Annotated in this window: 59 protein-coding genes and 1 pseudogene (2 of these 60 only partly in view); 31 read left to right on the forward strand and 29 right to left on the reverse strand. The window is 58.2% G+C overall.

Annotation, left to right across the window (positions count from 1 at the left end; all coding sequences use genetic code 11):
• Nucleotides 1–235, forward strand: the 3' end of a protein-coding gene (locus ABJO75_RS01770; RefSeq protein WP_348132432.1) for a helix-turn-helix domain-containing protein. It extends 359 nt beyond the left edge of the window; 235 of the gene's 594 nt are visible here — the last part of the coding sequence; the start codon falls outside the window, past its left edge; its stop codon occupies nt 233–235.
• A 245-nt stretch (nt 236–480) separates the two neighbouring features.
• Here ABJO75_RS01770 and ptsP read toward each other — a convergent pair whose 3' ends face one another.
• The 3 genes from ptsP to ABJO75_RS01785 all read right to left on the reverse strand — a co-directional run bounded on the left by ptsP (nt 481) and on the right by ABJO75_RS01785 (nt 4,540).
• A complete protein-coding gene (gene ptsP, locus ABJO75_RS01775) occupies nt 481–2,724 on the reverse strand; it encodes a phosphoenolpyruvate--protein phosphotransferase (protein ID WP_348132435.1) in 2,244 nt (747 codons plus the stop codon).
• Between the two features lie 47 nt (nt 2,725–2,771).
• Nucleotides 2,772–4,010: an aspartate kinase gene (locus ABJO75_RS01780; protein WP_348132438.1), complete on the reverse strand. Its 1,239-nt coding sequence runs from the start codon at nt 4,008–4,010 to the stop codon at nt 2,772–2,774.
• Between the two features lie 104 nt (nt 4,011–4,114).
• Entirely contained in the window at nt 4,115–4,540 is a 426-nt protein-coding gene (locus tag ABJO75_RS01785; protein WP_348132441.1) for a DUF1178 family protein, read from the reverse strand.
• A 707-nt stretch (nt 4,541–5,247) separates the two neighbouring features.
• Between ABJO75_RS01785 and paaA the strand changes: the two genes are divergently transcribed.
• The 13 genes from paaA (at nt 5,248) to ABJO75_RS01850 (ending at nt 17,055) form a co-directional block, all read left to right on the forward strand.
• Nucleotides 5,248–6,240 (forward strand): 1,2-phenylacetyl-CoA epoxidase subunit PaaA, encoded by a 993-nt coding sequence (paaA, locus tag ABJO75_RS01790; protein WP_348132703.1) that lies wholly within the window; start codon nt 5,248–5,250, stop codon nt 6,238–6,240.
• Nucleotides 6,237–6,575, forward strand: coding sequence for a 1,2-phenylacetyl-CoA epoxidase subunit PaaB (paaB, locus tag ABJO75_RS01795; protein ID WP_348132444.1), 339 nt, complete (start codon nt 6,237–6,239; stop codon nt 6,573–6,575). Before paaA ends, paaB begins: the two co-directional genes overlap by 4 nt.
• Entirely contained in the window at nt 6,575–7,333 is a 759-nt protein-coding gene (gene paaC, locus ABJO75_RS01800) for a 1,2-phenylacetyl-CoA epoxidase subunit PaaC (protein WP_348132447.1), read from the forward strand. The genes paaB and paaC overlap by 1 nt, the downstream gene beginning before the upstream one ends.
• Nucleotide 7,334: 1 nt before the next feature.
• Nucleotides 7,335–7,793, forward strand: a complete 459-nt coding sequence (gene paaD, locus ABJO75_RS01805) for a 1,2-phenylacetyl-CoA epoxidase subunit PaaD (protein ID WP_348132450.1) — start codon at nt 7,335–7,337, stop codon at nt 7,791–7,793.
• Nucleotides 7,794–7,804: 11 nt separating this feature from the next.
• A complete protein-coding gene (gene paaE, locus ABJO75_RS01810; RefSeq protein WP_348132453.1) occupies nt 7,805–8,872 on the forward strand; it encodes a 1,2-phenylacetyl-CoA epoxidase subunit PaaE in 1,068 nt (355 codons plus the stop codon).
• A 10-nt stretch (nt 8,873–8,882) separates the two neighbouring features.
• Nucleotides 8,883–9,638, forward strand: coding sequence for a Phenylacetic acid catabolic protein (locus tag ABJO75_RS01815; protein ID WP_348132456.1), 756 nt, complete (start codon nt 8,883–8,885; stop codon nt 9,636–9,638).
• A 114-nt stretch (nt 9,639–9,752) separates the two neighbouring features.
• Nucleotides 9,753–10,646, forward strand: a complete 894-nt coding sequence (gene ttcA, locus ABJO75_RS01820) for a tRNA 2-thiocytidine(32) synthetase TtcA (RefSeq protein ID WP_348132458.1) — start codon at nt 9,753–9,755, stop codon at nt 10,644–10,646.
• 68 nt (nt 10,647–10,714) lie between these two features.
• The gene (locus ABJO75_RS01825; RefSeq protein ID WP_348132461.1) at nt 10,715–12,262 is read left to right on the forward strand and encodes a bifunctional diguanylate cyclase/phosphodiesterase; all 1,548 of its coding nucleotides are present in this window, start codon (nt 10,715–10,717) and stop codon (nt 12,260–12,262) included.
• A 114-nt stretch (nt 12,263–12,376) separates the two neighbouring features.
• Nucleotides 12,377–14,173, forward strand: a complete 1,797-nt coding sequence (gene yidC, locus ABJO75_RS01830) for a membrane protein insertase YidC (protein ID WP_348132464.1) — start codon at nt 12,377–12,379, stop codon at nt 14,171–14,173.
• Between the two features lie 136 nt (nt 14,174–14,309).
• Nucleotides 14,310–14,960, forward strand: coding sequence for a ribosome biogenesis GTP-binding protein YihA/YsxC (gene yihA / locus ABJO75_RS01835; RefSeq protein ID WP_348132467.1), 651 nt, complete (start codon nt 14,310–14,312; stop codon nt 14,958–14,960).
• Between the two features lie 55 nt (nt 14,961–15,015).
• Nucleotides 15,016–15,879, forward strand: coding sequence for an acetylglutamate kinase (gene argB, locus ABJO75_RS01840; protein ID WP_348132470.1), 864 nt, complete (start codon nt 15,016–15,018; stop codon nt 15,877–15,879).
• A gap of 4 nt (nt 15,880–15,883) precedes the next feature.
• A complete protein-coding gene (locus ABJO75_RS01845) occupies nt 15,884–16,564 on the forward strand; it encodes a ferredoxin (RefSeq protein WP_348132473.1) in 681 nt (226 codons plus the stop codon).
• Nucleotides 16,561–17,055, forward strand: coding sequence for a histidine phosphatase family protein (locus ABJO75_RS01850; RefSeq protein WP_348132476.1), 495 nt, complete (start codon nt 16,561–16,563; stop codon nt 17,053–17,055). The genes ABJO75_RS01845 and ABJO75_RS01850 overlap by 4 nt, the downstream gene beginning before the upstream one ends.
• Nucleotides 17,056–17,153: 98 nt before the next feature.
• On the opposite strand, the gene ABJO75_RS01855 is transcribed toward ABJO75_RS01850, so the two are convergent.
• From ABJO75_RS01855 to crcB, 8 genes are all read right to left on the reverse strand, one after another.
• Nucleotides 17,154–17,921, reverse strand: coding sequence for an amino acid ABC transporter ATP-binding protein (locus ABJO75_RS01855; protein ID WP_348132479.1), 768 nt, complete (start codon nt 17,919–17,921; stop codon nt 17,154–17,156).
• A 14-nt stretch (nt 17,922–17,935) separates the two neighbouring features.
• A complete protein-coding gene (locus tag ABJO75_RS01860) occupies nt 17,936–19,237 on the reverse strand; it encodes an amino acid ABC transporter permease (protein ID WP_348132482.1) in 1,302 nt (433 codons plus the stop codon).
• A gap of 3 nt (nt 19,238–19,240) precedes the next feature.
• Nucleotides 19,241–20,455, reverse strand: a complete 1,215-nt coding sequence (locus tag ABJO75_RS01865; protein ID WP_348132484.1) for an ABC transporter permease subunit — start codon at nt 20,453–20,455, stop codon at nt 19,241–19,243.
• 127 nt (nt 20,456–20,582) lie between these two features.
• Entirely contained in the window at nt 20,583–21,599 is a 1,017-nt protein-coding gene (locus ABJO75_RS01870) for an amino acid ABC transporter substrate-binding protein (RefSeq protein ID WP_348132487.1), read from the reverse strand.
• Between the two features lie 197 nt (nt 21,600–21,796).
• A complete protein-coding gene (locus ABJO75_RS01875; RefSeq protein ID WP_348132490.1) occupies nt 21,797–22,516 on the reverse strand; it encodes an ATP12 family protein in 720 nt (239 codons plus the stop codon).
• The gene (locus tag ABJO75_RS01880; RefSeq protein WP_348132493.1) at nt 22,513–23,196 is read right to left on the reverse strand and encodes an HAD-IA family hydrolase; all 684 of its coding nucleotides are present in this window, start codon (nt 23,194–23,196) and stop codon (nt 22,513–22,515) included. Before ABJO75_RS01880 ends, ABJO75_RS01875 begins: the two co-directional genes overlap by 4 nt.
• Nucleotides 23,193–24,236, reverse strand: a complete 1,044-nt coding sequence (locus ABJO75_RS01885) for an RluA family pseudouridine synthase (RefSeq protein WP_348132496.1) — start codon at nt 24,234–24,236, stop codon at nt 23,193–23,195. The genes ABJO75_RS01880 and ABJO75_RS01885 overlap by 4 nt, the downstream gene beginning before the upstream one ends.
• Nucleotides 24,233–24,613 carry a fluoride efflux transporter CrcB gene (gene crcB, locus ABJO75_RS01890; RefSeq protein ID WP_348132706.1) on the reverse strand — a complete coding sequence of 127 codons (381 nt, stop codon included), beginning with the start codon at nt 24,611–24,613 and terminating at the stop codon, nt 24,233–24,235. The genes ABJO75_RS01885 and crcB overlap by 4 nt, the downstream gene beginning before the upstream one ends.
• Before the next feature lie 137 nt (nt 24,614–24,750).
• Here crcB and ABJO75_RS01895 point away from each other — a divergent pair, with 137 nt between their 5' ends.
• Nucleotides 24,751–25,836, forward strand: coding sequence for a serine hydrolase (locus ABJO75_RS01895; RefSeq protein ID WP_348132499.1), 1,086 nt, complete (start codon nt 24,751–24,753; stop codon nt 25,834–25,836).
• On the opposite strand, the gene ABJO75_RS01900 is transcribed toward ABJO75_RS01895, so the two are convergent.
• Nucleotides 25,833–27,143, reverse strand: a complete 1,311-nt coding sequence (locus ABJO75_RS01900) for a replication-associated recombination protein A (RefSeq protein ID WP_348132502.1) — start codon at nt 27,141–27,143, stop codon at nt 25,833–25,835. The two genes, ABJO75_RS01895 and ABJO75_RS01900, sit on opposite strands and share 4 nt — an antisense overlap.
• A gap of 4 nt (nt 27,144–27,147) precedes the next feature.
• A complete protein-coding gene (locus ABJO75_RS01905) occupies nt 27,148–28,530 on the reverse strand; it encodes a trypsin-like peptidase domain-containing protein (RefSeq protein WP_348132710.1) in 1,383 nt (460 codons plus the stop codon).
• 224 nt (nt 28,531–28,754) lie between these two features.
• Between ABJO75_RS01905 and ABJO75_RS01910 the strand changes: the two genes are divergently transcribed.
• On the forward strand, nt 28,755–29,384 hold the full coding sequence (locus ABJO75_RS01910; RefSeq protein WP_348132504.1) for an MSMEG_1061 family FMN-dependent PPOX-type flavoprotein: 630 nt from the start codon (nt 28,755–28,757) through the stop codon (nt 29,382–29,384).
• Between the two features lie 134 nt (nt 29,385–29,518).
• Here the strand turns inward: ABJO75_RS01910 and rplQ are convergent, their stop codons facing one another.
• The 8 genes from rplQ to ABJO75_RS01950 form a co-directional block, all read right to left on the reverse strand.
• Nucleotides 29,519–29,938 (reverse strand): 50S ribosomal protein L17, encoded by a 420-nt coding sequence (gene rplQ / locus ABJO75_RS01915; protein ID WP_348132506.1) that lies wholly within the window; start codon nt 29,936–29,938, stop codon nt 29,519–29,521.
• Nucleotides 29,939–30,056: 118 nt separating this feature from the next.
• Nucleotides 30,057–31,073, reverse strand: coding sequence for a DNA-directed RNA polymerase subunit alpha (locus ABJO75_RS01920; RefSeq protein WP_348132509.1), 1,017 nt, complete (start codon nt 31,071–31,073; stop codon nt 30,057–30,059).
• Nucleotides 31,074–31,188: 115 nt separating this feature from the next.
• Nucleotides 31,189–31,578 carry a 30S ribosomal protein S11 gene (gene rpsK / locus ABJO75_RS01925; RefSeq protein ID WP_348132511.1) on the reverse strand — a complete coding sequence of 130 codons (390 nt, stop codon included), beginning with the start codon at nt 31,576–31,578 and terminating at the stop codon, nt 31,189–31,191.
• Between the two features lie 12 nt (nt 31,579–31,590).
• On the reverse strand, nt 31,591–31,959 hold the full coding sequence (gene rpsM, locus ABJO75_RS01930; protein ID WP_348132514.1) for a 30S ribosomal protein S13: 369 nt from the start codon (nt 31,957–31,959) through the stop codon (nt 31,591–31,593).
• 304 nt (nt 31,960–32,263) lie between these two features.
• Complete coding sequence (locus ABJO75_RS01935) at nt 32,264–32,905, reverse strand: adenylate kinase (protein ID WP_348132517.1); 642 nt, start codon at nt 32,903–32,905, stop codon at nt 32,264–32,266.
• Nucleotides 32,902–34,272 carry a preprotein translocase subunit SecY gene (gene secY, locus ABJO75_RS01940; protein WP_348132520.1) on the reverse strand — a complete coding sequence of 457 codons (1,371 nt, stop codon included), beginning with the start codon at nt 34,270–34,272 and terminating at the stop codon, nt 32,902–32,904. The genes ABJO75_RS01935 and secY overlap by 4 nt, the downstream gene beginning before the upstream one ends.
• 108 nt (nt 34,273–34,380) lie before the next feature.
• Nucleotides 34,381–34,854 carry a 50S ribosomal protein L15 gene (gene rplO / locus ABJO75_RS01945; RefSeq protein WP_348132523.1) on the reverse strand — a complete coding sequence of 158 codons (474 nt, stop codon included), beginning with the start codon at nt 34,852–34,854 and terminating at the stop codon, nt 34,381–34,383.
• A 238-nt stretch (nt 34,855–35,092) separates the two neighbouring features.
• Nucleotides 35,093–35,317: a DUF1127 domain-containing protein gene (locus tag ABJO75_RS01950; RefSeq protein ID WP_348132526.1), complete on the reverse strand. Its 225-nt coding sequence runs from the start codon at nt 35,315–35,317 to the stop codon at nt 35,093–35,095.
• Nucleotides 35,318–35,541: 224 nt separating this feature from the next.
• On the opposite strand from ABJO75_RS01950, the gene ABJO75_RS01955 reads away from it, so the two are divergent.
• The 11 genes from ABJO75_RS01955 to ABJO75_RS02005 all read left to right on the forward strand — a co-directional run bounded on the left by ABJO75_RS01955 (nt 35,542) and on the right by ABJO75_RS02005 (nt 45,173).
• Complete coding sequence (locus ABJO75_RS01955; protein ID WP_348132527.1) at nt 35,542–36,411, forward strand: branched-chain amino acid aminotransferase; 870 nt, start codon at nt 35,542–35,544, stop codon at nt 36,409–36,411.
• Between the two features lie 56 nt (nt 36,412–36,467).
• The gene (locus tag ABJO75_RS01960; RefSeq protein ID WP_348132530.1) at nt 36,468–36,923 is read left to right on the forward strand and encodes a universal stress protein; all 456 of its coding nucleotides are present in this window, start codon (nt 36,468–36,470) and stop codon (nt 36,921–36,923) included.
• 116 nt (nt 36,924–37,039) lie between these two features.
• Nucleotides 37,040–37,603, forward strand: a complete 564-nt coding sequence (locus tag ABJO75_RS01965; RefSeq protein ID WP_348132533.1) for a NifU family protein — start codon at nt 37,040–37,042, stop codon at nt 37,601–37,603.
• Nucleotides 37,593–38,192, forward strand: coding sequence for a tRNA (adenosine(37)-N6)-threonylcarbamoyltransferase complex dimerization subunit type 1 TsaB (tsaB, locus tag ABJO75_RS01970; protein WP_348132536.1), 600 nt, complete (start codon nt 37,593–37,595; stop codon nt 38,190–38,192). Before ABJO75_RS01965 ends, tsaB begins: the two co-directional genes overlap by 11 nt.
• 14 nt (nt 38,193–38,206) lie before the next feature.
• Nucleotides 38,207–38,611, forward strand: coding sequence for a GNAT family N-acetyltransferase (locus ABJO75_RS01975; RefSeq protein WP_348132539.1), 405 nt, complete (start codon nt 38,207–38,209; stop codon nt 38,609–38,611).
• Between the two features lie 150 nt (nt 38,612–38,761).
• Entirely contained in the window at nt 38,762–39,760 is a 999-nt protein-coding gene (locus tag ABJO75_RS01980) for a BMP family ABC transporter substrate-binding protein (protein ID WP_348132542.1), read from the forward strand.
• A gap of 2 nt (nt 39,761–39,762) precedes the next feature.
• Nucleotides 39,763–41,331 carry an ABC transporter ATP-binding protein gene (locus tag ABJO75_RS01985; protein ID WP_348132544.1) on the forward strand — a complete coding sequence of 523 codons (1,569 nt, stop codon included), beginning with the start codon at nt 39,763–39,765 and terminating at the stop codon, nt 41,329–41,331.
• A gap of 1 nt (nt 41,332) precedes the next feature.
• Complete coding sequence (locus ABJO75_RS01990; protein WP_348132546.1) at nt 41,333–42,427, forward strand: ABC transporter permease; 1,095 nt, start codon at nt 41,333–41,335, stop codon at nt 42,425–42,427.
• Nucleotides 42,427–43,392: an ABC transporter permease gene (locus ABJO75_RS01995; protein WP_348132712.1), complete on the forward strand. Its 966-nt coding sequence runs from the start codon at nt 42,427–42,429 to the stop codon at nt 43,390–43,392. The genes ABJO75_RS01990 and ABJO75_RS01995 overlap by 1 nt, the downstream gene beginning before the upstream one ends.
• 96 nt (nt 43,393–43,488) lie before the next feature.
• Nucleotides 43,489–44,412, forward strand: coding sequence for a sulfite exporter TauE/SafE family protein (locus tag ABJO75_RS02000; RefSeq protein ID WP_348132549.1), 924 nt, complete (start codon nt 43,489–43,491; stop codon nt 44,410–44,412).
• A gap of 2 nt (nt 44,413–44,414) precedes the next feature.
• Nucleotides 44,415–45,173, forward strand: coding sequence for a TIGR02186 family protein (locus tag ABJO75_RS02005; RefSeq protein WP_348132551.1), 759 nt, complete (start codon nt 44,415–44,417; stop codon nt 45,171–45,173).
• A gap of 2 nt (nt 45,174–45,175) precedes the next feature.
• Here ABJO75_RS02005 and ABJO75_RS02010 read toward each other — a convergent pair.
• The 7 genes and pseudogenes from ABJO75_RS02010 to ABJO75_RS02040 all read right to left on the reverse strand — a co-directional run bounded on the left by ABJO75_RS02010 (nt 45,176) and on the right by ABJO75_RS02040 (nt 52,112).
• A pseudogene (locus ABJO75_RS02010) lies at nt 45,176–45,910 on the reverse strand (SDR family oxidoreductase).
• A complete protein-coding gene (locus ABJO75_RS02015) occupies nt 45,907–47,436 on the reverse strand; it encodes an AAA family ATPase (protein WP_348132553.1) in 1,530 nt (509 codons plus the stop codon). Before ABJO75_RS02015 ends, ABJO75_RS02010 begins: the two are co-directional and overlap by 4 nt.
• A gap of 56 nt (nt 47,437–47,492) precedes the next feature.
• Nucleotides 47,493–48,131, reverse strand: a complete 639-nt coding sequence (locus ABJO75_RS02020) for an acyl-homoserine-lactone synthase (protein ID WP_348132555.1) — start codon at nt 48,129–48,131, stop codon at nt 47,493–47,495.
• Between the two features lie 83 nt (nt 48,132–48,214).
• A complete protein-coding gene (locus ABJO75_RS02025; protein WP_348132558.1) occupies nt 48,215–48,934 on the reverse strand; it encodes an autoinducer binding domain-containing protein in 720 nt (239 codons plus the stop codon).
• Nucleotides 48,873–49,091 (reverse strand): hypothetical protein, encoded by a 219-nt coding sequence (locus ABJO75_RS02030; RefSeq protein WP_348132561.1) that lies wholly within the window; start codon nt 49,089–49,091, stop codon nt 48,873–48,875. The genes ABJO75_RS02025 and ABJO75_RS02030 overlap by 62 nt, the downstream gene beginning before the upstream one ends.
• 212 nt (nt 49,092–49,303) lie before the next feature.
• Entirely contained in the window at nt 49,304–50,590 is a 1,287-nt protein-coding gene (gene ccrA, locus ABJO75_RS02035; protein WP_348132563.1) for a crotonyl-CoA carboxylase/reductase, read from the reverse strand.
• 109 nt (nt 50,591–50,699) lie between these two features.
• Nucleotides 50,700–52,112, reverse strand: a complete 1,413-nt coding sequence (locus tag ABJO75_RS02040; RefSeq protein ID WP_348132566.1) for a 1-acyl-sn-glycerol-3-phosphate acyltransferase — start codon at nt 52,110–52,112, stop codon at nt 50,700–50,702.
• A 44-nt stretch (nt 52,113–52,156) separates the two neighbouring features.
• On the opposite strand from ABJO75_RS02040, the gene ABJO75_RS02045 reads away from it, so the two are divergent.
• The 4 genes from ABJO75_RS02045 to deoD all read left to right on the forward strand — a co-directional run bounded on the left by ABJO75_RS02045 (nt 52,157) and on the right by deoD (nt 55,630).
• Entirely contained in the window at nt 52,157–52,366 is a 210-nt protein-coding gene (locus tag ABJO75_RS02045) for a hypothetical protein (RefSeq protein ID WP_348132569.1), read from the forward strand.
• Nucleotides 52,367–52,512: 146 nt separating this feature from the next.
• Entirely contained in the window at nt 52,513–54,474 is a 1,962-nt protein-coding gene (locus ABJO75_RS02050; RefSeq protein WP_348132572.1) for a protein meaA, read from the forward strand.
• Nucleotides 54,475–54,584: 110 nt separating this feature from the next.
• Complete coding sequence (locus ABJO75_RS02055; protein ID WP_348132575.1) at nt 54,585–54,908, forward strand: H-NS histone family protein; 324 nt, start codon at nt 54,585–54,587, stop codon at nt 54,906–54,908.
• A 17-nt stretch (nt 54,909–54,925) separates the two neighbouring features.
• Nucleotides 54,926–55,630, forward strand: coding sequence for a purine-nucleoside phosphorylase (deoD, locus tag ABJO75_RS02060; protein ID WP_348132578.1), 705 nt, complete (start codon nt 54,926–54,928; stop codon nt 55,628–55,630).
• Nucleotides 55,631–55,657: 27 nt separating this feature from the next.
• Here deoD and ABJO75_RS02065 read toward each other — a convergent pair whose 3' ends face one another.
• Nucleotides 55,658–56,099: the 3' portion of a DUF1989 domain-containing protein gene (locus tag ABJO75_RS02065; RefSeq protein ID WP_348132581.1), read on the reverse strand. Its footprint extends 407 nt past the window's final position; only the last 442 of its 849 coding nucleotides appear in the window; its start codon lies off the right edge, out of view; it ends in the stop codon at nt 55,658–55,660.

Raw genomic sequence — 56,099 nt, forward strand, 5'->3', positions numbered from 1 at the left:
CGCCGATCGTTCGCGCGCCCACCTGCAATCCATGCGGATTGAAATTGCCAAAGCGTTCGAGGCGGCGATTGCATTGCGAGAATTGCCTGCCGATATCGACCCAACCAGATTGGCGCGTCGATACCAGGCCAACCTCACGGCGCTGCGTCTGGAGTTGCATCAAGGCACCGACCAGACCGAGCTTAATGATCTGGCCGAAGATATGGCGCGTGAGGTTGAAGCATTGCGCTTATGACGGAATGTTGCCCTTTAGCGGGCTGCACCCGCCCCACCAGATGCCGGGACTGAACACCTAGGTCGTAACGCTCTCGGCGCAAAAGCTCAGTCAAATACGTTAAGCTCATTTGACCATCCGACTTCCGAACAAGCTCTGATCGTTAATTTGTTTCCGCCACTCTGATCGTTAATTTGATTCCGCCAAGGGCCCTCAACCTGAACGACCTACCGAATTCTCACGTTTCACAGAAAATAGGAGGCGGATTACCCTCGATTGCGCAGGAGTTCCATGACGGCGGGGCGTACACTCTGTTCGCCGTTTTCACGCGCGACAGTGATCACGTCACGCACCTCATCGAGGTTTGACCGGCGAAGCAGACTCTTGACTGGGCCAATCGACGCCGGGCGCATGGAGAGCGATCTGATCCCGATGGCGGCAAGACACAGCGCCTCGATCGGACGTCCCGCATCCTCGCCACAAAAGCTCAACCGGGTTCCGGTTCGCGCACAGCGTTCGACGATCCGTTCAATCAGGCTCAGAAAACTCACGTTCAGCGTATCATAACGCCGGCGCACCCGCTCGTTTTCACGGTCGGCGGCAAAAAAGAACTGTTTCAGGTCATTGCCACCGATGGACAGGAATTCGACCTCTTCAAAAAAGGCTTCGGGCGCAAAAACCATCGAAGGTGTCTCGAGCATAGCCCCGACTTCCAGCGTTTCCGGAAGGACATGCCCCAGCCGTTCTTCCCTCGCGATGGTTTTGTCGACCTCGGCGCGCGCGGCACGGTATTCCTCAAACTGGGCGATGAATGGAAACATGATCGTCAATGGCCGACCATTGGCCCCCCGGATCAGCGCCTGCAACTGCATCCGCATGACACCGGGCTTGTCCAGCCCAACGCGGATCGCACGCCATCCCAAGGCCGGGTTCGGCTCGTCGTTCGGCTTCATGTAGGGCAGCACCTTGTCAGAGCCGATGTCCAACGTTCTGAACACGACGCGCTTGCCATGTGCGGAATCCAATACCCGCGAATAGAGTTCAGCCAGTTCCGTACGCTTGGGCATCTGGTTGCGGATCAGGAACTGCAATTCTGTACGAAACAGCCCGACACCCTCGGCCCCTGACCCTTCAAGCGACGGCAGATCGGCCATCAGGCCCGCGTTCATGTGCAATTCAATCGTCTTGCCGCATTCAGTGGTGGCTGGCTTGTTGCGGATTGACGCATAGCGCTCCTGCGCATCCGCCTGCATCGCAATCTTATCACGAAACGCGGTGACCACGTTGTCATCCGGGCGCAGGTGGGCAACGCCCTGATCGCTGTCGACCATGATATGATCACCATTCAGCGCCTCGGTCGTGATCCGACCGGCGTGCACCAGCAACGGGATCGCCAGCGCCCGAGCGACAATTGCCGCATGGCTGCCAACCGCTCCCTCTTCGAGCACGATGCCGCGTAGGCTGCGTCCATACTCCAGCAATTCAGCTGGGCCAACATTTCGCGCGACCAGGATCGGATCGGGAGGCAGTTCCGCACCCGTTTCACGCCCCTGCCCCGTGAGAATCCGCAACAAGCGATTTGACAGATCATCCAGATCGCTCAACCGTTCGCGCAAATAGGAATCGGTCACCTGTGACATGCGCACACGAGCCTGCGACTGCTCCTTTTCGACAGCAGCCTCGGCAGACAGGCCGCGACTGATGTCTTCTTCCATACGGCGCATCCAACCCTTGGAGTTGGCGAACATGCGATAGGTTTCAAGGACTTGTAGTTGCTCGGAGTCGCCGCTGCGCGAGATTTCCAGCATCTTGTCGACGCCAACCCGCAACTGTTCGACCGCTTCCTGCAGGCGCTCAAGTTCGCGATGCGGATCATCGGCAATCGGGTTGGCCACCACGACACGAGGTTCGTGCAGCCAGACGTGACCTTCGGCTGCCCCCTCCTGACCTGACGTTCCCCGAAACAACACCGGCTGCTGGTGCCGTGCAGACAAGGCCGCGCCTTCGCCGACAAATGCGCCGAGTTCGGTCATTTCTGCGATCACCATTGCCACGACTTCCAGCCCATAGGCCTCATCGGCGGTGAAAACGCGGGCATCTTTGGACTGAACAACCAATACGCCCAGTTTTTCGCCCAAGCGCTGGATCGGTACACCAAGAAAAGACGAATATCTCTCTTCGCCGGTTTCCGCCATATAGCGGAATCCCTTTTCGGCCGGTGCATTGGGCGTGTTGACGATGGTGCCGGTTCGGGCCACCCGCCCGACCAACCCTTCGCCCAGCCGCATACGTGTTTGGTGAACCGCCTCGGCTTGCAACCCTTCGGTAGCGCAGAGTTCAAGCGTCTCTTCATCGCGAAACAGGTAGACCGAACAAACTTCGGTGCCCATGCTGTCCGCGATCAGATGAGTGATCTTGTCGAGCCGCGCCTGGCCTGCGACATCGCCTGCCATAGCGTTCCGCAAGCGTCCCAGCAGCTTGCGACTTTCGGTTTCAGTGCGTTCCACCATGCGCTTGGCTCAGTCCCTCTCAAACAGACAGCCCGAGCGGATCGTGCTCAGGCCGCCTTGTCCAGTTCAAAAGCATCATGCAGGGCTTGAACGGCAAGTTCCATGTATTTCCGGTCGATCAGAACGGAAATCTTTATCTCGGAAGTTGTAATGACCTTGATGTTAATACCCTCGGTCGACAACACCCGGAACATCTTGGCGGCGACGCCGGTGTGGCTGCGCATCCCGATCCCGACGACCGAAACCTTGGCGACATCCTTGTCGGCAACCAGCTCGGCAAAGTTCAGCTCGCCCGCCGTTCTGGAGGCGTCCATCGCCTGTTCGGCTCGGGCCACCTGGTTGATGGGGCAGGAAAACGTCATATCGGTTCGCCCCTCTTCCGAGATGTTCTGAACAATCATGTCGACGTTCACACCGGCTTCGGACAGCGAGGAAAAGATCGTCGCGGCGATGCCGGGGCGGTCCGCTACGGACAGCAGCGTCATCTTGGCTTCGTCACGGGAATAGGCCACACCGGCCACAACCTTGGATTCCATGATTTCCTCCTCATCGCAGACCAGCGTTCCCGCCGTGTCGGATTGTTCTTCAAAACTGCTCAGAACTCGCAGCCTGACATTGTAGCGCATCGCCAGCTCGACCGAGCGGGTTTGCAGTACCTTGGCCCCAAGGCTTGCAAGCTCCAGCATTTCCTCAAAGGCGATCTTGTCAAGCTTGCGCGCTTTGTCAGTGATGCGCGGGTCGGTGGTATAGACCCCGTCCACATCGGTATAGATGTCGCAACGTTCGGCATCAAACGCGGCGGCGAAGGCCACCGCCGTGGTGTCAGACCCGCCCCGACCCAGCGTGGTGATCCGGCCATCGGGCCCGATCCCTTGGAACCCGGCAACCACAGCGACACGCATGCCTTCGGCAAATTTGGCGTTGATATTTTCAGGGGGGATTTCTTCGATCCGGGCGCTCGCATGGGCGTCCGTGGTGAGGAGTGGCACCTGCCAGCCTTGCCAGCTGCGCGCAGGAACATCCATCTCCTGCAAGGTCAGCGCCATCAATCCTGCGGTCACGTTCTCGCCAGACGACACCACTGCGTCATATTCGCGGGCGTCAAACAGAGGCGAGGTTTCTTCGACCCAGCCGACCAGTTCATTGGTTTTGCCCGACATGGCCGACACAATGACGATCACGTCATAGCCTTTGGCCACCTCGACACCGACACGCTTTGCGGCGCGCCGAATGCGGTCAAGGTTGGCAACCGAAGTGCCGCCGAATTTCATCACAAGTACGGGCATGATCCGGGCCTTTCCATGCGCCTTAGCCGTCAGTTCGCACGCCTATATGATAGGGGTCTGTCAAGGGCAAGTGGGCAAACGGGCGGCTGAACGGCGATAACGGCTCAGTTCGTCTTGCGGTTGGGGGTAAAGGGCAATGGCGCCACGGGCACGCCGTCTTCGACCAGCTTGCGCGCCTCGTCGGCCTTGGCCTCGCCATAAATCGACCGCTCAGGCGCCGTGCCCTCATGCATCGCACGGGCCTCGGCGGCAAAGTTCATCCCGACATAGTCAGAGTTTTTCTCGATCTTTTTGCGCAGTTCGGCCAGTGCCTGTTCCGCAGGATTGGCCGGTGTCGACAGCGCGCGCGCATCCTTGTCCTTGCGCGCATTGCGCACGCTGGGTGCCATGATCGCCTTTTCAACATCTGTCCCGCCGCATACGGCACAGGAAATCATCCCCGACTGCATAAGCTTGTCAAAGGCGCTGGCCGATTGAAACCAGCTGTCAAAACTATGGCCTTCAGCGCATTTCAGAGCGTACTGAATCATCTGGTTGCCTCGCGTCAGTCTGGCTGAATAGATATCTGGAATAGCACCGAGTTCAAGACGCAGGTCTTTATCACTTCGGATGCTTTGGATCGAAATCCCGCAGGATCCGGGCACGTTCCGGCTTCATGACCAGACTGGTCGCCTTATTCCGCGCGGCGCATTCGGCCGGTGTCATCCCGTCCATCGGCTACTTTTTAGCCACAATCCAGCGACCGTCCGCCGCGCCGTGATCATTAGAACCCAAACCCGGCTCGAAATGGCACGGTATTACAACGCCGCAGACTGAATACGCACATAACTCTTGTGCGCAGACTCACCTCTTAGGGGTAGCTGTTTTCGAAGCATCCTTTTCACTCGGCCTCTATTCCCATCCCAAGCCTAAAGCTAGGTTGGTAAATTAGTACCAAAATATCTTGCTAGCCTATTGGTGTGAAGCCTCTCCTATCGAACCGGCTGGGTGTCGTGCGGCTCACCACCCATCAAATCAAATAGTCTGAACAAGTTACAAATCACTTTGGATATGAAATTTTCGTAACTTTTACTTGCATGGAATCACCGCATGCAATACGCCGACCATGCGGTCAGCAATGTTCGGCGATATTCTGACCCACGGAGGAGACGCGAGCCAGAGCGATATCGGCGGCCAGTTGAATATGCTAAGCTTGATACATGCGGCCATCGCACCGCGTCCGAGATGAGGTATGACTATGTATGCACAGATGGTGAAATCGACCGGCGACGGGGTCAAGACGCTGGATGAAATGGAGCCGCAAGAACGCGCCTTTCAGGAGCGCATCGATGCAGGCGACAAGATCGAGCCCAAGGACTGGATGCCCGCCGGGTACCGCAAGAACCTGATCCGGCAGATCGGCCAGCACGCACATTCCGAAATTGTCGGCCAATTGCCCGAAGGCAACTGGATCACCCGCGCACCGACGCTGGAACGCAAGGCGATCCTGCTAGCCAAGGTGCAGGATGAGGCAGGCCATGGTCTCTATCTCTATTGCGCCGCCGAAACGCTTGGCGTGACCCGTGATGAGCTGACCGAAATGCTGCTGGATGGCCGCATGAAATACAGCTCGATCTTTAACTACCCCACCCTGACATGGGCCGATATGGGCGCAGTGGGCTGGCTGGTTGATGGCGCCGCGATCATGAACCAAGTGCCGCTTCAGCGGACCTCATTCGGCCCCTACTCGCGCGCGATGATCCGCATCTGCAAAGAAGAGTCGTTTCACCAGCGTCAGGGCTATGACATTATGATGAAGATGGCCGCCGGCACGCCTGCGCAAAAGAAGATGGCACAGGATGCATTGAATCGGTTCTGGTATCCGTCGCTGATGATGTTCGGCCCCAGCGACAAGGACAGCGTCCATTCCGCGCAATCCATGGCGTGGAAGATCAAGATGAACACCAATGACGAGCTTCGCCAGAAATTTGTCGATCAGACGGTGCCGCAGGCCGAATATCTGGGCCTGACCGTGCCTGATGACACGCTGACGTGGAACGAAGACAAGGGTGGGTATGATTTCGCCGAACCCGATTGGTCCGAATTCTTCGACGTGCTCAAGGGCAACGGCCCCTGCAACACCGAACGCCTCGCCGCCCGTAACAAGGCGTGGGACGATGGCAAATGGGTGCGTGACGGGCTGTTGGCCCATGCCGAGAAACGCGCAAGCAGAAAGGTCGCCGCAGAATGAGCTCTCCAAACTCCGCATATCCCGACACGCCAGACAGCGAAACGCCCCCGCGCCGCCACGAATGGCCGCTGTGGGAGATATTCATCCGCGGCCAGCACGGGATGAGCCATCGCCATGTCGGCAGCCTGCACGCGCCGGACGCTGAAATGGCCATCATGAACGCGCGCGACGTTTATACCCGCCGCAACGAAGGCGTCAGCATCTGGGCGGTCGAGGCCCGGCATATCGCCGCGTCCTCGCCCTCGGAAAAAGGGCCGCTGTATGAGCCATCGGAATCCAAGGTTTACCGCCACCCGACCTTTTACGACATTCCCGAAGACGTGGGGGCGATGTGATGTCTGACGCCGCCTATTTCGAATTCCTCTGTCGCATGGGGGACAACACGCTCGTGCTTGGCCACCGGGTCAGCGAATGGTGTGGCGTCGCGCCTGCGCTGGAAGAGGACATAGCCCTTGCCAACACGGCGCTTGATCTGATCGGCCAGACGCAGATGTGGCTCGGCCTTGCCGGCGAAGTCGAAGGCGCTGGCCGCAGCGCTGACGATCTTGCGATGCTTCGCGACGTTTGGGATTTCCGCAATGCCCTGCTGGTTGAACAGCCCAACGGTGACTTTGGCCAGACAATGATGCGCCAGTTCCTTTTCGATGCCTGGCATGTCGCAATGCTTGATGCCTTGCAGCAATCCAGCGAACCCCGTGTCGCCGAGATCGCCGCCAAAGCCGCCAAGGAAGCCACGTATCATGTGGACCGCTCGGGCGATACGGTGATCCGGCTAGGCGATGGCACCTCCGAAAGCCACCGCAGAATGCAGGCGGCGCTGAACCTGCTCTGGCCCTATGTTGGCGAGCTTTTTGTGGCGGACGACATCGACACCGCGATGACAAAGGCAGGGATTGCGCCTGATCTGGCGGCCTTGCGCGCAGCGTTTGATGCACGCGTCAAAGACGTGATGGCGCAAGCGACCCTGACCATTCCCGATGACAATTTTGCCCACAAGGGCGGCAAGAGCGGCTTTCGCCACTCTGAACATCTCGGCCATATGCTGACTGAAATGCAATGGCTGCAACGCGCCTATCCGGGCGCCAGCTGGTAACATGAAACCCGCTGTCGCCGACGTCTGGAGCTGGCTCGATCAGGTGCCTGATCCCGAGATCCCCGTGATCTCGGTGGTGGATCTGGGCATCGTGCGCGATGTACAATGGAATGGAGACGCGCTGGAGATCGCCGTGACGCCAACCTATTCGGGCTGTCCCGCGACCAGTGTAATTTCGATGGACATCGAAACCGCCCTGCACGACCACGGCATAGAAGAGGTGCGCATCCAATCCCGCATTTCGCCACCCTGGACGACGGACTGGCTGTCAGAAAAAGGCCGCGCGAAACTTGTCGAATACGGCATCGCCCCGCCACAGGCCGCTGGCGGCCCCAAGGCTTGCCCGCGCTGTGACAGCACAGATGTCGAACGCATCAGCCAGTTCGGCTCGACCCCCTGCAAGGCCCAGTGGCGATGCAGGGATTGTCTGGAACCTTTTGACTATTTCAAGTGCATCTGAGGAGATCACCCATGGCGCGCTTTCATCCGCTTACTGTCACCGATGTGCGCAAGACAATCCGCGATGCGGTCGTGGTTTCGCTGCAACCGGCCAACGGCACCGCATTCGAGTTTACCCAAGGCCAGTACCTGACCTTTCGCCGCGAATTTGACGGCACAGAATTGCGCCGCTCTTACTCAATCTGCGCGGGCAAAGGCGATGGCCTCTTGCAGGTCGGCATCAAAAAGGTCGATGGCGGCGCATTTTCCACATGGGCCAACGAAGACCTGAAACCCGGCGACACGCTCGAAGCTATGGAGCCGATGGGTAGCTTTTTCACGCAGCTCGATCCGGCGCAGGGGAAAAACTATCTCGGGTTTGCGGGCGGATCAGGCATCACGCCGGTTCTGTCGATCCTCAAGACAACGCTGAACGCCGAACCACGCAGCACCTTTACGCTGGTTTATGCAAACCGCGGCGTGAACACGATCATGTTCCGCGAGGAGCTGGAAGATCTCAAAAACAGCTATATGGGCCGCCTGACGGTGATCCATGTCCTTGAATCCGACGCGCAGGACATTGATCTCTTTACCGGCCGCGTCGATGCGGACAAATGCGCCGCACTGTTCAAACATTGGATCGACATCACCAACATCGACACCGCCTTTATCTGCGGCCCGGAACCGATGATGCTGGGCATTGCTGCCGCCCTGCGCGACCACGGCCTGACCGATGAGCAGATCAAGTTCGAGCTGTTCGCCAGCGCCCAGCCAGGCCGTCTGCAACGCAAGGCTACTGCCACAGGCGACGCAGGCAACGCCAAGACCACCGAGGCCAGCGTCACACTGGATGGGTCCGCGCGATCCTTTACCATGGACAAGGATCAAACAGTGCTCGACGCAGCGCTCGAAAACGCGATCGACGCGCCCTATGCATGCAAGGCTGGCGTCTGCTCAACTTGCCGCTGCAAGGTGATCGAAGGCGAAGTTGAAATGGTCGCCAATCACGCGCTCGAAGATTACGAGGTACAGCAGGGTTATGTGCTGTCCTGCCAATCCTTCCCGGTCAGCGACCGGGTTGTCGTCGACTACGATCAGTGAGGAACCCACCATGGCCCAAGATATGAGCATCGACAGCTATCTGTCCCTAGGTGGCAAGCTGACAAACCCGACAAATGTGCCGCCCCGCTATCGCGCGGAACTGATGAAGATGATGGCGACCTTTGTAGACAGCGAGCTTGCAGGGGCCGCAGGGTTCGCCGACGTCATCAATGCCGGGCCCGGCATTAGGGAACGCATTGCCGCGGCCAAGATCGTGCTGGAAAAAACCGACAATGCCGACGCCGTTCTCCAGCTATTGGGCGAATTCGGCGCCGATACCGCGCGCTATGCCACCAGCCATCCTTGGACAGCCCGCCTGCCCCGCGACGCCGAACCCGGCACCCGACGCAGCGAACATGACATGCGCCTCTCGGTGCTGAACTACCCTCTGAACGGCTGGACCGACGCGGTCACCATGAACCTCTGCATGGGTTTGGCCGTGGGCGAACAGCTTGCCGAGATGCAAAAGGTCTCCTACCAGCCGCTTGCCGATGCCATACGCAAAGTCGCCCCTATCGAAGCGCGCCACGTCGAATTGGCGGCCGAAGGGCTTGCCCGGCTTGTTGAGCAGGGACAGGGCAACACCATTTCGGAATTGGTGGCCTATTGGCGCCCCCGGATCGAGCCGATCTTTGGCAATGTGCCGGATGATCGTTTCGAACAGTTGAAGAAATGGGGCCTGCGTCATCGAACCAACCGCGAACTTGGCGCGTCCTGGCGCAGTCGCCTTGATGAAAGCCTCGACAAGATCGGGTTGGCGGGCTGAAGCGGCGATCTGCATCTTGCTGGCATGTCGCGGTTGCGGCGATTGACCAAAGCAACAGCATCCGGCGCGCAGAATCTCATTCAAACTGGTGTCAAAATAGCCTAATGCGGGCGCATGCTTGATCATGATGACGAAATCCACCCGCTTTTTTCCGGCGCCCCGACCAGCACCGCTTTCAAAAAGCTGCGCAAACGCATCGTGCGTCAGACCCGCGAGGCGATCGACGCCTACGGCATGATCGAAAATCGTGAGGCTGATCCGGGCGCACCGCGCCCGCGTTGGCTGGTGTGTTTGTCCGGTGGAAAAGACAGCTACACCCTCCTCGCGATCCTGCATGAACTGCAATGGCGCGGCTTGCTGCCGGTCGACATTCTGGCCTGCAATCTGGATCAGGGACAGCCGGGTTTCCCGGCCACCGTGCTACCGGAGTTTCTGGAAAGGATGGGTGTGCCTCATCGGATTGAGTATCAGGACACTTATTCAATCGTTGTCGACAAGGTCCCCGAGGGGCGTACCTTCTGTGCGTTGTGCTCGCGCCTAAGACGCGGAAACCTTTACAGAATTGCCCGTGAAGAAGGATGTTCTGCGGTCGTCCTCGGACATCACCGCGACGATATTCTCGAAACCTTTTTCATGAATCTGTTTCATGGCGGACGCCTCGCCACGATGCCTCCAAAACTGGTGAATGAAGAAGGGGACCTGTTCGTCTATCGCCCGCTCGCACATGTCGCCGAGGTCGATTGCGAAAAGTTCGCCGCCGCGATGCAATATCCGATCATCCCCTGTGATTTATGTGGAAGTCAGGACGGTCTGCAACGCCAGCAGGTCAAGCAGATCCTCAATGGCTGGGAAGCCAACAGCCCGGGACGTCGGCAAGTCATGTTTCGCGCCCTGATGAATGCCCGGCCCTCGCATCTACTCGACCCGAAACTATTTGATTTCGCGGGCCTTTTGCGTAATCCCGACAGAATCTCCGAAAATCCGCAGGAAATTCCGACACTGCGTTAACCCCAAGGTCAGAGACCGACACCTAGGTTGCACTGTGCCCGCGCTGCCAGTTTGCGAAAGGTAAAGTCATGACCAATCCGTCGCTCGGCCTGCTGGCCCGACTGCAGGAACGGATCGCGCCGATCCTGATGGGTCCGCCGATTCTGGCTTTCCTGCCGGCGATCACTTTGGCCGCCTTCTGGTTCGGAGGTGAGTTGGCGCTTATCTTGGTGGCTCTTGGATTCCCTCTGATCATTGCCGCCACCGGTGGATTCGGCAAATTGCCTGATCGGGCGCTAATTTCCCGCGACAGCGTCACCGGCCTGCTGTTGCGCGACGGCTTTGACGCGACGCTCGACCATGTCTACCAGTCCACCGCGACGCCGGGCCTGCGCTCTGCCTGTTTCATGTTGGAACTTGATGACTATGGCAAGTCAGTCGACCGCCACGGGCAAGCCGCGGCGGACCTGATCATGCAATGCAGTGGTACCCGGCTGGTTTCGGCTCTGCGTGACGGAGATACAATTGCACGCATGGGCGATTCCCGCTTTGCGGTCTGCTTGATACCGGTGCGTCACCTCGACCTTGAACTTTGCATCCAAATTTCGGGCCGGCTGCAATCCGCTGTTGAAGAACCCATTTCGGTAGACGGTTTGTCTGTCCATCTGTCCTGTTCGATCGGGTTTTGCCTGCACAGTCGCGCGCCGGGAGAGACCGGTCAGGAATGGCTTGCGGCAGCCTCGGATGCGCTCATCGAGGCTAAACAGATTTCAGCTTCGACAATCCGCGCCTATTCTGCGGAAACCCGCAAGAAATCGGGCCTGCGCTCGGAATTGCGCGATGATGCTGCCAGCGCGCTCGAAAACGGAAGGATTCAACCATGGTACCAACCTCAGATATCGACAGATACCGGCAAGGTAACCGGGTTTGAGGCCCTTGCGCGCTGGACACACCCGACCCACGGCCTGATCGCGCCAGACACCTTTCTGCCAATACTGGAAGAAGCGGGGCTTATGGAGCGGCTTGGCCAGGTCATGCTCGACCATGCCCTGACGGCGCTCAAAGCTTGGGACACGGCCGGATTGGATGTACCGCGCGTTGGCGTGAACTTTGCAACTGACGAGCTTCGAAATCCCGGCCTCGTCGACAAGATTCTCTGGGCGCTTGATCGGTTTGACCTCCCGCCAGAGCGTCTGTCGGTTGAAATAGTGGAAACCGTCGTCGCCGATTGCCCCGATGACATCGTCACCCGCAACATTGCGGGTTTGGCCGAACTTGGCTGCCGCATCGATCTCGACGATTTCGGAACTGGTCAAGCGTCGATCGCGGCCATCCGACGCTTTGCGGTGTCGCGCATCAAAATTGATCGGTCCTTTGTCACCAAAGCGGACCGCGATCCGGATCAACAACGGCTGGTCGGCGCGATCCTGTCGATGGCGGAAAGACTGGACATGGAAACCTTGGCAGAGGGGGTCGAAACCGTGGGCGAACACGCTCTGCTCGCACAGCTGGGGTGTGACCACGTCCAAGGATACGGAATTGCGCGCCCGATGCCCTTTGAACAGACGCTCGACTGGGTCACGAACCATATGGCAAAACTGCGCGATGCACCCCGTATTGGCCGCGATGTAGGTTAACCCGCCGTCTCCGGGCGCCTGTAACGCAGCAAAACGGGGCGAATTCGCTTGACCTTCCCGGCACTACTCTGTTGAACCCACCCAGTCGTAGAATGCACAAGGTGGCTGTCCCCGATGGACGATCAGAACAAGAATCTCATCCTAGCAACCGCGCTCAGTTTCGTGGTGATCCTCGTCTGGTTCGTTCTTTTCCCGCCTCCGGAACCGGAACCTGCCCCCGAGCCCGACGCGATGACCCAAGACATCGAGGGCGAAGCACTCGCCGCTGCCCCGACCACGGCGGATGTTCCGGCATCACCCGCAGCACAGGCCCAGGTGCGCGAGGAATCGCTGTCGGAATCGCCAAGGATCACAATCGACACACCACGCTTGACCGGGAGCGTGTCCCTGCTTGGCGGTCGTATCGACGACCTGTCCCTGAAAGACTATCGCGAAACCCGCGCACCGGATTCGCCGATCGTCAAACTCCTTTCCCCGGTCGGCACCCCGTCTGCATATTACGCGCTCTATGGTTGGGCGCCGGGTTCAGGCCTCACACTTGACGACGTTCCGGGAGCCAACACTGAATGGACGCTGGAATCCGGCGACACGTTGTCCCCCGACTCGCCCGTCATTTTGGCTTGGGACAATGGCAACGGTCTAACCTTTCGGCGCGAGCTGGCGATTGACGATGAATACATGTTCACCGTCAACCAATCGGTCGAAAACAGATCAGGTGGAACCGTAAGTCTTGCGCCCTATGGCATCCTTGCACGGCATGGCGAGCCTGCGGACTTGAAGAACTTCTTCATCTTGCATGAAGGTGTGGTGTCGATGGCAGACGGCACACTGGACGAAATCGACTACGACGACATGCCTCCAGCCGCAGAAGCGACGGAAACAGCGATCACAGAAAACGGCTGGATCGGCTTCACCGACCACTTCTGGATGTCGACGCTCATTCCGGAACCGGGAACCGCGTTCAAGGCCAGCGCGCTGCACGATACGACGCGCGATATCTTTCAGACCACCGCCAAACTCTCAACCCAAACAGTGGCTGACGGACAAAGCACCAACGTGACGACCCAACTCTTTGCCGGTGCAAAGGAATGGAGCGTTCTGCGCGAATACGAGAAGGGCGGCATTCAGAACTTTGTCGACAGTATCGACTGGGGCTGGTTCTTTTTCCTGACCAAGCCAATCTTCTGGCTTTTGCACAATATCCACTTGCTGATCGGAAATATGGGCTGGTCGATCATTGGCCTCACCCTGATCATCAAGGCGATCCTGTTCCCGCTGGCCTATAAATCCTACGTTTCCATGGCCAAGATGAAAGAACTGCAGCCGCAGATGGAAAAGCTGAAAGAATCAGCAGGCGACGATCGACAGAAAATGCAGCAAGGAATGATGGAGCTTTACAAGAAGGAAAAGGTGAACCCCGCCGCAGGCTGTCTGCCGATCCTCATGCAGATACCGATTTTCTTCTCTCTCTACAAAGTGATCTTTGTCACCATCGAGCTCCGCCAGGCCCCTTGGTTCGGCCCCTTCCAGGACTTGTCGGCCCCAGACCCAACGTCGATCATGAACTTCTTTGGCCTGCTTCCGTTTTCGGGGCCAGAGCCCGGAACGCTTATGGCGACGATCTTTATCGGCATCCTGCCTCTGCTGCTCGGCATATCCATGTGGCTACAACAGAAGCTGAACCCGGCACCCACCGATCCGACACAGCAAATGATCTTTGCGTGGATGCCCTGGGTATTTATGTTCATGCTCGGCAGCTTTGCCAGCGGGCTGGTCGTATACTGGATCGCGAACAACACGATCACGTTTACGCAGCAATACCTGATCATGCGCAGCCAAGGCTATAAGCCGGACGTGTTCGGCAACATCAAGTCGAGCTTCTCCAAAAAGGCTAAGTCGGAAAAGGAATGAACGGAGCGGTCACCAGCCCAATCCGGCGTTCCATCTGGCGCGAAGGTGTGGACGTAGCACCACCCGCTGCGGGGTGCAGCCTGGCCAGTTGCAGTGCGCGTTTCGGCGTTGGTCGTGACGCGGAGGAGATGTTCTCATGAAGATGACTTTTCCCGAGGCCGAGACACCCGACGCCGCCACCGCTGAAACCGGGCGCCTGCTGTTTGCGCGCGAATCAGAATTCGTCAAAGGCGTTGTAGCGATGTCTGGCCTGCCCCCGGCGGACCGGGTCGAGATTTGTTTTGCCGGGCGCTCAAATGTCGGGAAGTCGTCCCTGATCAATGCACTGACCGGAACCAAGGCGCTTGCGAGGGCCTCGAACACCCCGGGGCGAACTCAAGAGATCAACTTCTTCACCCAGGGTCCCGACCTATATCTCGTCGATTTGCCCGGCTATGGCTTTGCCAATGCACCGCTTCCGGTCGTGGAAAAGTGGCAACGCTTGCTGAAACAGTATCTTTCGGGTCGTCAGACGCTGCGGCGCGCCTTTGTTCTGATTGACGCACGGCACGGGGTCAAACCGGTCGATGCCGAAATCATGTCGCTGCTCGACAGCGCGGCGGTGACCTTTCAATGCGTTCTGACCAAGACCGACAAGGTCAAGGCCAAGGATCGCGACCGTGTGCTCGCCCAGGTGCGTACTGCGCTGGCCAAACATCCAGCCTCTTATCCCGAGATCGTTCTGACCTCGTCTGAAAAGGGCGACGGGATCGCAACGCTGCGCGCCATCATCGCGGGCCTGATCTGAGCCCTTGCGGGCGGACAGCAAACCATGACATCCCTGTAGCGAACGGATGAGCAAGATGAAGACACGCCAAATGAACCGCGACTGGATTTCCACGGCGGCGACGCTGTCAAGCGCCCTGCCCTATTTGCAACGTTACACCGACGCCATTGTTGTGATCAAACTCGGCGGGCACGCCATGGGCAGCGATGACGCGATGGACAGTTTTGCCCGCGACATCGTGCTGATGCAGCAGGTCGGCGTGAACCCGGTGATCGTTCATGGTGGCGGTCCGATGATCAACGCCCTTCTCGAAAAGCTCGAGATCAAATCCGAATTCGTCAACGGCAAGCGTGTCACCGACTCGGCCACCGTCGAAGTCGTCGAAATGGTTCTTTCGGGCCTCGTCAACAAGCGCATCGTGCAGGCGATCAACCGGCAGGGTGGACGCGCGGTCGGGATCTCGGGCAAGGATGCCAACCTGATGGTCTGCGACCAGACCGATCCGTTGCTCGGTTTTGTCGGAACCCCCGCCGAGATGGATGTCAAACTGCTGCACACCTTGTTTGAACGCGATATGATCCCGGTGATTGCTCCGCTGGGGGCCGGACGGGATGGCGAGACCTTTAATGTCAACGGAGACACAGCTGCGGGTGCGATCGCCGGGGCGCTCAAGGCGGATCGCCTCTTGCTGCTGACCGATGTGTCAGGCGTCAAGAATGCCGAGGGCGAGGTGGTCACAGAACTCAAGACCGAACAAATCCGCCAGATGACACGTGACGGGGTGATCGCGGGCGGAATGATTCCCAAGACGGAAACCGCGCTGGATGCCATCGAACGCGGTGTGAGGGCAGCGGTCATTCTGGATGGGCGCGCGCCCAACGCCTGCCTTCTTGAGCTGTTCACCGAACATGGCGCCGGTTCCATCATCCGACCGGACTGATCCGGTGCATGCCGACTTGGAAACGGCTTCGCTGCCGGGCCGGCTGAACTCAGAGCTTGTCGAACATGGATTGCTGATGATGGCCGCACTGCACCCAGCCAAGGTGCAGGCGCGCGACCTGACGAGCGGCACGCTGGTGCTGATTGGTTGTGGCCCCGGGTTTTGGCAGGTTTTCAACAGGGCGCCCGAAGCAAATGACGGCCAACGCGATCCCGTTGACCGCTGGTCATCTCGCGTCATCACGTCACTTTCAAACCACTACGATGCGACGCCGTATTTCCCGTTTGGCGGGCCGCCCTATACGCCATTTATTGACTGGGCTCAGAAATCGGAACGCGCCCATCCCAGCCCCACAGGTATGCTGGTGCATGACACGGTTGGACTGATGATCTCCTACCGCGGCGCGCTGCATTTTAAAGCTGAATTGCCCCTGCCCCGGAACAAGGCGCAAAATCCCTGCGACACTTGTACAACGCGCCCTTGCGCGACTGCCTGTCCGGTTGGCGCGCTCAGCGAAACACAGGCCTATGATGTCGCGGCCTGTCATGCTTATCTGGACACGGAGGCGGGTCAGGACTGTTTGTCAAACGGCTGCGCAGCCCGACGTGCCTGTCCGATCAGCGCCGGAGCCAACCGCACTCCGGAACAATCCACCCTTCATATGAAAGCGTTCCATCCGAAATGACCCGCACCCTGATCCTGATGCGCCACGCCAAATCAAGCTGGGATGATTACACTCTCACCGATCACGATCGCCCTCTTAACAAGCGCGGTCAACGCTCCGCCAAGGCTCTTGGGGCTTGGCTTGCCAGCAAGCCATGGCAACCCGATCAAGCGCTTGTATCGACCGCGACAAGGACACGCGAGACTTTTGCGGGCCTTGGCCTTTCGTTGGACGCCGAACTCACCCGTTCACTGTATCACGCAGATGCGGCCGAAATGCAGCTGGTATTGGAAACGGCCATCGGTGAAACCGTGTTGATGATCGGTCACAACCCAGGCATCAGCCTGTTCGCGCAAGATATGGTCGCAACTGCGCCCAAACATCCGCGCTTTGCCGATTTTCCAACCGGGGCAACTGTGGTCATCGAATTTGATATCCAAAGCTGGGGCGCCGTGGATACCCACACCGGACGGGTGTTGGATTTTGTGATCCCCCGCGAATTGTTGGCGTGAAACTTTTCTGAACCACATTGATCGCACGCCCCGGCGCATGAAAAAAGGCGGGACAGTTTCCTGCCCCGCCTCGAAATCCCTGTAGGTGGTGCCGTGTCTCAGTGACCGAGAATCTGGCTTAGGAACAACTGTGTCCGCTCGCTCTGCGGGTTGTTGAAGAACTCTTCTGGTTCGTTCTGTTCGACGATCTGCCCTGCGTCCATAAAGATCACGCGGTTGGCAACCTGTCGCGCAAAACCCATTTCGTGAGTCACGCACAGCATCGTCATGCCCTCCTCGGCCAGTTCAATCATGGTGTCGAGCACCTCTTTGATCATCTCCGGATCGAGTGCCGATGTCGGTTCGTCAAACAGCATCACCCGTGGTTTCATGCACAGGGATCGTGCAATCGCCACACGCTGTTGCTGGCCACCGGACAACTGGCCCGGATACTTGTCTGCCTGATCCGGGATCTTGACCTTTTCAAGGAAGTGCATCGCCGTTTCCTGCGCTTCTTTCTGAGGGGTCTTACGCACCCAGATCGGAGCCAGCGTACAGTTTTCAAGAATGGTCAGATGTGGAAACAGGTTGAAGTGCTGAAAGCACATGCCAACCTCTGACCGGATCTTGTCGATGTTCTTGAGATCAGATGACAGTTCGGTTCCGTCGACGACGATCTTGCCCTTTTGATGCTCTTCCAGTGCGTTGATGCACCGGATCAGCGTGGATTTACCCGAGCCGGACGGGCCACAAATGACGATGCGTTCGCCACGATAGACCGTCAGGTCGATGTCGCGCAGAACGTGGAATGTCCCGTACCATTTGTTCATGTTGGTGATGCTGATCGCGACTTCGTCGGATACTTGCAAACGTGCTGTTTCGGCCATTTTCAAGCCCTCTCTTAACGATGATCTGTCGCAAGGCGGCGTTCAAGCCACTGCGAATACTGTGAAATGCTGTAGCAAACGACGAAGAACAGGACTGCGGCGAAGAGGAACAATTCCCAATACACCCCGTTCCATTCCGTCGATGCCAAGAGTGGGCCCCTGATCATTCCGACAACGTCGAACATCGAAATTACCGAGACCAGGGTCGTGTCCTTGAACAGCCCCACAGCCACGTTGACGATGCCGGGAATTGAAATCTTCAGCGCCTGCGGCAGGATGATCAGCCGGATGGCCTGAGGATAGTCCAGGCCAAGGCTGTCGGCAGCTTCCTTCTGCCCCTTGGGCAACGCAGCAAGACCACCCCGGATCACCTCGGCGATATAGGCCGCGGAGAACATGGTGATCATGATGACAACCCGCAGGAACAGGTCGACGGTCGCGTCTGGCGGAAACAGGTAGGCCAGCATGACGCTTGCCACGAACAGCAATGTGATCAACGGCACGCCGCGAATGAACTCGATGAAGATCACGCAGATGCCTTTGACTACTGGCAGGTCTGACTGTCGGCCAAGCGCGAGCGCGATGCCAAGCGGGACAGACAGCGACACGCAGGTCACGCCCAGCATCATGTTCAGCATAAAGCCACCCAGATCCCGGCTTGCCACCGCCGGCAGCATCGCGTTGTCAGATGCGTTTTCCGGTATGAGCAGGCCACCGATCCACCAGACAATGCAGGCGACCGCTATCCCCCCGAAAAAGCCGGCTGCAAAGCTTCTGGTGACGAGTTTTTCGTAGGCCATATAGCCAAGCAAACAACCCGCCAACGCCAGGACCGGCGACAGGACTGTCCCGCCCCAGATCAGCCAGAATGCGATGAACGGAAAGAGGCCCGTAAAGATCAGCATCTTGCGTGGCAGATCAAAGAACAGAACCGGCGCGGCAGCAACAAGCATCAGAAAGAATGCCAGCGTCGGACGCCAATAGAATTCCGGCGGGTATTTGAACCCGAACATCAACTGGTTCCAGCGTTCGGTCAGTACCGAGAAACAGGCGGCAGATCGGCCATTCAGCACTTCGCGACATTCCGCGAGCGAGCTGGTGTTCCAGACTCCGCCCAGTAACCACGGCAAGGACGAGCTGAGCACGACATAAATCACATAGAGCGATACAAGCGTCAGCAAAGCGTTGCCCCAAGACGGGAACAGATTGTCCCGCACCCATCTGACCGGCCCCGACGCGCTGTTCGGTGGGGCGGACTCGGGGATGGGCGTGTCCCTGACAAATGCGACGGCGGGTTTCTTGTTTAGATCAGACATCCCTCACCGCTCCTGCAATTTGGTTGCGTTGTTGTAGATGTTCATCACCAGCGAGATGCACAGCGAAATCACCAGATAGAACAGCATCAGCAGCACGACACATTCGATCGCACGGCCCGTCTGGTTCATCGTGATACCGCCCAGTGTCGCGGTGATATCCGCATAGCCGACCAGGATCGCCAGCGACGAGTTCTTGGTGATGTTGAGATACTGAGAGATCAGTGGCGGGATAATCACCCGCAGCGCCTGCGGCAGAACCACCAGGTTCATGACGCGACCGGGGCGCAATCCCAGTGCGGCGGCGGCTTCGGATTGTCCCTTGCTGACCGCCTGAATGCCCGCGCGCACGTTTTCGGCGATAAAGGCACCAGTATAGACAGAAAGAGCGAACCAGAGCGCGATCAGCGGCGCGCCAATCTTGATCCCGCCTTGAAAATTGAACCCCTTGAGCGCCGGGTATTCCAGCCCGATCGGGGCCCCCATGACGAAAAAGGCAAGCAATGTCGGCACAAAGAAAATTGCCAGACAGGGCCACAGCATCGGCAACAGACGCCCGGTGTCATACAGCAGCTTGGTCGCATACCGACGATAGGCAAACACACCGATGACAGACAGGATGAACACCGCGACCACGACCAACGAGCCCGGCCCCCAGACCGGCGCCGGGATATAGACACCCCGGTTGGTAAAGGCCACCGAATCCATGAACATCGACGCTGTCGCGTTGTCGCCTCGGAAGGCGCGTGGGCCCGGCATCGAGACCGTCATGACGCCATAGATGATGAGGATCCAGATCAGCACCGGAATATTACGGAAGATCTCGACATAAAACGACATCAACTTGCGGACGATCCAGTTCTGGGACAGTCGCAGCACACCCGCAAAGACCCCGAGGATAGTCGCCGTGATGCAGGCCAGAAATGAAACAAGCAACGTATTGAGAATGCCAACGACCGCAGCACGCAGGTTGCTATCCTGATTGTTATAGGAAATCAGAGTCTGGTTGATGTCATAACCGGCTGGGGTGCTGAGAAAGCTGAACGAAATGTTCAATCCGGCTTCTCGCAGGTTCTTGGCCAGGTTCGAACCAAGATATGCAATGGACGCGACAAGCAAGATGACAGCGATTGCCTGAAACGTTGCCGAGCGATACCGCGTATCGTTGAGCAGCATCGACAGGCGAAACTGCTCGGTCGGTGGATCCGTAATAGTCGTCATGTATGGTATCCCTGTTTCCTCCGATCTCTTCTTTCGGCGAGGTATGTCCCCGCTCGTGGAAGATCGAAATCATTGTTCTGGATAAAAAACGGGGCGCAAGATAACTTGCGCCCCATTTTTTGGTGTCTTAGCGGAACGGTGGGGAGTAAAGCAGACCACCGTCGGTCCATTGTGCGTTCAGACCGCGTGCCAGGCCGATCGGCGTGGTTTCACCGATGTTCTTGGCAAAGACTTCGCCATAGTTGCCACCGGCCAGAATGGCGCGCTTGGCCCATTCAGCATCAAGTCCGAGCATCTCGCCAAGGGTACCTTCGGTGCCCAGAAGACGGTTGATTTCCGGATTGTCGGTGCCTGCGGTCAGTTCGTTGATGTTGGCCGAAGTCACGTTCAACTCTTCTGCCGTGATCAGCGCGTTCAGCGTCCAGCGCGCCACGTCAGCCCATTCGTTGTCGCCATGGCGAACCAGAGGACCGAGAGGTTCTTTGGAAATGATTTCCGGCAGAATCACGTGTGCGGAGGGGTCTTCAAAGGACGCACGTGTAGCCGCCAGGCCCGAAGCGTCGGTCGTGTAGGCGTCACAGGCACCGGCCAGATATTGCTGCTGGCCTTCCGCGTTGGTTTCGATCGGAACCGGCTCATAGCTGATGTTGTTGACCCGGAAGAAATCCGCCAGGTTCAGCTCGGTTGTGGTGCCGGTCTGGATACAGACGGTGGCACCATCGAGTTCCTTGGCAGAGCTGACGCCCAGTTCTTTGGGGACCAGAAAGCCCTGACCATCATAATAGTTCACGCCAACAAAATCGAACTTGAGATCGACGTCGCGGCTGAAGGTCCAGGTCGTGTTACGCGCCAGCAGGTCGATTTCGCCCGATGCCAGAGCGGTGAAACGGGTTTTGCCTGTCGTTGGCACAAATTCGACGGCGTTCGCATCGCCCAGAACGGCGGCGGCGACGGCGCGGCATACATCCACGTCAAAGCCTTTCCATTCACCGTTCGCATCCGGTGCGGCAAAGCCGGCCAGACCGGTTGCAACGCCGCAATTCAACGTGCCACGTGCCTTGACGTCATCCAACGTGCCAGCAGCAGCGGCTCCCGCAGCGACGCCGGCGACCGTAAGTGCGCCAAAAAGTACGGATTTTTTCATGATTACCTCTTCCTGATTTTCCGCCCCTCATCTGGGCGGTTTGCCCGGTACCTGTCATACCGATGGATACACCGAAGAAAGGGCTGCCCCCTTCAGTGGGGGCGAGTTTGGGCGCATTCTTGCTCAAACGTCAAGTCTTTGAACCCACAAATCAATGTTCGATCCCCGAGTTACCCTAGGGTCAGCCGCATCTGTGTTCACTGCAGCGTTGATCGGCAAAGATCGATGAACCGCTTTGCGTGCAAGAATGCGTGACGCTTGATTTCCGTCCGTTCCTGCGCCTCATCATCCGCACCCCACTGTTCTTCCTGCCAGTTTTCGTCCAGCCGGGAGAGTTGCCAGATCTCGTCCGCATCTCGCCAATTCGCCGCTGCGGCAAACCCCAGAATCAATGAACCGGACAGGCTGACGAGATCGTGAAACCCGGCCAGTTCGAATTCGGTCATGCGATGAACCGGAGCGGCGAGACAGGCGAGCGCCGCCTCGGGCTGTGGTTGGTGGATCACTCCGTTTCGCGGGATCAGTCGCGCGCCAAGGGTCTCATGTGCCCAATCAAGCGCCGGGTCCCATTGGTCGGACTGGCGTGCAATCAACTCTTCGGGCGTATCGGCGCGATAGCACAGCAGATCAGTGTCGCCATAGGCGGCCAGCATCTCAGCAACTTCGCGATGCTGGTGCCGCACCTTGTCGATTGCCGCATTGGCGGAACGTGTCACCGGCATGCTCAGCGGGTTGATCACCTCTTTCTGTGCGTCCCATTCCGCGGCCACAGCCTCGGCCATAGGGCGTGTAGGCAAGAGCAATGCTGCCTTTGCCGGCGTCTTGATACGACGCTGATCAAGTTCTATCGCATAACCTTCGCCATCTTTGGCAACAGCCGTCGTTTTCCAGAACCGTTTCTGTTTCTTGTCGCTCATGTCGGCACCTTCCAGATCATGTCCAATGCATCCGGCAGCTCACCAAACCTGTCTACGATGCGATCTGCGAGGTGCAATTCCGATACGCCGTGATATCCCCAACTCACACCAATTCCCGGCACCTTTGCAGCATGGGCCATTTCCATGTCAAAGCTGGTATCGCCGATCATGATGGTCTGCGCCGGGCCAACCCCTGCTTCGGCCATGGCCGTCGTGATCATCGACGGATTCGGTTTGGACGGATGAAAATCCGCGTTCTGTTTTGTCACGAACACCCGTTCCAGATCATGCGCCTCAAGCAATGCGGTGAGACCACGCTGCGACTTTCCGGTTGCTATTCCAAGCAAGATGTCGGGGCTTTCGGCAAGTTGGGCAATCAGTTCGCGCGCGCCCGGATAGAGCGGCGATTCCGCTGCCGCACCTTTGGCTAGCCGGTAGGCGTGAAACGCCTCCTTATAGCCGTTCACGAGCCGGGCCTGCGTTTGTACCGCCTGATGCGGTGCCAACCGTGCAATCGCATGATCCAGCGACAATCCTACAATCGACAGCATTTTGTTTCGCTCTGGCACCTCCAGCCCAAGGGCTTGGAAGGCCGCGGTCGTCGCGGCCACAATGGCCCCCTGGCTGTCCACCAGTGTCCCGTCGACATCAAAGATCACCAGCCGCAAGGGATCGGTCATTGCAGCTCCTCGAATGGATCCTCCGCGGCCATATCTTCGGCCCAGCCGAAGGTGTCCCAGCTTTCTTTCATGTGGTCCGGCAACGGCGCGGTAATGGTCACGACCTTATGGCTGACCGGATGTTCGAACGACAGGCGGCGGGCATGCAGATGCAGCTTTTTGCTGATGATGCCGCCCAACTGCGCGCCCCAGCCATCGCCCATGTTCTCCTGACCGGAGCCACCGTATTTGCCGTCGCCGATAATCGGATGCCCGATTTCGGACATATGTGCGCGCAACTGGTGAGTACGGCCAGTGATCGGCTCCATCGCGACCCACGAGGCCCGCCCGGCGACGCGATACAGCGTGGCATAGATCGTGTGCGCACGCTTGGCACCATATGTTTCGTTGATCTCGTCGGGATGCACGGCAATCATCTTTTCGCCTTCGCCGCCACGTCCATGCCCCGGTGCCTTGACCAACCCGGTCTTGATCTCGCCCAGATAGGGCGTCGGGACACCGGCCACGAGAGCCCAGTAAATCTTGCGCGTGTTGCGATGCCGGAACGCTGCCGTAAGCCCCTTGGCCGCCTGTCGTGTGCGCGCCAACAACAAGACACCCGAGGTATCCTTGTCGAGCCGGTGCACCAGTCGCGGATTTTCCTCGGCATCAAACCGCAACGCGCCTGCCATGCCGTCAACATGCCGGGTCTGACCGCTGCCTCCCTGCACCGGCAGCCCTGCGGGCTTGTTCAGCGCCAGAACGTCGTCATCGCGATAAATCACACAGGATTGGATCATGCGGGCATCGGCATCCGAAATGCGCGTTGGCATCGGCGCAGGGCGATGTTCTTTGTCCGGCAGCGGCGGAATGCGCACCTTTTGCCCGGCCATGACCCGGCTCGATGCCTTTACGCGCCCTCCATCGACCCGCAGTTCGCCCTTGCGGCACATCTTTTCGATGCGCCCCTGGCTGACATGCGGAAACATCCGGCGCAGCCAGCGATCAATGCGCTGATCGTCATCATCGTCTTCAACCGTGATTGTCTGAACGCCGCTCATGCAAATACCCCGCGCGCGAGCATCAGGCCGAGGGCCAGCGCCCCAACGGAAAGCCCGACAGATAAAAGAATATAAAGCGCCGCCTGCCCGTGATCACCGCGCTCGATCAAGGTCATGGTTTCAAGCGAGAACGCCGAGAAGGTGGTAAAGCCTCCCAAGAGACCGGTCATCACCAACGGGCTGAGATGTGTCAGCCCCTTGTGCGCAGCGGCAACGACGAACACGCCCATCAGGAACGATCCGATGACGTTCACCGCAATGATGGCGATCGGGAAATCGCTGTGGCCGAACATCCGCAGGATGCCCACCCCCGACAGATAGCGCAGCGAAGCGCCGATCGCACCCCCGAGGGCGACAAGAGAAACGGATGAAATCATGGCCGGGATGTCGCGCGGCAAGCGTCCAGAGTCAAGCAATCGCACGCGGCACACCGTGTTCCTTGCCAACCAATCGGCGCGTCTTTGCAAGATTGTGCATTCGCATCCGTTATCGCTTGCCATCCAAGCAGCGGCCCGTGATCATTCCGACGGATGATGCCCCGGAGACAACCGATATGATCAAACGCCTCACCTTCGCATCCGCGACCCTCGCAGCCGGTATCGCTCAGGCCGATCCGGCTGCGCTGAGCAATGATCTTCAGCAGGCTTTTGATCAAGGCAAGCTTGATGGGTTGCACGCGGTTCTCGTGCGCCAGAATGGCGAAACACTGGCCGAAATCTATTTCGATGGTGTGGATGAACGATGGGGACAACCGCTTGGCTCGCAAAGCCACGGACCAGACACGCTGCATGATCTCAGATCGGTGTCAAAATCCGTGACCGGGCTGCTTTACGGCATTGCTCGGGACAAAGGCTTGGTCGCCGCGCCCGATGCCGGACTGCTGGCCCAATTCCCCGAGTATGCCGATCTTGCGAGTACCGAGCGCAACAGGATCACCATTGGCGACGCGCTTTCAATGCAGATGGGCACCGAGTGGGACGAAAACCGACCGTACACCGATCCCCGCAACAGCGAAATCGCGATGGAACTCGCGGATGATCGGTACCGCTATGTGCTGGATCGGCCAATCGTTTCAGAGCCCGGCAAAACATGGACCTATTCCGGAGGCACGACGGCCCTCATCGCAGCGATCATTGCCAAGGGTACCGACATGCCGCTGGATGCGTTCGCCAAGCTCCACCTTTTTGATCCTCTGGGCATCGATGAATTCGAGTGGATCGCTGGCGAAGACGGCATTCCGTCCGCCGCATCCGGCTTGCGCCTCTCGGCACGCGATCTCGCCAAGATCGGAGAGATGGTCGCCGCCGGTGGTACATATGACGGACAGCAAATCGCAGCGTCCGACTGGCTGAAGCAATCCGCAACGCCACGCGCCCAACTCGATCCGCTGCGGTATGGATATCACTGGTGGTTGTCGCCGATTGGCGATCCACCCAACTGGATGGCCGGGTTTGGCAACGGCGGTCAGCGCATGTCGATCAGCCCAAGCGTTGGATTGGTCATTGTGATTTACGCTGGCCGCTATAACGATATGCAAGCATGGGAATTGCCGCTTGCCGTGGTCAATGACTATGTCGCTCCGGCACTGGGCCTGAATTAGCCCCCGCGCTGCGTACGGAGCTTGGCAAAGTAGTCCAGCCGCTTTTTCAGTTCCCGCTCGAACCCGCGCTCGACCGGCTGATAAAGCGTCGGTCGCTTGACCCCATCCGGAAAATAGTTCTGTCCTGAAAACCCGTCTTCGGCGTCGTGGTCATAGGCATAGCCGTCGCCATACCCCTGATCTTTCATCAGCGAAGTCGGCGCATTCAGGATGTGTTTGGGGGGCGGTTCGCTGCCGGTCTTTTTGGCAAGAACCATCGCAGCCTTATAGCCCACATAGGCCCCGTTGGATTTCGGGGCGAGCGCCAGATAGACCAGCGCCTGCGCCAGTGCCAATTCGCCTTCGGGGCTGCCAAGGCGCTCATAGACTTCCCACGCATGCAAACAGATCGATTGCGCCTGAGGGTCCGCCAGCCCGATATCTTCAACCGCCATGCGGGTGATACGGCGGGCCAGATACCGTGGGTCTTCGCCACCTGTCAGCATCCGAGCCAGCCAATAAAGTGCTGCGTCCGGATCAGAGCCGCGCACCGATTTGTGCAGCGCTGAGATCAGGTTGTAATGCTCATCTCCGGATTTGTCATACTTGCTGGCCCGCCGCATCAAACGGGTTGCCAGTGCTTCGGTTTCCAGCGGCGTGTCGGTCTTCCACGCTGCCACCTGTTCAATCAGGTTAAGCAGCGCACGACCATCGCCATCCGCCATCTCCTGCAACGAATCCCGCGCTGCAGTGGTCAGGGGCAGCGCCCCATCCAGTTCCTGTTCCGCCCGCTGGGTAAGACGCTCCAGATCAGCAAGTGACAAGCGTTCCAAGACCAGGACCTGCGCACGGCTGAGCAAGGCCGCGTTCAGTTCAAATGAAGGATTTTCGGTCGTGGCCCCGACCAGAAGGATCGTGCCATCCTCCATATGCGGCAGGAACCCGTCTTGCTGGGCTTTGTTGAAGCGGTGAATCTCATCCACGAACAGCAGGGTCCCCTGCCCGTTCTGCCGCCGGATTTTCGCCGCCTCGAACACTTTGCGCAGTTCCGGAACGCCGGTGAAAATGGCGCTGATCTGCACAAAATGCAGCTCGCTTTCATCCGCAAGCAACCGCGCGATCGTCGTCTTGCCAACGCCCGGCGGCCCCCACAGGATCAGGCTCCCGAGACTGCCCGCCGCGAGCATCGCGCCCAATGGCGCGTCTGGGCCAAGGACCTGCTCCTGACCGATGACCTCGGCCAACGACGCTGGCCGCAACCTATCCGCCAGAGGCCGGTTTCGCGCGACAGGCTGCGCAGGTTCGTCAGTGTCAAACAGATCGGCCACGGGGTTAAAGCCGGAACCTTAGGCTGAGTCGCTGACCGCGTCGCATCAGGTCCAGTTGAACACTACGCCCCGGACGGGTCAGCGCATCTTCAACATCGGCGCTGACCTCGATCTCGTCTCGGTTGATGGTGCGGATCAAATCGCCGGTTTTCAGGCCAACCCGGGCGCCAAGCCGCCCGGGATCGGTCACGATCACGCCTTCGGTATTGAGAGGGAGCCCAAAGCGGGCAATGACCGCCGGATTGGCCAGCGCCACGGTCAAGTCCGGCAATACCGTGGACTTGCTCAGCTTGCGTTCGTCCGACTCAGGTTCGTCAGGGGCCGGCGCCATGGCGACAGTGCTTTGCCGTTCCTCTGAATCGTGCATCCAAGTGACTTTGGCGTCCTGACCAATGCCCGCGACCGTCATCCGGAACAACATTTCGGCCGGAGAGTTCACCGGCTGATTGTCCACATGGGTGATCACGTCGCCAACACCCAGCCCTGCTTGTGTAAAGGGGCTGGCCTCGTGCAGTTCGGTGATGACGATGCCATCAGGAACAGACAAGCCCAGAGATTCCGCAAGATCGGAGTTGACCTGCTGTCCCGACATGCCCGCCCAGGGCCGCTCAAACCGTTCCGCGCCCTGACGCGCCTGATGCACAAATTCCGCGACAAGGTTGGCGGGAATCGCAAACCCGATGCCGTTGGAGCCGCCCGAACGGCTGAGGATCGAGGTGTTGATACCGATCAGATTTGCATTCACATCAATCAGCGCGCCACCCGAATTTCCGGGGTTAACCGCGGCGTCGGTTTGAATGAAATACCCCCGCGCCTGACCGGTTGCGGCACCGGATCGCGCCAACCCCGAAACGATACCGCTGGTCACGGTCTGCCCAATGCCAAACGGGTTGCCGATGGCCATCGCCAGTTCCCCAACCTCAACATGATCAGAATCGCGCAAGGTCAGGAACGGCAGATCATCCGCCTCCTCAAGCTGCAGGATCGCCACATCCGCTTCTTCATCGCCCAGCAAAACCCGCGCTTCGTATTCGCGGCGGTCGGACAGGACGACGCGGATATCGGTCGCCATGCCGACGACGTGATAGTTGGACACGACAATCCCGTCCTCCGACAGGATCACGCCCGATCCCAACGAGTTCTGTACGCGCGGCTGTGGATTGCCAAAGCCACGAAAAAAATCCTTGAAGAACGGGTCATTCATAAAAGGATTCTGACGCGCCTCGACCACCCGGCGGGCATAGATGTTGACCACGGCCGGGGCGGCACGTTTCACAAGCGGTGCAAAACCCAGCGAAATTTCGGCCTGGCTTTGCGGCACGCGGGTTTCCGCAATGGCGGCTGGCGCGGTGAGAAAAACAAGGGCGATAAATGCGAGGCGGATCATGGTTGCTCCGGTCTGTTGTCCGTACCGGATATGCGGCCCGCCTGACTGGATTGCAAGTGTCAGGAGTTGTGCGACCCCTTCTCGTCTACGCAGCTTGTTGCAGAGACGCTCAGGTGCCAGCGGTGTGGGGCTCTGCTGGCTTTCGAATTCACGTTCCCATTTGCGGCTTTGAGAAATGGCTATCATCGCCTAGGCTTGGCTCAAATTGTCGTCAGGAGACCGTTGTGCTTAAGGTTGACGAACAGATTGAGACTCTCGAACGACTAAGGGAACTCTTACCAACCGAAGGTTTTACCAACACTTTCCTAAAGGTGAGTGACAGTCTAAATGAGGTGGCCCGAAAGTTCATTGAACAAGCGCCGTTTGTGATTGTCGCGACCAAAGCGTCCGAAGGACTAATCGATGTTTCACCCAAAGGCGATCCCGCCGGGTTTGTCGAGGTTTACGACGACAAGACTCTGATTATCCCGGACAGACTCGGCAATCATAGGGTGGATGGCTTCCAGAACCTGATCGAAGACCCCAATGTTGCGCTCTTGTTCATTGTCCCAGGACACGGGGACACATTGCGAATTGCCGGTAAAGCCCGTGTCGTAAAAGACGCTGCGATTAGCAAACGGCACGCCATCAATGGAAGGGAGCCCTTGCTTGCCCTCGTCGTCGAAGTGGAAGAAGCTTTCATGCATTGTTCAAAGTCGCTGATCCGCTCGCGTCTTTGGCATCCGGAACATTGGCCAAAACGAAAGACGGCGCCTACGCTTGCCGAGTGGGTGATTGCCACGGTTGATAGAAAACAAACACTCGACGAAGTGCAGAAAGATCATACCGCCGATGAGGGCTCTCGCCTTTATTGAAACGCGAACGAGCCGACGTTCGTGCATTAAGCAACATTGGCTAAACTGGACTAAGATCCCGACAATCATCCAAACAAAAAGGACCCCGCCCTTTCGAGGCGGAGTCCCTAATTCAGTACCGATATAAGTTCGGCTTATTCTTCAGCGGCCTCAGCGGCAGCGGTGCGGGCCTTGTCGGCAGCACCCTTGGCATCGCGGTCGCGATCGACGAATTCGATGATTGCCATCGGCGCCATGTCGCCATAACGGAAGCCGGCTTTCAGAACACGCACATAGCCGCCCTGGCGGTCTTTGTAGCGCGGGCCCAGGATATCGAACAATTTTGCGACGTACTGTTCTTCCTTCAGCTTGGAAGAGGCCTGACGGCGGGCGTGAACGTCGCCGCGTTTTGCCAGCGTGATCATCTTTTCGATGATCGGGCGCAGTTCTTTTGCCTTGGGCAAGGTTGTCTTGATCTGCTCATGTTCGATGAGCGAGCCGGCCATGTTCGAGAACAGCGCTTTGCGGTGCTCATGTGTACGGTTCAGGCGGCGGTAACCACGTGCGTGACGCATTTTCCAAATCCTTCTACAGGTTTATACTTTGTACGGCCCCTGATGCGTGTCAGAGGCTCTGTTGGGACGGTATTGCCCGGATTTCCCCGCAAGCGCGGGCATTGTGGTGAAGACGCGCTTAAAACGCGTCTTCGAATTTCTTGGCCAGATCTTCGATGTTGTCTGGTGGCCAGTCTTCGACGTCCATGCCCAGGTGCAGACCCATGCCCGACAGCACTTCCTTGATTTCGTTCAAGGACTTGCGGCCAAAGTTCGGCGTGCGCAGCATTTCGGCTTCGGTCTTCTGGATCAGGTCGCCGATGTAAACGATGTTGTCGTTCTTCAGGCAGTTTGCCGAGCGAACAGAGAGTTCCAGTTCGTCCACTTTCTTGAGCAGAAGCGGGTTGAACTCGAGACCATCGTCGTCATCCTGACGGCCAGCCGATTCAGGTTCATCAAAGTTGACGAAAATCGACAGCTGGTCCTGCAGAATGCGCGCGGCAAAGGCCACGGCATCATCCGGGGTCAGCGATCCGTCGGTTTCGACCTTCATGGTCAGCTTGTCATAGTCCAGAACCTGACCTTCACGAGTCGGCTGCACATCATAGCTGACCTTTTTGACCGGCGAATAGATCGCGTCGATCGGGATCAGGCCGATGGGTGCATCCTCGGGCTTGTTCTTTTCAGCCGAGACATAGCCTTTGCCGGTATTCACGGTCAGTTCCATGAACAGATCGGCACCATCGTCGAGGTGGCAGATCACGTGATCGCGGTTCAGAACCTCGATCCCGGCGCTTTCGCTGATGTCGCCAGCGGTTACAACCGCAGGACCTTTTGCCTGGATCGAGAGGCGCTTGGGCCCTTCGACTTCCATGCGCAGGCTGACGCCCTTGAGGTTCAGAACGATGTCGGTGACGTCTTCACGCACACCGGCAACCGAGGAGAACTCGTGCAGAACATTGTCGATCTGAACGCTCGAGATGGCCGCGCCTTGCAGGCTGCTCATCAGGATGCGGCGCAGGGCATTGCCCAGCGTCAGACCAAAACCGCGTTCCAGCGGCTCGGCAACAACCGTCGCCTGACGCGCCGGGTCATTGCCCGGTTTAACGTCCAGCTGGGTTGGCTTGATCAGCTCTGCCCAATTCTTGTGGATCATGTGTCCCTCCATTCCTGCCTGTATCCCATGTCCAGATAGATACGGGCGCCCGAGGTTTCAAAATGACGAACTGGGGCCGTGCGAAAACGCGCAGCCCCAGCCTTGGTATGGGTAATCAGACGCGGCGGCGCTTTGGTGGGCGGCAGCCGTTGTGTGCCATCGGCGTAACATCGCGGATCGACGTGATGTTGAACCCGACAGCGGCCAGCGCACGCAGCGCGCTTTCACGGCCAGAGCCAGGGCCCTGCACTTCGACTTCCAGCGTCTTGACGCCGTGATCCTGAGCTTTTTTGCCAGCATCTTCGGCAGCCATCTGAGCAGCATAAGGTGTCGATTTACGCGACCCTTTGAAGCCCATGGTGCCCGCAGACGACCAGCTGATCGCGTTGCCTTGAACGTCCGAGATCAGGATCTTGGTGTTGTTGAAGCTGCTGTTCACATGCGCCACACCGGCGGCGATGTTCTTGCGCTCTTTTTTCTTCGCGCGTACTTTTTCGCGTGCCATCAGTCAGCCCCCTTATTTCTTCTTGCCAGCAATGGCCTTTGCGGGGCCTTTGCGGGTGCGAGCATTGGTGTGGGTACGCTGACCGCGAACCGGCAGGTTGCGGCGATGACGCAGGCCGCGATAGCAGCCAAGGTCCATCAGACGCTTGATGTTCATCTGCGTTTCACGACGCAGGTCACCTTCGACGCTGAGGTTGGCATCGATGTATTCACGGATCTGCAGGACTTCGCTGTCGGTCAGTTCGTTGACCCGGCGGGCCATGTCGATACCGACGCCTTCGCAGATAGCCTTGGCAGTCGTGTTGCCAATTCCGGTGATATAGGTGAGGGCGATTGGAACCCGCTTTGCAGTCGGGATATTAACGCCGGCAATACGTGCCACGTGTCACTTTCCTTTTCGTTGCGGGTCCGTAGTTCCGGACCCTTTTTTCACAACGCTTGGCCGTGGCAGTGTCGCCATTGGACCCAGCATTCTTATGAGGTGGTCTGCGTGGATCGGCGAATCCGTTCCACGCCATTGATTCCCTTGCGGGATGGGGGTGGGTATGGCGTTTTCGAAGAGGCGTCAAGCGTTGATTAACTTGTTGCGAAAACAGGCAGCAAATTCGCCGCAAATCATCCCGAAACTTTGGGCACCAGCGCTTGTGCTCCCTACCCCGCGAGGTCCAAAGCCGGTGTTCTGGTCTCTAGTCCAGTACCTTCGCAATCGCGCTCTGAACTTCGGCAATTTCGCCCAGTCCGTCCACCGTCGCCAGCATGTCCTTGGCGTAGTAATAGCCAATCAGCGGCGAGGTTTTCTTGTAGTATTCCATCAGCCGGGTGCGCAGAGAGTCTTCGTTGTCATCCGCACGGCGCTTGAAATCGGACGCGCCACAGTTGGAGCATTTACCATCCGCAGGCTGGGGCTTGGTTATGTCATTATAAACCTCACCACAGGCACCACAGGTCGAGCGGGCGGTGATGCGGGCCACCAGTGCTTCGTCATCAACCTGCATCTCGATCACGGCATCCAGCGTCTGACCCGTCGCCTTGAGCAACTCTCCAAGCGCATCCGCCTGAGCGAGGGTGCGGGGAAAGCCATCAAAGATGAACCCTGTCCCCTCACCTGCTTCCAGCTTTTCCCGGATCAGGCCGATCACGATCTCGTCCGTGACCAATTCACCGCGCGCCATCACATCGGCGACGATCTTACCCATCTCGGTGCCGCTGTCCTTGGCTTCGCGCAACATATCGCCAGTGCTGAGCTGCACCATGCCGCGGGTTTCGACCAGATGGCGGGCCTGGGTGCCCTTGCCCGCTCCCGGCGGGCCAAGCAGAATGATGTTCATCGGCGCGCGGGTCCTCGTTTGCTCCGTTTCTTACCGCCACTACGTCCGCGCAGCTGCGATTTTTCAATCAGACCTTCGTACTGGTGCGCCAGAAGATGGCTCTGGGCCTGCTGGATCGTATCCATAGTCACGCTGACCACAATCAGCAACGAGGTGCCGCCAAAGTAGAACGGAATGGCAAACTGCGCGCGCAGAATTTCGGGCAGCAGGCAGACAGCGGCCAGATAGGCCGAACCGATGACCAGAACCCGGTTCACGACATATTCAAGATATTCAGCCGTCTTTTTGCCGGGGCGGATGCCAGGCACAAAGCCATTCTGGTTCTTGAGGTTGTCGGCGACATCATCCGGTTTGAACGAGACGTTGAACGTGTAGAAATAGGCGAAGAACACGATCATCGAGACGAAAAACAACAGATAGAGCGGCTGACCCGGTCCAAAGTTCGCGAGCAGCCACGACATCACCGGACCGCTTGCCGACCCTTGCGAGAAGGTCGAGATCGTAACTGGCAGCAACAGCAGCGAACTGGCAAAGATCGCGGGGATCACACCGGCGGGATTGACCTTGACCGGCAGGTGCGAAGAACCACCGTCATAGACTTTCATCCCGACCTGACGGCGCGGGTACTGAATGTGGATCTTGCGCAAGGCGCGTTCCATGAACACCACAAAGGTGATCACCACCATGATCATCACAATCACACCGACGATAACCGCCGGGCTGACCGCACCGGAGCGACCGCTTGCCAGGAATTGCGCAATGGCAGCTGGGATTTCGGCAACGATGCCGACAAAGATGATAAGCGAGATGCCGTTACCGATGCCGCGCGCCGTGATCTGCTCACCCAACCACATCAGGAACATGGTGCCCCCGACCAGCGTGATCATTGTGGACATGCGGAAGAACAGGCCCGGATCATGCGCCAGTTCACCGGATTCCAGCGACACTGCAAGGCCATAGGCCTGTACCGTCGCCAAAAGCACCGTACCATAGCGGGTATACTGGTTGATTTTCTTGCGGCCCTGCTCGCCCTCTTTCTTGAGCTGTTCGAGCTGTGGCACCATCGCGGTCATCAGCTGCACGATGATCGAGGCGCTGATATAGGGCATGATCCCGAGAGCAAAAATCCCCATTCGTCCCAGAGCGCCGCCGGTAAACATCGACACCATGCCGCCGATGCCCTGGCCCGCCTGTTCCATGAACTGACGAAGCGCAAGACCATCAATGCCAGGAACCGGTATGTACGTACCGAGGCGATAGACGATCAAAAGCCCGAGGGTGAACAGGATGCGGTTCCGAAGATCCGTCGCTTTGCCGAGCGCGGACCAACTTGTGTTTGCCGCCATTTGCTCTGCTGCTGATACCATGAATGGGGTCTCTTTTATGACAACGCCGCCCGTGGCCGTTTTCCGGCTCGGGCGGCGTTTTGGAAAACTGAGGTTTATGTAAGCGGCATATGCGCCGCTCACAACCCGTTATTCTGCTGCAGTCGCTTTCGTGACAGTCAGCAAGCCGCCCGCTTTCTCGACCGCTTCAACGGCCGACTTGCTTGCGCCGGTCACTTCGAGCGTCACCTTGGAGGTGAAATCGCCCTTGGCGAGAACCCGGATACCGTCAAGTTTGCGACGCACCAGACCGCTGGCAATCAGCGCGTCTTCGGTGATCGCGGCGCCCGCGTCGAGTTTCTTGGCGTCGATGAATTTCTGGATCAGACCCAGGTTCACCACAGCAAAAGACTTGCGGTTCGGTTTGTTAAACCCGCGCTTTGGCAAACGTTGGTAGAGCGGCATCTGGCCGCCTTCGTAGCCGTTGATCGCCACACCCGAACGGGATTTCTGACCTTTGATACCACGGCCACCAGTTTTACCGGTGCCGGAGCCAGGACCACGGCCAACGCGCTTGCGTTTCTTGGTTGCGCCTTCGTTATCGCGCAGTTCATGCAATTTCATGTCGCTTCTCCTTTTGCCGGAAATGACCCCCAGCGACGGGAGCGGTCAAACGCGGCGTTTCATGTCTGAGTCGTGCGGGCTGTGTCAGTCCACCGGGGGCGTATAGGCGAGGAGCGCGAACGGATCAAGTCGTGATGTTGCGCACGTCTCCTGGACTTTGGATTCCGATGTTAACGCAGCAAGTCTCCTGTGCGCCAAAGTCATCCCTTGAGATGTGCCCAGTTCAGACAGAGTTTCCTCAGTGAGGCACCACCTTGTTGGCTTCCGCTTCGGCGAGATAAACAAAATCCGAGCGGCTCAGCCCGAGGTCTCTCAACTCGCGGTCATCCATGGTCTGCAATTCGCTGTAGGCGCGGTCGAATGCCGCGCGACGCGCGCGTGCGATTTTGATCGCGGCAACGAAATCACGGAAACGGGCTCTCAGCCCAAACCCTTCGAGGGTCGAAGTATGTGCATAAGTCATCTAGTTAGTCCTTCATATTGGCAGTCATCGTTGCTTCAACGCGCCGCCGGTTCGTTTCATGAGGGGGATCTATGAGTGGCCGTTAGCGATAACCACGGCCATCGCGGTCTTGCCGCTATGCATTCAGCGCATAACCTATTGCGAGCAAACTGTCGGGTATAAGGGTCTGGACGCCCGTTCAGAGCGAGCCTAGGGTCCGCGCTGAACAGAGGACTCAAAAAGACATGGCGACCGGCAGCAATATCCGAACCTATTTCAATGGCACTTGGCATGATGGTGATGTACCGATCATGCGGGCTGCCGATCACGGTACGTGGTTGGGCAGCAGCGTGTTTGACGGGGCCCGGATGGTCAACGGTCTGACACCTGATCTCTATGCCCATTGCGAACGTGTGAACCGCTCTGCGCAGGCGTTGATGCTGACCCCAACCGTCACTACCGAGGACATGGTCGCAGTTGTCCGCGAAGGTCTGGCCGCATATCCAAAGGATGCCGCCGTCTATATCCGCCCAATGTACTGGGGAATTGATGGCGACGTGACAGCGATCGTGCCGCTTGCCGAAAAGACCGGATTCGCGATCTGCCTTGAGGAAATCCCGTTCGCCGCGCCAAGTGCCACCGCAACCCTGACCCGCACGCGGTTTCGCCGCCCGGTTCTGGAGGACGCGGTGGTCAACGCCAAGGCCGGCTGTCTATATCCCAACAACGCTCGCATGCTGGTCGAAGCACGCAGCAAGGGGTACTCCAATGCCCTCGTCGCTGACGTGATGGGCAACGTGGCGGAAACCGCGACGGCGAACATCTTTATGGTGCGTGACGGAGAGGTCTTCACCCCGATCCCGAACGGGACATTCCTTGCCGGGATCACCCGTGCGCGCCACATCACCAACCTCAAGGCCGACAGTGTCCCGGTTCATGAAACCATCCTCAGCTTTGAGGATTTCACTGAGGCGGACGAGGTGTTCATGACCGGTAACATGTCCAAGATCACACCGGTGACCGCCTTTGACGACACACAATATCAGGCCGGCCCGATGGCACAGCGCTTACGCGACATGTACTGGGATTGGGCGGCCTCAAACGCCGCAACCTAGCGGATTGCCAGAGCATCCCCGCTGAGTCATGATCGCCACCAAGGGAGAATATCGCGATGCGCAAGTTTCTTGTGGTATTGGATGACAGCCGCGAATGCCTGAACGCGATGCGTTTTGCGGCGATGCGTGCTGCGCATACCGGCGGAGGGGTGGCCATACTGTCGGTCATTCCCCCGGACGAATTCAATCACTGGATCGGCGTCGGTGAAGTGATGCGTGAAGAGTCCCGCGAGCGGATCCAAGCCCATTTCGAGGTCTTTGCAAAATGGATGCGTGACCGTCAGGGTGTCGACCCCGAGCTTGTGATCCGCGAGGGCGAAGCCGTGCCAGAGATCATTGCCCAGGTCAAAGAGGACCCCGAAATCGGCGTACTTGTCCTGGGTGCAGGCACCGACAAGAAAGGCCCCGGTCCGCTGGTGTCGCAGATGGCGCGATCCTCCGGGTCCCTGCCGATTCCGATTACCATCGTGCCCGGCGATCTGAGTAAGGAAAAACTGGAAGCCATTACCTGATCGTTTTGGTTTCCGCGAATGGAGATTCGCGTGCCGCACGCAATTTAGAACCATTCCAAACCTTGACTTGATCTCGCCCCGGGCGCATATCCAATAGACACAACCGGAGCCACGCCATGTTCATCCAGACTGAATCCACACCAAACCCCGCCACGCTGAAATTCTTGCCGGGTCAGACCGTGCTGGACGCAGGAACGGCTGATTTCCCATCTGCCGAAACGGCCGGGAAATCGCCACTGGCACAGCGCATTTTTGCCGTGCAGGGCGTCACCGGTGTGTTCTTTGGCAATGATTTTGTCACAGTCACCAAGGACGATGGTGTCGAGTGGGATCATGTGAAGCCTGCGATCCTTGGTGCCGTGATGGAGCATTTCCAATCCGGTCAGCCCGTCATCGACAGTGGTGAACAGGCGGCATCAGGCCACGCGGAACACAGCGGTGAGGACTCTGAGGTCGTCGACCAGATCAAGGACCTTCTGGACAGCCGCGTGCGTCCGGCCGTGGCACAGGATGGTGGCGACATCACCTTTCACGGTTTTGAGCGTGGCGTCGTGTATCTCCACATGCAAGGCGCCTGCGCAGGCTGCCCGTCATCGACACTGACCCTAAAAATGGGCATCGAGAACCTGCTGCGCCATTATATCCCCGAAGTGACCGAGGTACGCCCGGTTGCCGTCTGACCGGGTATTTCTGGCATTTGATACATCGGCCGCGCATTGCGCGGCCGCATTGCTGTCGGGTGGGCGGATCACCGTCAACCGACTCGAAACGATGCAACGCGGACAGGCCGAACGGCTGATGCCCCTGCTGCAAGAGGTCCTCTCCGAAGGGGGCGTCGACTGGCCTGATCTGACGGCAATCGGGGTCGGGGTTGGCCCCGGCAATTTCACCGGCATCCGCATTGCGGTATCTGCCGCGCGGGGGCTGGCGCTTGGGCTGAACATTCCGGCTGTGGGTGTGAATGGCTGTCAGGCCCGAGGCTGGCTCGCGCCGAACAGTGTCGTCGCCATCCCTGCCCCACGCGATCAGGTCTATCTCTGCGATTCCACCGATTCCTGTTCGATGCCGCGCCTGATGCCAAAGGTCGAGGCCGAGGACATCGCCGGCCGGCCCTTGCGCGCCGAAAGCAGCCCCAAACGGCTGGCAGAGGCAATTGCCTGGATCACCGCGGCAAACTGGCAGACCACAATCGCGCCACCTGCTCCGCTCTATGCCCGCGCGGCGGATGCGGCCCCGTCAAGCGATGTGCCGCCGGTGTTGCTGGATTGATAACGCCAGCCGACATGGCAACCACCCACGCAGCCGCATTTACGCAGGCTCGTCCGTGGAGCGCCGAAGAATTCGCAAGCCTGTTGGATCAGCGCTTTTGTCACGCGGCAGGCAACGCCGAGTGCTTTGCCCTGTTTCGCGTGATCGCAGATGAGGCCGAGCTTTTGACCATCGCCACCCATCCTGATGGCCAAAGACAGGGCCGTGCACTGGCCTGCATGTCACTCTGGCACGACACTGCACGCGCCCTTGGTGCAGCACAGGCATTTCTGGACGTTGCTGCCGACAACCATCCGGCCATCGCACTCTATATGGCCTGCGGATATGTGCAGAGCGGAACCCGGACCGAATATTACCCGCGCCCGGATGCGGCCGCCTGTGATGCAATCCTGATGTCACGCAACCTCTCCCTATGTTAACCGCCCAAATCCTTTTGAGATATCAGGAAAACGGTTGACCCCGTGTCGCGCCTGCGGCCTAATTCGTGTCACAACTCTACGACGCACGAACCCGGGCCGCAAATCATGATCCTGACGGCCCCAAAACATAAAACAACCGGGAGATCCCACATGACCCTAATGAAATCCTTGATGGGTGCGGCTGCCAGCATGGCCCTGACCGCAGGCGCTGCGTTGGCAGACCCCGCGCTCATCTTTGATCTGGGCGGCAAGTTTGACAAATCCTTTAACGAAGCCGCCTTTGCCGGTGCCACAAAATGGGCCGAGGAAACCGGTGGTTCGTTCCTGGAAATCGAGCTCCAGTCTGAAGCCCAACGCGAACAGGCGCTGCGCCGCTTTGCCGAGGCCGGTGCCAACCCGGTGATCACCATGGGCTTTGCCATGGCTGACCCGCTCAGCACCGTTGCGCCGGACTATCCCGATACCAAATTCGTCGTGATTGACGTGAGCTGGCTGGACGTGGCCAACCTGCGTCAGGTCGCCTTTGCCGAGCATGAAGGGTCGTATCTCGTTGGCATGATGGCGGCGCTGGCAAGTGAAACCGGCACCGTCGGGTTCGTCGGCGGCATGGACGTGCCGCTGATCCGGCATTTCGGCTGCGGGTATGCGCAGGGCGCCAAGGCGGTCAACCCGGACATCAATATCGTTGCAAACATGACCGGCACTACACCAGCGGCTTGGAACGATCCGGTTAAGGGCAGCGAGTTGACCAAGGCGCAGATCAGCCAGGGCGCGGATGTGATCTATGCCGCAGCGGGCGGCACCGGTGTCGGTGTTCTGCAAACGGCTGCGGATGAAGGCATCCTGTCAATCGGTGTCGACAGCAACCAGAACCACCTGCATCCGGGCAAGGTTCTGACCTCGATGCTCAAGCGGGTGGATGTTGCTGTTTACGATGCGATGAAAGCTGGAACTGATGTGGAAACCGGCGTGTTCACGCTCGGCCTGTCCGAAAACGGTGTGGGCTATGCGCTGGATGAGAACAACGCCGATCTGGTCACCGACGAGATGAAGGCAACGGTGGATGAAGCACGGCAAAAGATCATCGACGGCGAAATTGACGTGGTCAGCTATTACGAAAACGATACCTGCCCTGCCCTGAGCTTCTGAGCATGGCGGTGGATAAGAACTCGGGGCGGCAGGAAGCTGCCGCCCCCCCCCCGGCAATTGAGCTGCGCGGGATCTCCAAGGCGTTTGGGCCGGTTCAGGCCAACAAAGACATTTCCATCCGCGTCATGCCGGGCACGATCCACGGGATCATCGGCGAAAACGGCGCGGGCAAATCGACACTGATGAGCATTCTCTACGGCTTTTACAAAGCCGACAAAGGCGAGATTTTCATTTCAGGTACCAAGACACAGATACCCGACAGTCAGGCTGCGATCGCCGCTGGCATCGGCATGGTTTTTCAACACTTCAAGCTGGTCCAGAACTTTACCGTTCTGGAAAACATCGTGCTGGGTGCCGAAGATGGCCGCCTGCTGATGCCCTCATTGAACAAGGCGCGCAAAGAGCTGATCGAGCTTGAGAAAGAATATGGGCTGAACGTCGATCCTGATGCCCGGGTCGAAGATATTGGCGTTGGCAAGCAACAGAGGGTCGAGATCCTCAAGGCACTGTATCGGCAGGCCGAGATCCTGATTCTTGATGAGCCGACCGGCGTGCTGACCCCCGCCGAGGCCGACCAGCTGTTCCGCATCCTTCACCGCCTGAAGGACGAGGGCAAGACTATCATCCTGATCACCCACAAGCTGCGCGAGATCATGGAAGCGACCGATACGGTCAGCGTCATGCGGCGCGGCGAGATGACGGCCACGGTCAAGACGTCGGAAACCAGCCCCGAGCATCTGGCAGAGCTGATGGTCGGGCGCAAGGTTCTGCTGCAAGTAGACAAAGTGCCCGCCAAGCCCGGCGAACCGATCCTGGAAATCGAGAACCTGAAAGTGGTCGATGACAAGGGTGTGGAGCGGGTCAAAGGCATCGACCTGACCGTGCGCGCCGGCGAGATCCTCGGCATTGCCGGGGTCGCGGGCAACGGCCAGTCGGAACTGCTCGAGGTGTTGGGCGGCATGCGTACCGGGGCCGGCACAATTCGGGTCAATGGCGCGCCACTGGCCTTGTCAGGCCAAGGCTCTGATGGTCAGGCACGTCGCGACCAGCAGATCGCGCATGTGCCCGAAGACCGACAGCGCGAAGGGTTGATCATGGAATTCCACGCGTGGGAGAACGTCGCGTTTGGCTATCATCGCGATGACATCTATCGCCGTGGCATGTTGATGGACAACGCGACTCTGCGTGCCGATACCGAGGCCAAGATGGAACGGTTCGATGTGCGCCCGCCGGATCCATGGCTGGCCGCCAAGAATTTCAGCGGCGGCAACCAGCAAAAAATCGTGGTGGCGCGCGAAATCGAACGCAACCCCGAGTTGCTGCTGGTCGGACAGCCCACACGGGGCGTGGATATCGGCGCGATCGAATTCATCCACAAACAGATCGTCGCGCTGCGCGATCAGGGCAAGGCAATCTTGCTGGTCTCGGTCGAACTGGAAGAGATATTCTCGCTGTCAGACCGCATCGCGGTGATGTTTGACGGGCATATCATGGGCGAGCGATTGCCGGACGAAACCGATGAAAAAGAGCTGGGCCTTTTGATGGCCGGTGTATCCGGGGAGGCCGCGTAACATGGACGTGATGCCGAAATGGGCCGATGTGGTTCTGATCCCGCTGATCTCGCTGTTCCTGGCGGCGATCCTTTCGGCCTTGGTCATCATCGGCATCGGTGAGGACCCCGTCGCCGCCGTCAGTCTGATGGTCAAGGGGGCGTTGGGTTCGACCTATGGCTGGGGCTATACGCTCTATTACGCCACCAACTTCATGTTCACAGGACTGGCGGTGTCGGTCGCCTTTCACGCCAAGCTATTCAACATCGGCGGCGAAGGTCAGGCGATGCTGGGCGGGCTGGGCGTGGCGATTGCCTGCCTCTATATCCCGTGGCCACATTGGACGCTGGCATTGATCTTTGCGTCAGTCGCGGCCGCCCTTTTTGGTGCCGCCTGGGCCGCGATCCCCGCATATCTGCAAGCGCGACGCGGCAGTCATATCGTGATCACCACGATCATGTTCAATTTCATCGCCGCCGCCGTGCTCAACTATGCGCTGGTCAATGTGATGCGCCCAAAAGGCGCGATGGACCCGGCCACCGCACGTTTCCCTGAGGCGGTGCATCTGCCGTCGTTTCAGGACATGTTTTCGACCGCTGAGACGGCTCTCTTTCGCGGAGCGCCGGCCAATATCACCTTCTTCGTCGCGCTTGCCGCCTGCGTAGCTGTCTGGTTGCTGATCTGGCGGACGCGTCTGGGGTATGAAATCAGGGCCTATGGCTTTTCGGAAACCGGTGCGCTCTATGCCGGGATCTCGCCGTTTCGCATCACCATGATCGCGATGCTGATCTCGGGCGGGCTGGCTGGAATGATGGCAATCAACAACGTGATGGGCGAGGCCGAACGACTGGTTCTGAACGCGACAGAAGGTGCCGGATTCATCGGCATCGCCGTGGCGCTGATGGGCCGCAGCCACCCATTCGGCGTATTCCTTGCCGCCATTTTGTTCGGATTTCTCTATCAGGGCGGGGCGGAACTGGCCCTGTGGACATCCATCCCACGCGAATTGATCGTGGTCATTCAGGCACTGGTCATCCTGTTCACCGGCGCGCTGGACAATATGGTACGAATGCCGGTTGAGCGTGTTTTCCTGCGGCTGCGCAAGAGGAACGGATGATGGATTTTCTGACGATCATTCAGGTTCTCGACAGCACGGTCCGTCTCGGCACCCCGCTGCTATTGGCCTGCCTCGCCGGGCTGTTTTCCGAGCGAGCGGGCATTTTTGACATCGGCCTAGAAGGCAAAATGCTGGCCGCGGCGTTCTTTTCGGCCGCGATTGCGGCCGTATCCGGGTCGGTCTGGCTCGGGCTTTGTGCCGGTATCGCGGCCTCACTGGTGCTGGCGGCACTCCATGGCCTTGCGTCGATCACCTTTCGCGGCAACCAACTGATCTCTGGCGTTGCGATCAATTTCCTTGCGGCAGGCATGACTGTCCTGATCGCGCAGGACTGGTTTGGCCAAGGCGGGCGAACCCCCTCGCTGATGGGCGGGGGCCGGTTCGAGCCGCTCACGCTGCCATTTGCGGATGTCGTTGCCAGCGTGCCGTTCCTCGGTCCGATGTATTCTGAACTGCTCTCAGGCCACTCGATCTTGGTCTACGTTGCCTTCCTCGCCGTGCCTGCGACTTGGTGGGTCCTCTATCGCACCCGGTTTGGTCTGCGCCTGCGGGCTGTTGGCGAAAACCCCGCCGCGGTGGACACGGCCGGTGTATCTGTCGTCGGCCTGCGCTACGCAGCCGTCGCGATCTGCGGCGTGCTGTGCGGCATTGCCGGTGCCTATCTTGCCACGGCTCTGCAAGCTGGGTTCGTCAAGGAAATGACTGCCGGGCGTGGGTTCATCGCCCTTGCAGCCCTGATCTTTGCCAAATGGCGGCCCTGGCACGCCATGTGGGCCTGCCTCTTGTTCGGGTTCCTGCAGGCTGTCGCGCTGCGCTATCAGAACATCGATCTTGGTGGCGTTGTGATACCGGTGCAGGTGATGGATGCCCTGCCCTACATTCTGACGGTGGTGATTCTTGCCGGTTTTGTCGGCAAGGCAATTCCGCCAAGAGCTGGTGGAGAACCCTACGTCAAGGAAAGATAGTCCGAAGACACCGAAAATGCTGCTCTCGGGGTTTATTAGCGCTGCGTAGCAGCATCCAAGGTTGCTTTTGACGGGCGGACAGAGCTAACAAATATCATGCAGGTCTATCTCCCCATTGCCGAAGTCTCCGTAAACATTTTTCTCGTTCTGGGTTTGGGAGGTCTGGTCGGCATTCTGTCGGGCATGTTTGGCGTTGGCGGCGGTTTCATCCTGACCCCCCTGCTGTTCTTCATCGGCATCCCCCCGGCCGTCGCCGTTGCGACAGGGGCAAACCAGATCGTTGCCTCATCGATTTCAGGGGTACTGGCGCATTTTCGAAGGCGAACCGTCGACCTGAAAATGGGAACCGTTCTGCTGGTCGGCGGTCTGTTCGGGGCTGGACTGGGCATTGGGGTGTTCAACTATCTAAAGAGCATAGGGCAAGTCGATCTCTTGGTGAACCTTTGCTATGTGGTGTTTCTGGGGATCATCGGGGCGCTGATGTTCATCGAAAGCCTGAACGCCATTCGGAAAAGCCGCAAGGCGGGTGGCAAGACACCATTTGTGCGCCGCCAGCGCACCTGGGTGCATGCGCTTCCGTTCAAGATGAGGTTCCGCACCTCGGGGCTCTATATTTCGGTAATACCGCCGTTGGGTGTCGGACTGGTGGTGGGTATTCTCGCCGCTATCATGGGCGTCGGCGGCGGGTTTATCATGGTCCCGGCGATGATCTATATCCTCGGCATGCCAACCAAGGTTGTGGTGGGAACGTCCCTGTTCCAGATCATTTTCGTGACCGCCTTTACCACCATGCTGCACGCAACCACGAACTTTACCGTGGACGTCGTGCTGGCGTTGCTCTTGCTGATCGGCGGGGTGATCGGGGCGCAACTTGGCACCCAGATCGGGCTTCGCATGAAGGCTGAACAATTGCGCATCCTGCTTGCAATCATGGTCTTGGCGGTGTGCGGCAAGCTGGCACTGGAACTTTTGCTGCAACCCAGAGAGCTTTATTCTCTGGCCGCTGTGGAGGGGTCCTGAACATGCGCGTTCTGTGGCCGCTCCTTCTCCTACTCGTACCGTTCGCCAGCGCAGCCGAAGAGGTCGTCCTGGGCCTCAGCAAAGACAAGGTTGCCATCACGACGAGCTTTGATGGATCCGAGATCCTGATATTCGGCGCCGTCAAACGCGAAACCCCGATACCAGAGGGATCGCCATTGGAGGTCGTCATCACAATCACCGGACCTTCGGAACCGGTGATTGTGCGCCGCAAATCCAAACTATTTGCGATCTGGGTGAACACCGACGCGGTCGAAGTTGATCGCGCACCGAGTTTTTATGCTGTTGCCACAACGGCACCGCTCGCCGAGGTGCTGAGCGAAACCGAAGACCTGCGCCACAAGGTGACCATCGATCGGGCCATCCGGTCCGTCGGCGCCCCCGACAACATCGAAAACGCCGCCTTGTTTACCGACGCCGTGATCCGCATTCGACGCGATGCCGATCTCTATCAGACACTCGAAAACGGCGTCGCGCTGGATCAGCAAACCCTGTTCCGGACCGCAATCGAAATGCCCTCCAATCTAACCGAAGGCAACTATGCCACGCGCATCTTTCTTACGCGTGACGGCAAGGTTGTCTCCAGCTATGAAACATCGATCGCGGTGCAAAAGGTCGGGTTGGAACGGTGGCTGTTCACGCTCTCACGCGAGCAACCTTTCTGGTACGGCATCCTGTCTCTGGCCATTGCCATCGCCGCCGGCTGGGGCGCGTCTGCCGCGTTCCGCCTACTCCGCAGTTAAGGCTAACCGCGCCCGATATGGGGCATCTTGGTCGCCATCACTGTCATGAACTGCACGTTTGCATTCAGCGGCAGCCCGGCCATATGTAGAACGGATGCCGCCGCGTCGCCCACATCCATGGTGTAATCGGGTTCAGCATCCGGAGTGGCGGAAAGCTTCTTCTGGTTCAATGCCTCGACCATCGGCGTCAGGGCGTTGCCGATATCAATCTGACCACAAGCAATGTCGAACGGACGCCCGTCCAATGACAGGCTGCGTGTCAGACCGGTGATCGCATGTTTTGTCGCTGAATAGGCAATCGAATTCGGGCGTGGCACATGGGCAGCAATAGAGCCGTTGTTGATGATGCGTCCGCCCTGTGGCGTCTGTTGCCGCATCGCCGCAAAGGCCGCACGCGCGCACAGGAACATCCCGTTCAGATTCACACTGACCGAGCGATACCAATCCTCGATCGCGATCTCGTCGATGGTGCCACCCGGCGTAAAGACACCCGCATTGTTAAAGAGCACGTCCAGATGCCCTGCTTGGTTCAGAAATGATCGGAACGCCGCATCAACGGCATCGACGTCGGTGACATCCGCAACCAGTGGGACCGCGTGGGTGTGCTGCTCCGCGATTTCCTGGAGCGGAGCTGCGCGACGTGCCAGAACGCCGACCTGTCACCCCTGCTCCAGAAACAATTCGGCTGTCGCTCGCCCAATCCCGCTGCTGGCGCCGGTGACTAATATTGATTTCATTGTTCTTCCACCTCAAGCGTTAGCGGCGCGACAGGTGTGCCTCGCAAATCATCAACCCGCAGCGGATAAGTCGGTTTGGACAACCGATTTCTTACCACCCAGATCAACCGCTGCTGAGCGCGCGTAATCGCGACATAGGCCAAACGCTTCCAGAGTGGTTGACCTGCTTCGATGCGCCCCATCCGCGCGGCGACAAACAAATCCGGCGCGAACACCTGAACCGTGTCCCATTGCGACCCCTGCGCCTTGTGGATCGTGACCGCCGCACCGTGCAGGAACGCCGCCCCCATGCGTGCTGCGAAAGGAATGAATGGCTCTTCTTCGTCCGGCTTTTCAATCTTGACGATGGACGCTGCACTAACTTGCGGATCTTCAGCACCCATCACATGCAAACGCGAAAAGCCCGGCTTCTTGCCTAGCCCCAAATAAACGACCTGCGCTCCCTTGATCAGCCCGCGCGCCTCGAGATCCAGCCGCCGTTTGCGGTGCTTTGCCGGCAGCTCGATGCCATCGCAGATCAAGGGTTCACCCTCCAAGAGTGCGTCTTCGGGTGCGCCATGGACAGACCGAAACGCATTGATCAGTCGGATTCGCGTCGCATTGCGCCAGACCAGAACCGGGCTGCGGGCCATCAGATCAACCTCGACGCGTTGCCCCCAAACCACCCGCTCGTCCCGGCGGGCCGTCTCCTCGATCATTGTCTCGAAATCCTGAAAGCTCAGTTGCGGATCCGCGAGGGCATGCGCGAGATCGAGAATTGGGTTGTCGGCATCCTGTCGATGAACCCGGTGGAGGGTCAATTTTCGCGTTTCGGGGAAAGCATCGAAAACCATGCTGCCGGATTGGTTCACCGGCGCAAGCTGCGCAGGATCACCAAACAGGACCAGCGTCGGAAATATGTCCTTGAGGTCTTCGAACTGCCGGTCATCCAGCATCGAGGATTCATCCACAAAGCCGATATCAAGCGAATCCTCGCGGCGTTTCCATCCCGTAATGAAATCCGACCCGCGCAGCCCTGCCGCCGCCAGCGCACCGGGAATTGATTTGTTGCCCGCATAGAACGCGGCAGCCCGATCCAAGGCCTGATCGGTCAGCCCTTCGATTTCGGGGCGCTCTCCGTCGTTGGCCAACCACTCGGCAATGCGTTCGTACTCCGGGTCATAAACCGGCGAATATAGAATACGGTGAATCGTTGTCGCCGGAACACCGCGCAACCGCAAGACGCTGGCCGCCTTGTTGGTTGGAGCAAGTATCGCGAGGCTCCGCTTGCTCCTGCCGCGCCGGCTCTCATAGTCACCGGACACGATATCAACACCCGCGCGCTCGAGTTCCTTGTAGAGCTCTGCGAGCAACAGCGTCTTGCCCGACCCCGCCTTGCCGACCAGCGCCATGACACCGGCGCCATCATCGCGTGGCGGCATGGTGGTGCCATCGTCAATATCGACCCCAGCCCCGCGCAACATTTCTGCGACGCGATCGTGGGCCGTTGCCTGGTCATCGGAATAGGTGAGGTTCAGCGCTGTCATGAGCGCGACCCTACAGTCGCGAAACTCGCTTCACCAGATGGATCGTACCAAATCCGTCAGGCGGAAAGCGCCATCTGGCGATGCTCGGCCGGCCCAAAGGCCCGGTCGAACCAAAGCCGTGACAGTTCTTCGGAAATTCCCGATCGTCGGGCAATCTGAGCCTTGGCTTTGTCGGAGAATTCCCAAAGTCCGACGCTGATCTTTTCGCGCCCCTCACCAACACTGCCGAGCACTTCGGGAGAAGATCCGATCAGGCGATAGATACGCACCATGCGGGCGTCAAATACACCGACAAAGTGAAGAATGCCGAACCCGGTCATGATCTCGCCCCCCGCCAGCATCAAGGCCGCCGCGACATTGCTGCCGGCGGTTCGTGACAGGCAAAAGCGGGTGCATTCCCAGATCACCGGGCTTGATATCGTGGTGTCACCGGTCAGATCACCGAAAACATCATTGACCATGACCCGCCCCGTTGTCGGAAGAAACCGCATTGAGCCGCCATGACTGCCATCCGATTGCTCCCAGATGACATAGAGCGGGTTCAGTCGGTCATAGTCGTCCATCTCGTAGCCATCGCAGTCAACGTCGACGTCCCATCCAAGCCGGGTCTTGAATTGATCGGCCCGGTCGCGAAACATTGTTCGACGCAATTTGGGATAGTTGTGAAGGTCGTTTGCATAGATATAGCGCAGCATGATCGTGTCCCCTTGTCGTCCTGGCTGCCTTCAGGCTTACGACAACAATGGTTAACGTAGGGTCATCGCCACGTTCTTGCTCTTCATACCACAATCAAACCCCGGCTCATGGCGCGGGCAACGGCATGTGTCGTGTTGAGCGCGCCGAGCTTGAATCTAGCGCTTTCTATGTAAACCCGGAGCGTATGCTCCGATATGGAAAGTGTCTCTGCCGTTTGCGCCCGGCTATACCCCATCGCCAGCAACGTCATTGCATCCACTTCGCGCGGGGACAGTGCGCTGGAGCTTTCCGGTTGCCGGCCAGGTTCGAATTCCAATGCCTTTCGATTGAAGAAATGGGCGATCAGGATAAGATCGCGGCTGTTCTCTGCGGTGAATTCTGCCCAGGTCGCATCATCACAACTATGGCTGACCGAATACAGGGCGAACTGGCCGTTTGGTCCGCGGATCGGAATTGAAAATCCCTGATTGCCCACTCCGTATTCCTGAGCTTCGACCATGAATTGGCGCGCGGCCTTACTCGACCAATCCAACCGTTTCCAATCAACCGGGTGAAACCGCTGGAAACATCCGAGGATGACCGGATCGACACGTTGATAGTTTTGGGACACCCAACGCTCTCGCCACTCATCCGAGTATGTTCCGCAGCCGTATTGATCCCCCGCACTATCAACCCAGTGATAGACCATGTGATCGACGAGAAACGCGTCGCGCAAGGCCTCAATGATGCCCTGAAGCTCTTCAAGCTCGCTGGTGGCGTCCAATTCCTCCAGCACTTGATCCAGATTGAATCGGTTCACCATTTAGTTGCGAACGCGCCTCTTCTTTTTGGGACGAAATTTCGGCTGCTGCGATAAGCGTGGTATCATCCAGTTGCTCCGCAAGGGCCCCAAGGCCATTTGCCGAAGCAAATGATTTGAGATCAGCCAACACGTCCAGTATCCAGTCGTTGTGCGTCATGAGAGTCGCTCCGCAGTGGTTAACGAACAATTAACGTAAGACTACCATTCGCGGGTTTGTTAGGAAATTCGCAGCTTTGGACCCCCCCAAAATAGCGAGGGACCGATTTGTAAGGTTCTGATTTCAAAGAACCGGAATTTGAAAGCAAAACACCCGCGTCACCAAAGGGCGATTCGCGGGTGTCACTGTTTTCGATTTGAAGACGCTGAAAGTTACTTGCCCGCGTCGAGCACCTCTTCAAGCGTTCTCAGGCCTGTCACTGGCGATTGCACCAGAACAGACATGTTGCCGGGCTTGTGCTCGTTACGCAGCATTTTCATGTGCGCTTCAGGCAAGTCATTCCAGTTGAAGACCTCAGACATGCAAGGGTCCAGGCGCCGTTCCAGCATCAGATTGTTTGCAGAACTGGCCTGCTTCAGGTGGGCAAAGTGGCTGCCCTGAATGCGCTTCTGGTGCATCCAGACATAGCGCACGTCAAACGTCAGGTTAAAGCCCGTCGTCCCGGCACAGATCACAACCATTCCGCCCTTTTTGCAGACAAAGGTCGAAACCGGGAATGTCGCCTCACCGGGGTGCTCGAACACTATATCGACGTTGTTGCCCTTGCCGGTGATCGCCCAGATCGCCGCGCCGAACTTACGCGCTTCCTTAAACCATTCGCCATATTCAGGCGTGTTCACGGTGGGCATCTGCCCCCAGCAATTAAAGTCCTTGCGGTTGATGACGCCCTTGGCCCCGAGGTCCATCACAAACTCGCGCTTGTCCTCATCCGAGATCACGCCGATCGCATTGGCACCTGCGGTGTTGATCAGCTGGATCGCATATGATCCCAAACCGCCGGACGCGCCCCAGACCAGCACGTTCTGGCCTGGTTTCAATTCGTGCGGGTGGTGACCAAACAACATCCGATAGGCCGTCGCCAGCGTCAGTGTATAACAGGCGCTCTCTTCCCATGTCAGGTGTTTGGGACGCGGCATGAGCTGCTGCGATTGTACCCGCGTGAACTGGCTGAACGACCCATCCGGTGTCTCGTAACCCCAGATACGCTGAGACGTCGAGAACATCGGATCGCCGCCATTGCATTCCTCGTCGTCACCATCATCCTGATTGCAGTGAATCACGACTTCATCACCGACCTTCCAGCGGGTGACCTTGTCGCCAACCGCCCAGACGATACCCGACGCATCCGATCCTGCAATATGATAGGGCTGCTTGTGTCCGTCAAACGGGCTGATCGGTTTCCCCAAAGCGGCCCAGACGCCATTGTAATTAACGCCAGCGGCCATCACCAGAACCAGAACGTCGTGGCTGTCCAGTTCAGGGACGTCCAAGACCTCCTGCAGCATCGCCGTATCGGGTTCGCCATGACGCTCCTTGCGGATCGCCCATGCATACATCTGTTTTGGTACATAGCCCAAGGGCGGGATTTCACCGACCTCGTACAGATCTTTTTCAGGTGCCTCGTAGGGCGCAATGTCGCTGTTGGTGTCCAGAGCCATGCTGGCCTCCTGTCTTATTTGTTTTGCCGCAATGCAGAATCACGTCTGTCAGAAGGGAATAGAAAGCGCCACGCAACATTGCAACACCAATTACATTGATTTTGTAATTTTATGACCCTGCAGTTGCAGCATCACCCTTCGCTTGTGCAGAATCAGGCGGTGTCTGGTCGAGCATAAGATGACGAATGGAGTTGGCATAGTATTTCAGAATCTCGATCTGATCAGGCTCCACATGATATCGGTCGCCGTCGAGCCTCAGGATCTTGCGCTCAAGCAGATTGCGTAGCCCGACCTCGGCACCATAATCGCGATTGTCACGCGGCAGATGTACATGTGCCTCTGGGTACCTCCTCAGAATTGCCCCAAACGCAATCTCGACATCTGCGCGGGTCATTGGCCCTCTTTCGATCAGCAACCACGCAACGATTGGCACAGGCAACATTGGAACGATCGCGCCGATCTTGGCGATCAACGTGCGGGCCAGCGGCACCGTTATATCCCCGTCGACCTGGAGCTGCAAAGTTCGCAGCGACAAAGGCTCACCAAAACTGACGGCCGCATACCCGAAACGGTGATAGCGCCCGATCAGGCGCAGCCACAACTGCTTGGCCGATTTCGCTGCGACCACGCCGATCTTGGCATTAAACCGCCCCTTGGGATCATGCGCTGCAGCAACCAGAATACGATCCTCCAATACCCTGTCATAATTCAGTGCGACCGGGACAAACACCACATCCCGCCCCTCCGGATCAAAATCATCAACGATATATTTTAATAACCCGAGCTTTGGCGGCATCAGCGCGCCGGATTGGCTCAACCCGCCTTCCGGAAACATCGCTTGGGTGACCCCCGCATCCGTCGCAAGCCTGACATAACGCGCCAAAACTTTGCGATACAATTCGTTGCGGGATTTCCGGCGGATGAAATACGCCCCCATTGCCCGGATCAACCCGCTCAACGGCCAGACCTGCGCCCATTCGCCAACGGCATAAGACAGCGCCGATCTTTCGGCAGCCAGATAGGTGACGAGCACATAGTCCATGTTGCTGCGATGGTTCATCACAAAGACCACCGTTGCCTCAGGATCAATCCCCTTCAGAGCAGCTTCATCGTGATGCCCCAATCTTACCCGGTAAAGCGCATTTGACAAAAGCCGGGCAGCTCGGATTGCAAAACCAAAATAGGCCGATGCCGAGAACGAGGGTACAATCTCGCGTGCGTATCGACTGGCCTCTTCAAAGGCGACGCTCTCTGGCACGCCTTGCGTACGTGCGTGGTCTGCCACGGCCTGACTGACCTGAGGGTCATAGATCAGGCGTTGGATCATGTCGTGTCGCCGGGCCAGCTTGAAGGGCTGGATCGGGCGTTCCAGCCGTGTGTTCAGCCGCGCAACCACGCGCTCCAGCCTGCGTCGGAAAAACCAGCGCACGGATGGGATCATGACCTTGTCCAACGCCGCGATCACAGCGAAACCGAGGATCAGCAGCAGCAGCCAAAACGGAAGTTCAATGCTTGTCGTCATGGCTGATCCTTGCAAGTCGCACCACCAAGGTAAATATCTCTTTCATGACAGCAAACCACTACTCTACCTATGTCGAAGTAACACAGGGTTTCCACCCGCATGAACGCTCACTGGCGGCGCAGCTGTTCTGGCAGGCGTTTTGCGGCAAGCTCGGGCGCACCATTTGGCCCAAGACACGGGCACTCGACTCCATTGGAACCAACGTTGATTCAAAGTTTGCACTGGACCCGCGTGATCGCGACGGCAACATTTGATGAACTTTCGGACAAGTACCCAGATGCAGCGATCCATTGTAGACTAGATGTCTTTGCCGCAACGCAGCGAATTGACATCGGTCGAAAATTTCTGTTTAGAAAGCTCACACGCAATAAAATTTCTTCGAGCAACATCGAGGCCCGACATGACGCAGAAAGACCGCCCCTGGCTAATCCGGACATATGCTGGCCACTCTACCGCCGAGGCAAGCAACGCGCTTTATCGCAGCAACCTTGCCAAAGGACAGACCGGTCTTTCAGTCGCCTTCGACCTGCCAACCCAGACCGGATATGACAGCGATCATACTCTGGCGCGCGGCGAAGTCGGCAAAGTCGGCGTTCCCGTCTGCCATCTCGGTGACATGCGGACGCTGTTTGACCAGATCCCGCTGGAACAGATGAACACCTCGATGACGATCAACGCCACGGCCCCGTGGCTGTTGGCACTCTATATCGCGGCCGCCGAAGAACAGGGCGCAGATGTCAGAAAACTGCAAGGCACCGTGCAGAACGATCTTATCAAAGAGTATCTTAGCCGCGGCACCTATGTCTGCCCACCCAAGCCATCGCTCAAGATGATCGCGGACGTAGCCGAGTTTTGCTACACCAACGTGCCGAAATGGAACCCAATGAACGTGTGTTCCTATCACCTGCAAGAGGCAGGCGCGACGCCGGAGCAGGAACTGGCCTTTGCGCTGGCCACCGCAATTGCGGTGCTGGATGAACTCCGACCACGCGTTCCCGCCGAGGATTTCCCGGCGCTGGTCGGACGTATTTCTTTCTTCGTGAACGCGGGCATTCGGTTCGTGACCGAAATGTGCAAAATGCGGGCATTTGTCGATCTCTGGGACGAAATTTGCGAAAAACGCTATGGCGTAGCTGATGCCAAGATGCGCCGTTTTCGGTATGGCGTTCAGGTCAACTCGCTGGGGCTGACTGAACAACAGCCGGAGAATAACGTCTATCGCATCCTAATCGAGATGTTGGCCGTAACCTTGTCAAAAAACGCGCGCGCTCGGGCGGTCCAACTCCCGGCTTGGAACGAAGCACTCGGCCTGCCCCGCCCCTGGGATCAGCAATGGTCTATGCGGATGCAGCAAATCCTCGCCTTCGAAACGGACCTGCTGGAATATGATGATCTGTTTGACCAGAATCCGGTCGTCGATGCCAAGGTCGAGGAACTCAAAAACGGCGCCCGCGCCGAGCTTGCCAATCTAGACAGCATGGGCGGCGCCATTTCTTCCATTGAATACATGAAATCTCGCCTCGTGGAATCCAACGCCGAGCGCCTGAACCGGATCGAAGCCGGTGAAACCACGGTTGTCGGTGTAAACAAATTCACCACGACCGAGCCATCCCCGCTGATGAGCGAAGATGGCGGCATCATGGTTGTGGATCCAGCCGTCGAGCAGGATCAGGTCGATCGGCTTAATGCGTGGCGCACCGAACGTGATGACAATGCGGTCCAAGCCGCACTCGCCGCACTGCGCGAGGCCGCCTCAAGCGGCGCGAACGTCATGGAACCGTCAATTGCCGCCGCGAAGGCCGGTGCCACAACAGGTGAATGGGCCGAACAGATGCGTCAGGTCTTTGGCACCTATCGCGGACCGACAGGCGTATCAGGGTCACCCTCAAACAAGACCGAAGGGCTCGACGATATCCGCGAGGCCGTGAATGCGGTGAGTGACAGGTTAGGCCGACGCCTGAAGTTTCTGGTGGGCAAGCCCGGACTGGATGGTCACTCTAACGGTGCCGAACAAATCGCATTCCGCGCTCGGGATTGCGGCATGGATATCTCATATGACGGTATTCGCCTGACACCCGAAGAAATCGTTGAATCGGTTCAGGCCAATGACGCGCATGTAATTGGCCTCTCGATTCTGTCAGGCAGCCACATTTCTTTGGTCGAAGACGTCTTAAAAAGGATGCAAGTGGCTGGAATAGCGCACATTCCCGTGATCGTCGGCGGAATCATACCGGAAGAAGATTCTCAGAGGTTGCAAAAGATGGGTGTTTCAAAGGTATATACCCCCAAGGATTTCGAGCTAAATACAATCATGACGGACATCGTGGCGCTCGTTGATCCCGCGGCAATTGCCGCACAATAGGATTTTATTGTCCTATTTGCGAAATTGACGCTGAAATGCGTCGCAATGATCGCTAATGTGTCAAGCTGTGACGCAGATCTGCGTCATGATCGCCTACTGGGAGTAAATGTATGACGATTGACCTTAAATCGATGTCGAGAAAAGAACTGAAACAGCTCAGCAAAGACGTCGAGAAAGCAATAAAAGACGCTGAAAAACGCGAGCGCAAAGAAGCACTGGAAGCTGCAGAAAGAGCAGCGGCAGAATACGGGTTTGAGCTGAGTGAATTGTCGGATGAATCCGGCAGACGCAAATCCGCAAAAGGCCCCAAAGCCAAGGCGAAATACCGCAACCCTCAGGATCCCACTCAGACTTGGACAGGGCGCGGACGAAAACCGCAGTGGATTCACGACGCTCTGGCGGCGGGTACCGATATCTCGGATCTGGAAATCTAAGTCAGGCAAACCCCATCATGACGATTCATATCGGCGCAGAAGCCGGGACAATTGCGGAAACCGTGTTGTTGCCCGGAGACCCATATCGCGCAAAATGGGCCGCAGAGACCTTTTTGAGCGATGCAAAACTGGTCAACGATGTGCGCGGCATGTTGGGGTTTACCGGGCTCTGGAATGGGCACCGGGTCACTGTTCAAGGCAGCGGTATGGGAATGCCATCGCTGTCGATCTACGTGAACGAACTGATTCGCGACTACGACGCCAAGACGCTGATCCGGATTGGCTCCTGCGGCGCAATGCAGGACCATGTGGCGGTACGCGATGTCATTCTTGCGATGACGGCAAGTACCGTGACCACGCCCTCCCGTGGTATCTTCAAGGAACTGTCTTTTGCCCCCTGTGCGGATTGGTCCCTGTTGCGAGCAGCATCAGAGGCTGCCGAGAAAAAGGGGACAAAAACACATATAGGCGGGATTTATTCGTCGGACGTGTTTTATGACGAACGTCCCGATCTGAACGAACAGATGGTGCGCCATGGTATTCTCGGGGTCGAGATGGAGGCTGCAGAGCTCTACACGCTGGCCGCGCGTTACAACCGGCGTGCGCTGGCGGTGCTGACAGTATCGGACCACCTTATCACCGGCGAGGCACTTCCCTCGGACCAACGCGAAACCAGCTTTGGCGACATGGTTGAAATTGCACTCACCGCAGCGTTTTCCTGAACAGAGGCTCAACCGCTTCCGATTGAATCAGCGCCCGTGGCTGCCATCATAGCCGCTCAGCGTGGGACCACTCCAGCCAGACAACGCGGCTGCGCCAGGCGCAAATGTCTCGACCAAAAGCGGATAACACGACGCCACATCACTGGAATGTTCAGTGCTGCAATCTCCCCCAGGACACGCGCTGAGCGCACCGAGAATATCGATCTCTGCAAAGAATTCGAGATAGTCGCCCGGACGAACCGGGCTTTGCTTCATGAAGTATTGCCCGGTATCCAGTGCAAACCCGGTGCACATGAACACATTCAGCACATCATGCACAAAGGGTTCGGCCTCGCCCAAGGACATTCCGGTGTGATCCGCCAGCGCACGGATGAGGTTCGAGTGACAGCAATGATGGTATTGCCGTTGGGCCAGCAGGTTGCCGGTATAGGGGTCGCAGCGGGTGCCGATCACATCGTGCACTGATCCA

This window comes from Sedimentitalea sp., assembly GCF_039973035.1.
In the GTDB taxonomy this organism is placed as follows: Bacteria; Pseudomonadota; Alphaproteobacteria; order Rhodobacterales; family Rhodobacteraceae; genus Sedimentitalea.

What these genes read in the sequence shown, in the direction of transcription:
- ptsP (WP_348132435.1), bottom strand. Translation starts at nt 2,724, where the DNA reads ATGGTGGAACGCACTGAAACCGAAAGTCGCAAGCTGCTGGGACGCTTG.
- ABJO75_RS01780 (WP_348132438.1), bottom strand. Translation starts at nt 4,010, where the DNA reads ATGCCCGTACTTGTGATGAAATTCGGCGGCACTTCGGTTGCCAACCTT.
- ABJO75_RS01785 (WP_348132441.1), bottom strand. Translation starts at nt 4,540, where the DNA reads ATGATTCAGTACGCTCTGAAATGCGCTGAAGGCCATAGTTTTGACAGC.
- paaA (WP_348132703.1), top strand. Translation starts at nt 5,248, where the DNA reads ATGTATGCACAGATGGTGAAATCGACCGGCGACGGGGTCAAGACGCTG.
- paaB (WP_348132444.1), top strand. Translation starts at nt 6,237, where the DNA reads ATGAGCTCTCCAAACTCCGCATATCCCGACACGCCAGACAGCGAAACG.
- paaC (WP_348132447.1), top strand. Translation starts at nt 6,575, where the DNA reads ATGTCTGACGCCGCCTATTTCGAATTCCTCTGTCGCATGGGGGACAAC.
- paaD (WP_348132450.1), top strand. Translation starts at nt 7,335, where the DNA reads ATGAAACCCGCTGTCGCCGACGTCTGGAGCTGGCTCGATCAGGTGCCT.
- paaE (WP_348132453.1), top strand. Translation starts at nt 7,805, where the DNA reads ATGGCGCGCTTTCATCCGCTTACTGTCACCGATGTGCGCAAGACAATC.
- ABJO75_RS01815 (WP_348132456.1), top strand. Translation starts at nt 8,883, where the DNA reads ATGGCCCAAGATATGAGCATCGACAGCTATCTGTCCCTAGGTGGCAAG.
- ttcA (WP_348132458.1), top strand. Translation starts at nt 9,753, where the DNA reads ATGCTTGATCATGATGACGAAATCCACCCGCTTTTTTCCGGCGCCCCG.
- ABJO75_RS01825 (WP_348132461.1), top strand. Translation starts at nt 10,715, where the DNA reads ATGACCAATCCGTCGCTCGGCCTGCTGGCCCGACTGCAGGAACGGATC.
- yidC (WP_348132464.1), top strand. Translation starts at nt 12,377, where the DNA reads ATGGACGATCAGAACAAGAATCTCATCCTAGCAACCGCGCTCAGTTTC.
- yihA (WP_348132467.1), top strand. Translation starts at nt 14,310, where the DNA reads ATGAAGATGACTTTTCCCGAGGCCGAGACACCCGACGCCGCCACCGCT.
- argB (WP_348132470.1), top strand. Translation starts at nt 15,016, where the DNA reads ATGAAGACACGCCAAATGAACCGCGACTGGATTTCCACGGCGGCGACG.
- ABJO75_RS01850 (WP_348132476.1), top strand. Translation starts at nt 16,561, where the DNA reads ATGACCCGCACCCTGATCCTGATGCGCCACGCCAAATCAAGCTGGGAT.
- ABJO75_RS01855 (WP_348132479.1), bottom strand. Translation starts at nt 17,921, where the DNA reads ATGGCCGAAACAGCACGTTTGCAAGTATCCGACGAAGTCGCGATCAGC.
- ABJO75_RS01860 (WP_348132482.1), bottom strand. Translation starts at nt 19,237, where the DNA reads ATGTCTGATCTAAACAAGAAACCCGCCGTCGCATTTGTCAGGGACACG.
- ABJO75_RS01865 (WP_348132484.1), bottom strand. Translation starts at nt 20,455, where the DNA reads ATGACGACTATTACGGATCCACCGACCGAGCAGTTTCGCCTGTCGATG.
- ABJO75_RS01870 (WP_348132487.1), bottom strand. Translation starts at nt 21,599, where the DNA reads ATGAAAAAATCCGTACTTTTTGGCGCACTTACGGTCGCCGGCGTCGCT.
- ABJO75_RS01875 (WP_348132490.1), bottom strand. Translation starts at nt 22,516, where the DNA reads ATGAGCGACAAGAAACAGAAACGGTTCTGGAAAACGACGGCTGTTGCC.
- ABJO75_RS01880 (WP_348132493.1), bottom strand. Translation starts at nt 23,196, where the DNA reads ATGACCGATCCCTTGCGGCTGGTGATCTTTGATGTCGACGGGACACTG.
- ABJO75_RS01885 (WP_348132496.1), bottom strand. Translation starts at nt 24,236, where the DNA reads ATGAGCGGCGTTCAGACAATCACGGTTGAAGACGATGATGACGATCAG.
- crcB (WP_348132706.1), bottom strand. Translation starts at nt 24,613, where the DNA reads ATGATTTCATCCGTTTCTCTTGTCGCCCTCGGGGGTGCGATCGGCGCT.
- ABJO75_RS01905 (WP_348132710.1), bottom strand. Translation starts at nt 28,530, where the DNA reads ATGATCCGCCTCGCATTTATCGCCCTTGTTTTTCTCACCGCGCCAGCC.
- rplQ (WP_348132506.1), bottom strand. Translation starts at nt 29,938, where the DNA reads ATGCGTCACGCACGTGGTTACCGCCGCCTGAACCGTACACATGAGCAC.
- ABJO75_RS01920 (WP_348132509.1), bottom strand. Translation starts at nt 31,073, where the DNA reads ATGATCCACAAGAATTGGGCAGAGCTGATCAAGCCAACCCAGCTGGAC.
- rpsK (WP_348132511.1), bottom strand. Translation starts at nt 31,578, where the DNA reads ATGGCACGCGAAAAAGTACGCGCGAAGAAAAAAGAGCGCAAGAACATC.
- ABJO75_RS01935 (WP_348132517.1), bottom strand. Translation starts at nt 32,905, where the DNA reads ATGAACATCATTCTGCTTGGCCCGCCGGGAGCGGGCAAGGGCACCCAG.
- secY (WP_348132520.1), bottom strand. Translation starts at nt 34,272, where the DNA reads ATGGTATCAGCAGCAGAGCAAATGGCGGCAAACACAAGTTGGTCCGCG.
- rplO (WP_348132523.1), bottom strand. Translation starts at nt 34,854, where the DNA reads ATGAAATTGCATGAACTGCGCGATAACGAAGGCGCAACCAAGAAACGC.
- ABJO75_RS01950 (WP_348132526.1), bottom strand. Translation starts at nt 35,317, where the DNA reads ATGACTTATGCACATACTTCGACCCTCGAAGGGTTTGGGCTGAGAGCC.
- ABJO75_RS01955 (WP_348132527.1), top strand. Translation starts at nt 35,542, where the DNA reads ATGGCGACCGGCAGCAATATCCGAACCTATTTCAATGGCACTTGGCAT.
- ABJO75_RS01960 (WP_348132530.1), top strand. Translation starts at nt 36,468, where the DNA reads ATGCGCAAGTTTCTTGTGGTATTGGATGACAGCCGCGAATGCCTGAAC.
- ABJO75_RS01965 (WP_348132533.1), top strand. Translation starts at nt 37,040, where the DNA reads ATGTTCATCCAGACTGAATCCACACCAAACCCCGCCACGCTGAAATTC.
- ABJO75_RS01975 (WP_348132539.1), top strand. Translation starts at nt 38,207, where the DNA reads ATGGCAACCACCCACGCAGCCGCATTTACGCAGGCTCGTCCGTGGAGC.
- ABJO75_RS01980 (WP_348132542.1), top strand. Translation starts at nt 38,762, where the DNA reads ATGACCCTAATGAAATCCTTGATGGGTGCGGCTGCCAGCATGGCCCTG.
- ABJO75_RS01985 (WP_348132544.1), top strand. Translation starts at nt 39,763, where the DNA reads ATGGCGGTGGATAAGAACTCGGGGCGGCAGGAAGCTGCCGCCCCCCCC.
- ABJO75_RS01990 (WP_348132546.1), top strand. Translation starts at nt 41,333, where the DNA reads ATGGACGTGATGCCGAAATGGGCCGATGTGGTTCTGATCCCGCTGATC.
- ABJO75_RS01995 (WP_348132712.1), top strand. Translation starts at nt 42,427, where the DNA reads ATGGATTTTCTGACGATCATTCAGGTTCTCGACAGCACGGTCCGTCTC.
- ABJO75_RS02000 (WP_348132549.1), top strand. Translation starts at nt 43,489, where the DNA reads ATGCAGGTCTATCTCCCCATTGCCGAAGTCTCCGTAAACATTTTTCTC.
- ABJO75_RS02005 (WP_348132551.1), top strand. Translation starts at nt 44,415, where the DNA reads ATGCGCGTTCTGTGGCCGCTCCTTCTCCTACTCGTACCGTTCGCCAGC.
- ABJO75_RS02015 (WP_348132553.1), bottom strand. Translation starts at nt 47,436, where the DNA reads ATGACAGCGCTGAACCTCACCTATTCCGATGACCAGGCAACGGCCCAC.
- ABJO75_RS02020 (WP_348132555.1), bottom strand. Translation starts at nt 48,131, where the DNA reads ATGCTGCGCTATATCTATGCAAACGACCTTCACAACTATCCCAAATTG.
- ABJO75_RS02025 (WP_348132558.1), bottom strand. Translation starts at nt 48,934, where the DNA reads ATGGTGAACCGATTCAATCTGGATCAAGTGCTGGAGGAATTGGACGCC.
- ABJO75_RS02030 (WP_348132561.1), bottom strand. Translation starts at nt 49,091, where the DNA reads ATGACGCACAACGACTGGATACTGGACGTGTTGGCTGATCTCAAATCA.
- ccrA (WP_348132563.1), bottom strand. Translation starts at nt 50,590, where the DNA reads ATGGCTCTGGACACCAACAGCGACATTGCGCCCTACGAGGCACCTGAA.
- ABJO75_RS02040 (WP_348132566.1), bottom strand. Translation starts at nt 52,112, where the DNA reads ATGACGACAAGCATTGAACTTCCGTTTTGGCTGCTGCTGCTGATCCTC.
- ABJO75_RS02045 (WP_348132569.1), top strand. Translation starts at nt 52,157, where the DNA reads ATGACAGCAAACCACTACTCTACCTATGTCGAAGTAACACAGGGTTTC.
- ABJO75_RS02050 (WP_348132572.1), top strand. Translation starts at nt 52,513, where the DNA reads ATGACGCAGAAAGACCGCCCCTGGCTAATCCGGACATATGCTGGCCAC.
- ABJO75_RS02055 (WP_348132575.1), top strand. Translation starts at nt 54,585, where the DNA reads ATGACGATTGACCTTAAATCGATGTCGAGAAAAGAACTGAAACAGCTC.
- deoD (WP_348132578.1), top strand. Translation starts at nt 54,926, where the DNA reads ATGACGATTCATATCGGCGCAGAAGCCGGGACAATTGCGGAAACCGTG.